Here is a 55,183-nt window from a genome sequence, read left to right as displayed (position 1 = left end):
GGCAAGTGGGTGGCGGTCCACCCGACGGACGCGGGCCGGGCGGCCGCTGCGGACCTGCTGGACGTGCGGGGTGAGCGGCTCATCACCCTTGTCGGCACGCTCTCGCCTGCCGACCAGGAGGCTCTGACCGGCGTGCTGGAGCGGCTGCTGCGCGCGCTCTATGCCGAGGTCGGCAGCTCGGAGCGGCTCTGCCGGCTGTGCGACCGGCCCTGTTGCACCGAGTCGGGCGCGATCTGCCCGGTGGGGCAGGCCGAGCGGGATGCCGCCGATGGGTGAGGCGCTCGCCCTCGGCGCGGCGCTGTGTTTCGGGATCACGGACTTCGTCAGCGCCCTGCTCGCCCGCCGCGTGCACAGCGCCGCCGTGGCGCTCGTCGCACAGCTCGGCGGCACGGCGCTGATCCTGATCGCGGCCCTGCTGGTGCCGGCCACGTCGGTGACGGCCGGGGCGCTCGGTTGGGGCGCGCTGTCCGGGATCGGCACGGGCATCGGCGTCGCGTTCCTGTTCCGCGGGATGGGCGTCGGGCAGCTCTCGGTCGTCGTCCCGTTGAGCGACGTCGCGGGCGTCGTCGTGCCGGTGCTGGTCGGTGTGCTCCTGCTGGGTGAGCGGCCATCGGCGCTGTGCTGGCTGGGGATCGCCGCCGCCGCACCCGCGCTCTGGCTCATCACTGGTGCGGGGCGCGAGCGCGCGTCGGCGGCCGGCAGCGCCGACGGCCTGTTCTCCGGGCTCGGGTTCGCTCTGCAGTTCGTGGCGCTCGTGCCGGTGGACCCGGCTGCCGGGCTCTGGCCACTCGTTGCTAGCCGGATCGCGTCGGTCGCCGTCACGGTGCCGGTGGTGCTGGCCGCCCGCGCCCCGGTGCGGATGCCGCGGCGGCTCGCCATGGGGTGCGTCTGCAGCGGGGCCGTCGGCACCCTCGCGATCGCCTGCTACACGTTCGCCACCCGCGAGCAGCTGCTCTCGGTCGCCGTCGTGCTCTCGGCGCTGTATCCGGTGGTGCCGGTGCTGCTCGGGCTCACCGTGCTGCGGGAGCGGCTCACCGGGACGCAGACCGCGGGGCTCGGCCTGGCGGGGGCAGCCGTCGGCATGATCGCGCTCGCCGGATGACCTGCCCGACTCGCGGCGTCGAAAGGCCCGACTCGCCGTGTCGAGATGCCCGACGCCGTGTTGGGATGTCGGACTCGCCGTGTTGGGATGTCGGACTCGCCGTGTTGGGATGTCGGACTCGCCGTGTTGGGATGTCGGACTCGCCGTGTTGGGATGTCGGACTCGCCGTGCCGAGATGCCCGACTCGCCGTGCCGAGATGCTGGACTCGCCGCGCCGAGATGCTGGACTCGCTGGGTTGACGTGGCGCAGTCGACGGCGAGTCCGACGTTTCGGCACGGTGAGTCCGACGTTTCGGCACGCAGTGTGTGGCGGGCGGACACGCGTCGCGTGCGATCATCGCGACGTGCCCCGCTTCACCCGCGCCGAGCTGGAGGCGGCACGTGCCCGCACCATCGAGGACGTGCTGCCCGGCCCGGGCGACCCGCCGCTCCGGGTGCTCTTCTGCGGCATCAACCCCGGGCTCGTGTCGGCCGCGACCGGGCACCACTTCGCGCGGCCGGGCAACCGGTTCTGGCCGGCCCTTCACGGTGCAGGCTTCACGCCCCGGCCACTGCTCCCCGCCGAGCAGGGGGAGCTGCGCGCGCTGGGGCTGGGCATCACCAACATGGCCCCGCGGGCCACGGCCCGGGCCGACGAGCTCACCCCTGCCGAGCTGGTGGCAGGCGGTGCACGGCTGCGGGCGCTCGTGGCCGAGTGGCGGCCCCGGTGGCTCGCGGTGGTGGGGGTGACGGCCTATCGCGTGGCGTTCGGCAAGCCCCGCGCGTCCGTCGGGCCGCAGGAGGAGCAGCTCGGCGACACCGGCGTGTGGGTGCTGCCGAACCCGAGCGGGCTGAACGCCCACTGGCAGCTCCCGGCGATGATCGCGGAGTACACGCGGCTGCGGGAGGCCTCGCCCCGTCCGCGAGTCGCGCCGTGAGTGCGCGCGAGTCGAGTCACGCGTCGAGGTCCTGTGCGTCCTCGTCGTCGGGCGGGGCCTCGCCCTCGCGGGCGTCGCGGTCGGCCCACTCGAGGAGCTCGTCGATGAGGAAGACGGCGTCGTCGATGCCGGCGTGCAGGTCGCCGAGCTCCGCGAAGCGACGCGGGACGGTGGCGATGGTGAAGTCGCGCGGGTCGGCGTCGTCGACCTCGCCCCAGCGGATCGGGGTGGAGACCACCGCCTCGGGCACCCCGCGCACGGAGTAGGCGCAGCGGATGGTGTGGTCGCGGGTGTTCTGGTTGTAGTCGACGAAGATCGACTTGGGGTCGCGGTCCTTGCGCCACCACGTCAGGTCGACGAGGTCGCAGCGGCGGGCGACCTCACGGGCGAACGCGTGCGCGGCACGCCGGACGTCGGCGAACCCGTGGTCGGGCGGGATCCGCACGTACACGTGCATGCCCTTGCCGCCCGACGTCTTCGGCCACCCGGTGGCGCCCAGCTCGTCGAGCACCTCGTGTGCGACGTGCGCGACCCGGCGGACGTCGGCGTAGCTCGCCTCCGGCATCGGGTCGAGGTCGATGCGCCACTCGTCGGGCTTCTCGGTGTCGAACCGGCGGGAGTTCCACGGGTGGAACTCGACGGTGGACATCTGCACCGCCCACACCACGTCGGCGGGGTGCTGCACGCACAGCTCGTCGGCGGTGCGGTTCCAGCGCGGGAAGTGGATCCGCACGGTCTGCACCCAGTCGGGCGCGCCCTTGGGCAGCCGCTTCTGGTGCACCTTCTCGCCGGTGACGCCGGTGGGGAAGCGGTGCAGCATGCACGGCCGGTCGCGCAGCGCGCGCACGATGCCGTCGGAGACGGAGAGGTAGTAGTTCGCCAGGTCGAGCTTGGTCTCCCCGCGGGCCGGGAAGTACACCCGGTCGGGGTTGGAGATCCGGACGACGCGGTCGCCGACCTCCAGCTCGATGGCGGACCCCACCATAAGAGCCTCAGCGCCGCCAGGACGTGCGCTTGCGCACCGAGTGCATCACGAGCCCGATCGCCATGACGACCGCGAGGCCGATGAGCCAGACGTTCGCGGTGTTGTTGGTGAGGTTGTTGTTGCTGAAGTTCATGACGATCAGGATGAAGACGCTGACCCAGCCGCCGACCACCATCCCGCGCGGGAAACCGCCGTGCCAGCCCCACTCGGCCGAGGGCTCCTCCGCGGGGTCGACCGCGGGTCGCTGCGCCAGCTCACGGGTGTTCCGCGCCACCGAATCCTCCTGATCGGACGTTGTGGGCCTCATCGTCGCACAACACGGCGACGGGGATGATGGACGGTGATGTCCACTCGCTCCGTCCTCGTGCTGGGTTCCACCGGTTCCGTCGGCACGCAGGCACTCGACGTCGTCGCCGCACACCCCGACCGGTTCACGGTCGCGGGTCTCGCGGCAGGCGGCCGTGACACCGACCTCCTGGTGCGGCAGGTTCGGGAGCACCGCGTGCCCCGGCTCGCCGTGTCGGACCCCGGCAAGGCCGCGGAGCTGCGAGAGCGGCTGCCGGGGGTCGAGGTGATGACCGGGCCAGAGGCAGCCACCGAGCTCACCGCAACCGCGGGCGCCGACACCGTGCTCAACGGCATCACCGGCTCGGTCGGGCTCGGGCCGACGCTCGCCGCCCTCGCGTCCGGCGCCACGCTCGCTCTCGCGAACAAGGAGTCGCTGGTGGCGGGGGGACCGCTGGTCACGGGCGCGGCCGCGCCGGGGCAGATCGTGCCGGTCGACTCCGAGCACTCCGCGCTGGCGCAGTGCCTTCGCGGGGGACGGGCGGACGAGGTGGAGCGGCTGGTGCTCACGGCGTCCGGCGGCCCGTTCCGCGGGCGCCGCCGGGCCGAGCTCGCGGACGTCACGGTGGCGGAGGCGCTCGCGCACCCGACGTGGGACATGGGCCCCGTCATCACGATCAACTCGGCCAATCTGATCAACAAGGGGCTCGAGCTCATCGAGGCACACCTGCTGTTCGGGGTGCCGTACGAGCGGATCGACGTGGTTGTCCACCCGCAGTCGATCGTGCACTCGATGGTGACCTTCATCGACGGCTCGACGCTCGCACAGGCCAGCCCGCCCGACATGAAGCTCCCCATCGCGCTGGCACTGGGGTGGCCCGACCGGCTCGCCGGAGCGGCCCGGCCCTGCCGCTGGGACACCGCGCAGAGCTGGACGTTCGAGCCGCTCGACGACGACGCGCTCCCGGGCGTCCGGCTGGCCCGCGCCGCCGGCACAGCAGGTGGATGCGTCCCCGCGGTGCTCAACGCGGCGAACGAGACGGCCGTGGCCGCGTTCGTGGCCGGCGCGCTGCCGTTCCTGGGGATCTGCGACCTGCTGGAGCGCGTGCTCGACGCGGCCGACGGCTGGACCGCGGATCCCGCTACCGTGGCGGACGTGCTGGCGGCGGAGGACTGGGCGCGGGCGCGCGCGGGTGAGCTCGCCGCGTCGGGGAAGAAGGCATCGCTCTCATGATGTTCGTGCTCGGGATCCTGCTTCTCTTCGTCGGGATCATGATCTCGGTGGCCTGGCACGAGCTCGGCCACTACCTCGCCGCGCGGAAGTTCGGCATCAAGGTGCCCGAGTTCTTCGTCGGGTTCGGCAAGACGATCTGGTCGCGCAAGGTCGGCGAGACGGAGTTCGGCGTCAAGCTGATCCCGCTCGGCGGGTACGTCCGGATGATCGGCATGCTGCCACCCGCGAAGGGGCAGACGCTGGGCCGCAGCCGCCGCACCGGCCCGTTCCAGGGCCTCATCGACGACGCCCGGCAGCAGTCGGCCATGGACGTCAAGCCCGAGGACGCGCACCGGCAGTTCTACACCCGCGCGCCCTGGAAGCGGATCATCGTGATGGCGGCGGGGCCGTTCCAGAACCTGATCCTCGCCGTCGTCCTGTTCGCGATCGCGATCATGGGGATCGGCGTCCCGACGAGCAGCACCACCATCTCGACGGTCAGTCAGTGCGTCCTGCCCGCCACGGCACCGCAGACCGACCAGTGCCCGGCGGACGCGCCGCCGAGCCCGGCCGCTGCAGCCGGCCTCCGACCGGGCGACGAGATCGTCGCCTTCAACGGCGCGCCGGTGGCCGAGAACGACTGGCGCTCCTTGCAGGACGCCATTCGGGCCGCGTCCGGCACCGTGACCATCACGGTGGAGCGCGGTGGTGAGCGACTGGACCTCACCCCCACTCTGATCCGCACCGAAGCCCAGGATCTGGACGATCCCGAGCGTGTGGTGGAAGTGAGCTTCCTCGGCGTCACACCGGTGCCGACCATTGCGCGGCAGGGGCCGGCGGCGGTGGTCGTGGCGGTCGGTGACGTCATCGCCCGGACCGCGCAGGCGATCATCAACCTGCCCGAGCGGCTGCCCAACCTGTTCGGCTCGGCGTTCCTCGGCGCCGAACGCGACCAGGACGGGCCGGTCGGCATCGTGGGTGTATCCCGGATCGGCGGTGAGTTCCTGGCCTCCGAGGCGTTCACCGCGACCCAGCAGGTGCTGTTCCTGCTCAACCTGCTGGCACTGGTGAACATCTCGCTGTTCCTGTTCAACATGCTGCCGCTGCCTCCGCTCGACGGCGGGCAGATCTTCCCGGCGGTGTGGGAGGCCGTGAAGAAGCGCATCGCACGGCTGCGTGGCAAGCCCGACCCGGGGCCGGTGGACGCGGCCAAGCTCCTGCCGATCGCCTACGTGGTGGCGCTGCTGTTCATCGGGTGGAGCGCGATCCTGCTGGTTGCCGACGTGGTCAACCCGATCCAGTTGCCGTTCTGACCGACGCTCGCTAACGCTCCGAACCCGCTCGCATGGAGCGTCCCCACTCCTCGGCATGTGCGCGTTGCGCGGCCACCGTCGCGAGCGTGCTCGGGTCGGCCTCGGCGAACGTGTCGACGACGTCCTGCAGCCGGGCCGGCTCACCCATGCGCATGACGTAGACGCTCAGGCCGCCTCCCATGTCGCGCTGCATGCCGCTCGGGAAGGTGTCCAGCCGCGAGCCCTGGACCGCGACGAACCAGCCCTGCGGCTCGAGTTGCTCGCGGATCCGGACGAGGACCTCGAACATGTCGTTGGCGCTGACCTCGATGGCCGGTCCCGACCACTCCATCTCCGCCCGGTACACGTCTTCCGGGCCGCGTGCCGTCCACCACCAGCGGATCACCGCCCGCTGCCGTTCGTCGCCCCGCACCAGGAGCACCGGCACGGTGTCGGAGCGCTCGTCGCTGTCGCGGGGGCGCGGCACCGGCCCGGTGTGGCTTCTCGCGTAGGTCTCGGATGCGAGGATCCGCTCGAGCTCGCGGCGGACGGTCGGCAGGTCGACGAACTTCGCGATCGCCGCCGTGGCCGCCGACTCGTCCCCGTCGAGGATGCCGAGCAGCAGGTGCTCGGCGCCGAGGTGGTGGTGTCCGCGGCGTCTGGCCTCCACCTCCGCGTGCCGGAGCACGTCGCGGTAGCGCGGCGTCGGGAGCAGCGGTGCGGCGTCGTCGGTCGGCACGGCCCCATCGTGGTCCGAATCGCGATTTCGTGCAGGCCTGTCGGGGTGATACTGGAGATCGTGAGAGTCGTCGCCCCCACCGCGGTCCGCCGTTGACCGCGCTCCCCGCCACCTCGCCCGAACCGAGGCCGCTGGCCGTATTCGACATCGACGGTGTGCTCGCCGACGTGCGGCACCGGCTGCACCACCTCGAGGCCCGCCCACAGCGGTGGGAGCGCTTCTTCCAGGCCGCCGGGCGCGACCCGCTGCTGGAGGAGGGCGCGCGGCGGCTGCGGGACGCGCTCGCCGACCACGACGTGCTGTACCTGACCGGGCGACCCGAGCGCACCCGCCACCTCACCGAGCGCTGGCTCGCCCGGCACGATCTGCCCACCGGGCCGTTGCTCATGCGGTCGGACGACGACGTCCGGCCGGCGCGCTACCTCAAGCGTTCCGTGCTCCGCCGCCTGTCGCGCACCCGAGAGGTCGTGTCCGTGCTCGACGACGATCCCGCGGTCGTGGCCGTGCTCGCAGCCGACGGCTGGCCGGTCGAGCTCGCCACCTGGCTGCCGCACTCGTCCACGCTGCGCAGCGCGCAGGAGGACAAGGGCCGCACCTGACGCGATACCGTCCCGCTGTGGATCTCGATAGCCGGAACGACCCGGACTTCAGCCGCCTCGCCGAGGCGGGCACACCTCGGCTCAAGCGGATCCTGGCCGACAGCGCGCAGCAGGCGGCGTCGCGGGACCACGAGTTCGTCGGAGTCGAGCACGTGTTCCTCGCCATGCTCGCCGACGCCGACTCGGTTCCGGTCCAGCTGCTCGGGCGCCATGTCGACCTCGACGCGTTCCGCGCCGAGCTGTCGTCCTTCCTCGACGGGTACAACCGCTAGGACGGCCCGCGTGTCAGGCGGCCAGCAGTCGTCCCGCGCCCGGCACCCGCGGCTCCAGGCCCAGTTCCGTGAGAATCCGGTGCGTCGTGGCCGTGGCCGCCGACAGCACGGGGATGCCCGCCTCGGCCTCGACCGCCGCGATCGACTCCAGCGAGGGCATCTGCACGCAGGCGGACAGGACGAGGGCGTCCGCGCCCGTCAGGTCGAGCTTGCGCCAGTGTTCGCGCAGGTCGGCGGGGTCGAGGCGGGCGACGGCGAGGTTGTCGGGCACCTCGAGCGACAGGGCGTCGACCACCTCGACGCCTGCGTCCTCGAGGTAGGCCACCACCAGCTCGGTGAGTGGCTTCAGGTACGGCGTGATGATCGCGACCTTCCGCGCCCCGAGTGCCCCGATCCCCGACAGCAGCGCGCCCGCGCTCGACACGACCGGCGCCTCCGAGCCCTCGGCGCGGAGTGCGGCGGTGATCGTCTCCTCGGCCGTGCAGTGGTAGCCGGGGCCCTGCGCCATGATCGCGACGAGGCACGCGGTGGCGACCACGTCGGGACGGGCGTCCGCCAGCTCGGTGGCCGCCCGCTCCGCCTGGGCGTTCATGGCCCGCAGCTGCTCCGGCGTGACGTGCTGCATCCGGGCCCGCGCCGAGTGGAAGACGAACCGGTCCTCGGGCCGCTCCCGCTCCCGGGCGGCCAGCATCCGGGGGAGCTCGGTCTCCATGGTGAGGTTCGAGCTCGGGACGATCATCCCGATGTGGTGCGTCCCCATGCTCAGCGCCTACCCGCCGGCCGCATCTCCGGAACCGTCAGCTCGCCTGCGTCGACGACGAGCTCGTCGTCGAGGTGGAGCGAGCAGCCGCGCATGGGGATGTCGAAGTGGCAGGGGGTGTCGTTGGGTCCGCCGAGCTCGTTGTTCGGGCCGATCGAGAACATGACGTTGCCGTAGAAGCTGCGCAGCTCCATGCCCATGCCGCCGCCGAACTGGGTGAGGCCGTGCCAGTGGGCGCGCTCGTCGAGGCCCCAGCCGACGTGGCTCATGCCGTAGCCGCGGGGGTCGTCGAAGCTCTTGATGTAGGAGGAGAGCAGGTCGGCGTCCAGGCCGCCGCGGATGTCGCGGATGAACCCCTGCTCGATCGTGAACTCCACCGGGGTCTGCACGTAGGTGTTGAACGGCAGCAGCACGTCGCCGGGCGCGAGGACGATCTTGCCGTCGACTCCGTCGTCGGCGCCGCCGGTGAACACGAACGCGGCGGGCCAGTGGTCCCAGCGGCCGGGCTGGTCGGTGTAGCCGTACTCGCTCATCGTCGGGTAGACGCCGAGCCGGTAGGTGACGTCGGTGCCGTGCGGGCTGGTGATGCGCATCGTCTGGGCCTTGGCGAGCAGCTCGGCGCCCACCTCGACGCGCTCCCGGAGCTCCTTCGTGGGCATCAGCCGGGCCAGCAGGGGGGCGGGCTCGACGGCGGTGAGGATGCGCGTGCCCGCGCCCTGGATCTCGAACTGCTCCTTGCTGAACAGCAGGAACGTGCAGTCGACGAGCATGTCGGCCCGCTTGAGCGCCTCGACCGCGAGGGGGTTCGACGCCAGGCCGGAGTCGCCGACGGCCCATGCGCCCGACGCCGACGCGGGTGAGGGGAGCCGCAGGTGGAACGTCGCCGCGCCGAGCTTCTGCGCCGCCCACATGAACGCGTTCGCGTACTCGCCGCGCTCGTCGCCCCGGGTCAGGACGGCGACGGTCTCGCCGTCGTGCACCCCGGACAGCGTCAGCTGCTGCAGGCAGATCTCGTTGAACAGGTTCTGGTCCACAGGTCCCTCCGGAGATAGTCCGAACGCTGACGATCCCGCGGAGTGCTCGTCCGGTCAAGGCCTGGCGTGTTGCGAGCACGTGACCGACGGCGTGCTTAGCTGGATGAGTGGGAACCGGGGGAGTGGCGGGACGTGCGGGAATCGACCCCTCGAAGGGGTTGCCGCCGCCGGAGGAGCTGCTCGCGGCGCCGGGCTACGTGGCGCGGCGGATGCACCAGGCCTACACCGCGGCGTGGGTCCGGCTCGTCGACCCAGTGCTGACGGGGCCGCAGTTCGCCGTGCTCACCGCCGTCAACGCCTACCCCGGTGTCGAGCAGGGGTCGCTCGGGTCGTCCGTGGCGCTCGACCGGTCGACGATGGCGAGCATCGTGCGCCGGCTGGAGGACCGGGGCCTGATCGTGCGCGAGCGGCCGGCCGAGGACGGTCGCAAGCGCCTGTTGTACCTCACGCCGGATGGGGAGACCACGCTTCGCGAGACCGACCGCCGGGCCCGTGACCTCGACAAACTTCTCATGCAGGGCTACGACCGCGCGGAGCAGGTGGCCCTGCTGCGCCGCCTCACGGCGCTCACCGAGCACTGGGAGAGCCTGGTCGACGACTGAGCTGCTTACGGGTTTCTGACGCGTTACAGCTCGCCGAACCCCTTGCGCTCGAGGGATCGTCAGTGTTCGGATTATCTCGGTCGCGTGGCCCGGAGCACACCGGACGCGCCCGAGGTGATCTGTCCACTGTGGATCTAGGAGGAGACGAGTGCCGGCCAGCCAGTCCTTCGCCGTCACCATCGCCGGTGGCGGGCTCGGCGGTCTCACCACCGCGCTCGCGCTGCGCAGGCGCGGCCTGCGGGCCACCGTGCTGGAGCAGGCGCCCCAGCTGGGCGAGGTGGGGGCCGGCATCCAGACCGCCCCGAACGCGAGCCGGATCCTGCTCGGGCTGGGGCTGCGCCGTCAGCTCGAGGCGATCCACACCGAACCCCAGGACCAGGTGCGCCGCCGCTGGAAGGACGGCAGCATCATCGCCACGCTGCCGCTCGGCGACCGGGTCAAGCGCGAGTGGGGCGCCCCGTACTGGCACTACCACCGCGCCGACCTGCACAAGGTCCTGCTCGACGCCTGCCTCGACCCTGACGGGGCCGGGCCGGCCGTCGAGGTGCACACCGGCGCCCAGGTCGTCGACATCGACCTCGCCGACCCGACCCGGCCCGTCGCCCTCACCACCGACGGCCGCCGCTTCCCCGGCGACGTGCTCGTCGGCGCCGACGGCATCCGCTCGGCCGTCCGCGACGCAATGGGTCTGCCCGACACGCTCGCGTTCTCCGGGGAGATGGCCTACCGCGCCCTCATCCCCGGCGACAAGATCGCGGCCGACCCCGCGACCCGCTTCCTGCTCGACCGGTTCCACTCCACGATCTGGTACGGCCCGGACCTGCACCTCGTGCACTACTTCATCCGCGGCGGCGAGTACCTCAACGTCGTCGCGATCGTCCCGAACACCCTCGACGTCGAGAAGACGTGGACGGGACCGGCCACGGCCGACGAGATGGTCGACGCGTTCGCCGGCTGGGACGACCGGGTGGCGGCCATGCTGTCCAAGGCGGAGGGAGACGCCTCCAAGTGGGCGATGTTCCGCCGCCACCGCGACCCGGTGTGGGTGGACGGCCACGTCGCGCTCCTCGGCGACGCGTGCCACGCGATGCTGCCCTACCAGGCGCAGGGCGCGTCGCAGGCGATGGAGGATGCGGCCGTGCTGGCCGAGGAGCTGGGCGCGGTCACCCGCGACGGGATCGCCGAGGCGCTCGTCCGGTACGTGTCCCGCCGGGCCACGCACGCCGGCATGGTCCAGGATGCTTCCCTTTCGAACATGCGCTTCTACCACCTGCCCGACGGCCCCGAGCAGGAGGAGCGCGATCGCACGTTGCGCGACTTCCAGGGCGAGTCCGACGTCTCCTACGACTGGCTCTGGCGCGGCACGCCCCTCAACAACCCGGACCTCGAGTCCTTCTCCTACCCGTTCGTGCGCTGAACCTCCCCGAGAACGGAGCCCACCACATGCGTACCGGCGACCAGGTCGTGCAGGACCTCCCCTGGAAGTGGGGGGTGCAAGGCAAGATCTTCATCATCGGCGGGCTGGGCTACATGTTCGACGCCTGGGACGTCGCCCTCAACGGCTTCCTCACCCCGTTGCTCGGCACCGAGTTCGGCCTGTCCACCGGGCAGCGCGGGCTCGTCGCCACGGCCAACCTCGTCGGCATGGCCGTCGGCGCCGTCGCGTGGGGCACGGTCGCCGACCGGGTGGGCCGCAAGCGGGCCTTCAGCATCACGCTGCTGATCTTCGCGCTGTTCTCCGTGCTCGGTGCGCTCTCGCCGAGCTGGGAGGTCTTCCTGATCCTGCGGTTCCTCGCCGGCATCGGCCTCGGCGGCTGCATCCCCGTCGACTACGCGCTGGTCAGCGAGTTCTCCCCGAAGAAGCAGCGCGGCCGCGTGCTCGCGGCGATGGACGGCTGGTGGCCGGTCGGCACCACGCTCGCCGGGCTGTCGGCGACGTTCCTCGTGCCGGTGCAGGGCAACTGGCGCTGGATGCTCGCGCTGATGGTGTTGCCGGCGCTGCTGCTGTTCTGGGTGCGCCGCGGCATCCCCGAGTCGCCGCTCTACCTCGCCCGCACCGGCCGTGAGGCCGAGGCGCGCGCCGTGATCGACGACCTCGTCATGCGGACGGGCGCCCCCCACGAGCCGTACGAGATCCCCGCGGTCGCGGCGGCCGTGCAGCGGCGTCGCGGGGTCGCCGCTGCGCTCGAGCAGCTGCGCCTGGTCTGGGCGTTCAACCCGCGGATCACCTCCGTCGCGTGGGCGCTGTTCATCTCCGTGATGCTCGTCTACTACGCGGCGCTGTCCTGGATGCCGTCGATCCTGCGTGCACAGGGCATGGACCAGGTGGCCGCCTTCGCCGGCACCACGATCATGAACGCGGTCGGCATCCTCGGCGTGATCACGTCGGTGCTGCTCGTCGAGGTCGTCGGCCGCAAGTGGGTCATCGCGGTGTCCGGCCCTGCCGCCGCCGCAGCGCTGGTGGTGTTCGCGCTGGTCCTCGACGTTCCTGCGGCGGCCATCACGATGATCGCCGTGTTCGGGTTCCTGTCGCTCACGGTGATCCCGGTGATGTACGCGTACGTGTCCGAGCTCTACCCGACGCCGCTGCGCGCGAGCGGGTTCGGCTGGGCGTCGTCGTCGAGCCGGGCGGTCACGGGGTTCGCGCCGCTGCTGTTCGGCAGCGTGCTGTGGCCGGTGCTCGGACTGCCGCTGACGTTCACGGTGCTCGGTGTGCTGGTGGTCGCCGCCGTGCTGTGGATGGCCGTGGCCGCCCCCGAGACGCGGGGCCGGGAACTCGACCACATCACCGGCGACGAGGAGCCGCTCCTGGAGAAACTGGGCTCGTGAAGCCGGCTCCGTTCACCTACCACCGCGCCCGGACCGTCCCGGGCGCGGTGGGCCTGCTCGCCGAGCTCGGGGACGACGCGAAGGTCATCGCGGGCGGGCAGAGCCTCGTCGCGATGATGAACTTCCGCCTGGCCCGGCCCGAGCACCTGATCGACATCGCCCGCATCCCGGGGCTCGACACGATCTCCCTGGACGGGGACGCGCTCCGCGTCGGCGCGCTGGTCACCCACCACGCCGTCGAGACCGCCGACCTCGGCCCCGGGTTCCGGGTGCTGTCCGACGCGATGCGGTGGGTCGGGCACCTGCCGATCCGCACGCGCGGCACGGTCGGCGGCAGCCTGGCGCACGCCGACGCCACCGCCGAGTGGTGCCTGCTCGCCGTGCTGCTCGACGCGGGGATCATCGTGGAGGGCCCGGCCGGGCGGCGGGAGATCCCGGCCGCGGAGTTCTTCCAAGGGGTGTTCACCACGGCGCTGGAGCCGGACGAGCTGATCGTCGAGGTGGTGTTCCCGCGCGCCGCGCCCCGCGCTGCGCTCACGGAGTTCGCCGAGCGACAGGGTGACTTCGCGATCGTGGCCGCGGCCGTGGACCTGGACGGTCCGCGCATCGTGCTCGGCGGCGTCGCACCCGTCCCGCTGCGGGTGCCCGACGCGGAGGCGGCGCTGGCCGGGGGAGCAGAGCCGGCCGAGGTCGGCGAGGCCGCGGCCGCGGCGATCGATGTCCGCGACGAGCCCGGCGTGAGTGCGCACTACCGGCGCGGGCTCACCCGGACGCTCGTCGCACGAGCCTGCGAGGAGGCCGCTGCCCGGTGAACGAGCCACATTTCCGCAGGGACGGCGCCTGGGTGGGCGCCTCGGTGCCGCGCCGGGAGGATCCGCGGCTGCTCGCGGGCCGCGGCCGCTTCGTCGACGACATCGCACTGCCCGGCATGTTGCACGCCCAGTTCGTGCGCAGCACCGTGGCGCACGGCCGGATCGTCGCCGTCGATCTCGACGATGTCCGCGCGGTGCCCGGTGTCGTGGCGGCGTTCTCGGCGGCCGACCTCGGCCTCGGCGACGTCACCGCCCTGCTCGACCGCCCGCCGCACGAGTTCGTGCCCACGTCGATGCCGGTGCTGGCCCGCGACAAGGTCCGCTTCGTCGGTGAACCCGTCGCCATCGTGATCGCCCGCGACCCGTACGCCGCCGAGGACGGGGTCGAGGCCGCCGTCGTCGAGTACGAGGACCTGGAGCCGGTCGTCAGCGACACCGCAGCCCTCGCCGACGACGCCCCGCTCGTGCACGCCGAGGCCCCGCGCAACACGCTCGTCGACGTCTCGCTCTTCGCCACCGAGGGCATCGACGACGTGTTCGCCGAGGCGCCCTGCGTCGTGCGGGTGCGGACGAGGACCGGCAGGCAGAACGCGCTCCCGCTGGAGACCCGCGGGGTCGTCGCGTCCTGGGACGACCGCGACGAGCAGCTCCACGTGCAGACCGCCACGCAGATCCCGCACCAGGTGCGCACCGTGCTCGCGGGCTGTGCCGGCCTGGACGAGAAGCAGGTGCGCGTCACCGTCCCGGACATGGGCGGCGGGTTCGGGCAGAAGTGCGTGGTGGGCCGTGAGGAGATCGCCGCCGCGGCCGCCGCGCTGCGGCTGCGCCGGCCCGTGAAGTGGATCGAGGACCGCCGCGACGCCCTCACCGCCGCGTTCCTCGCCCGCGAGCAACGCTACGACGTGCGCGCCGCGTTCGACGCCGACGGCCACATCCTCGGCCTGGACGCCGACGTCGTCTGCGACATGGGCGCCTACTCCTGCTACCCGTTCACGGCCGGGATCGAGCCGCTGATGGCGTCGGCGGAGATGCCGTCGGTCTACAAGGTGCCCGCGTACCGGGTGCGCGGCCGGGCGATCACCACCAACAAGGCGCCCACCGGCCCGTACCGCGGGGTGAGCCGGCCGCAGTACGTGATGGTCGTGGAGCGGCTGATGGAGCGGGCCGCCCGGGAGCTGGGGATCGACCCGGTCGAGATCCGCCGCCGCAACGTGATCACCGTGTTCCCCTACACCGGCGTCAACCGCATCACCTACGACCCGGGCTCCTACCGGGAGTCCCTCGACCTGTGCGAGCAGGTGCTGCGCGACGAGGGCTGGTACGACGTACGGGACTCGGGTCGCGTGATCGGCATCGGCTACGCCTGCTTCTCCGAGCGCACCGGCTACGGCTCCGGCGCCTTCGCGCAGCGCAAGATGCAGGTGGTGCCCGGCTTCGACATCTCGGAGATCCGGATGGACGTCTCCGGCACCGTCTCCGTCACCACCGGCACGATGAGCCACGGCCAGAGCCACGAGACGACGATGGCCCAGATCGTGGCCGACCGGCTCGGGCTGGACATCGCCCAGGTCAAGATCGTGCAGGGCGACACCGACCGCATCACCTACGGCTTCGGCTCGTTCGCCAGCCGCTCGATCACGATCGGCGGGAGCGCGGTCGCGGCCGCGTCGGAGAAGCTCGGCGACCAGCTGCGGGAGATCGCGGCGCACCTCATGGAGGTCGACGTCGACTCCACCGAGCTGGACGGGGCCGGCGGGGTGCGGCTGCGGGACGACCCGGCGCGGCGCCTCTCGTTCGCGGAGCTGGCCGACGTCGCCTACCTGCGCGCACACCTGCTGCCCAAGGGTGTCGGGCCGGGGCTGACCGCCACCGCGAGCTTCGACGTGGCGGGCGACGGGACGTTCTCCAACGCCACCCACGGTGTGGTCGTCGAGCTCGATCCGGGCACCGGCGGCGTCGAGATCCTGCGGTACGTGTGCGTGGAGGACTGCGGGGTCGCGATCCACCCGCAGATCGTCGAGGGCCAGTGCCGTGGCGGGATCGCGCAGGGCATCGCGGGGGCGCTGTTCGAGCAGGTCACCTACGACGCCGCCGGGCAGCCCCTCGCGCCGAGCCTGATGGAGTACAAGGTGCCGACCGCGGCGGAGATCCCCGACATCGCGATCCACCACCTCGAGACGCCGTGCGCGTTCACCGCGAACGGCGCCAAGGGCGCGGGGGAGGGCGGCACGATCGGCGCGCCCGCCGCCGTGCTCAACGCCGTGAACGACGCGCTGCGCGGCACCGGCGTGGAGCTGGACGACACCCCGATCGCCCGCGAGGCGGTCTACCGGGCACTGAATTCGGCGCTGGAGGGAACCCATGTCTGAGATCCGGCTGGTCGAGCTCACCGTCAACGGCGAGCGGCACGACCTCGCCATCGAGCCGCGCCGCACGCTCGTCGACGTGCTGCGCCACGACCTCGGCCTCACCGGCACCCACGTGGGCTGCGAGCACGGGATCTGCGGCGCCTGCACTGTGCTCGTCGACGGGGCGCCGGTGCGGGCGTGTCTCGTGTTCGCCGCGCAGGTCGAGGACGCCGACATCCGCACGGTCGAGTCCCTGGCGGCGCCCGACGGGGCGCTGTCGGACCTGCAGCGGGAGTTCTCCGCGCACCACGGGCTGCAGTGCGGGTTCTGCACGCCCGGGTTCCTGATGCTCGCGCAAGGTTTCCTCGCCGAGCGACCCGATGCGACGAAGGAGGAGATCCGCGAGGTGGTGGCGTCCAACCTGTGCCGGTGCACGGGTTACCAGACGATCGTCGAAGCGGTGGACGCCTGCGCGGTCCGCCGTCGCGAGGGGAGCTGCGCATGACCGACGCGATCTACGCACGCGCGGGCTTCGGGGCGTCGGTGCGGCGAGGGGAGCGGCCTGGGATCGTCGTGGTCGACCTGACGAACGGGTTCACGGACCCGTCCGAGCCGACCGGTGCCGATCTCACCGAGGTCGTGGGCGCCACCGCGGAGCTGATCGAGGCCGGGCGGCCGGGCGGCGTGCCCGTGGTGTTCACGACGATCGCCTACACGCCCGCCGAGGCCGACGGGGACGCCGTCACGTGGCTCACCAAGGCACCCGGCATGCGGGCCCTGCGCGAGGGCACCCGCGCGGTGGCGATCGACGACCGGCTGCCGGTCGACCCGCGCGACCACCTGATCACGAAGAAGGGCGCGTCCGCGTTCTTCGGGACGGGTCTCGCCGCGCTGCTCACGGGCCTGCGCGTGGACACCGTGCTGGTCTGCGGCGCGACCACCAGCGGCTGCGTGCGCGCCACCGCCGTGGACGCCGTGCAGAGCGGGTTCTCGGTGCTCGTGCCGCGCCAGTGCGTCGGCGACCGCGCGCCGGGGCCGCACGAGGCGAACCTGTTCGACATCCAGGCCAAGTACGGCGACGTGATCGAGCTGGCCGACGCCCTGTCGTACGTGCGCGTTCCGGCAGGGGTGGCGCGATGAGGGCCGTGCTGCAGTCCGCGCTGGCCGATCTCGCCGACGTACCGGCGCGGTCCCGCTGGGTCCGCTCCGGGGACCTGCGGCTGCACGTCCTCGACTACGGCGGCGACGGCGTCCCGCTCGTCGTGCTGCCCGGGATCACCAGCCCGGCGATCACCATGGACTTCGTGGCGCGGGAGCTCACCGACCTCGTCCGGCCGATCGTGGAGGACGTCCGGGGCCGGGGGCTCTCCGACTCCGGCAAGTCCTACACCCTGGAGGACTACGCCGACGACACGGTCGCCGTGCTCGACGGGCTCGACCGGCCGCTGCTGCTCGGGCACTCGATGGGCGCGCGGATCGCGGCCGTCGTCGCTGCGCGTGGCGTGCCGCTGCGGGGCACGGTGCTTGTCGACCCGCCGATGAGCGGGCCGGGCCGCGGGCCGTACCCGACCAGCCTCGACGCCTTCCTCGACCAGTTGGAGGAGGCGCAGCGGGGAACCGATGCCGACGAGGTGGCGCGGTCGTGGCCGCGCTGGCCCCGGCGGGAGCAGGAACTGCGGGCACGGTGGCTGTCCAGCTGCGACACCGACGCGATCGTCGCCACGCACGGCGGGTTCGAGAGCGACGACTTCTTCACGACCTGGCCGAACGTGCCCGCCCCGACCGTGCTCCTGTACGGCGGGTCGAGCCCGGTCGTCACGGCCGCCGGTGCGGCGGAGGCGGCTGCCACGAACCCGGCGGCTCGGCTGGTGGAGGTGCCCGGGGCCGGGCACATGGTGTTCTGGGACGAGCCGGAGACGGCGCGCCGGCTGCTGCGCCACAGCCTGGGTGAGCTCCGGAGCTGACCGATCGCGTCGACCTCGCCGCGGTGTGTCCCCGCTGCGATGCTGGCGCCGTCCGCGTGGGTGATCGGCTATGACGTGCCGTGGACGCTGCAGCTCTGGCGGCTCAACCGCGTGCGGGAGTCGACGCGCTGACCTCCGGTCGGAGCCCGGTGGTCATCAGGTCGCGCCAGTAGCTGTCGGCGCTCGACATGTGCGCGTCGAGCAGCCGGACGGCGCGGTCGGAGTCCCGCGCGACGAGGGCGTCGAGGATCTCCCGGTGCTCGCGCAGTGACTGCTCCTGCCGGGCTCGGCTGCCGAAGTAGACCGCCCGCCGCTGCTCCGTCATCAGGTAGAAGAGGTTGACCAGGCGCAGGAGCACCGTGTTCTGCGTGGCGCGCACGATCCCGCAGTGGAAGACGCGGTCCAGCTCGGCGATGCGGGTGGCGTCGTCGAGTGCGCCCTCCCAGTCGTCGAGGCAGCGGAGGAGGGCGTCGACGTCGTCGTCGCGGTGGCGGCGGCAGGCGAGCCGGATCGCCTCCAGCTCCTGGATGCGGCGCACCTCGGCGGCCTGGCCGCCCTCGTCGCCGGGCAGTGGGACGCCGATCTCGGTGAACAGGCGCAGCGCCTCGATGCTGGCCGACTCGACGGTCATGTAGACGCCCGACTTCGGCCTACGCTCGATCAGGCGCAGGGTCTCCAGCACCGACAGGGCCTCGCGCACCTGGGTGCGGCTGGCCCCGAACAGCTCGGCCAGCTCGCGTTCGGACGGCGCGCGCTCGTTCGGCGCGTAGCCGCGGGACAGCAGGAACGGGACGAGCTCCGCCACGAGATTCATGGTCGTCCAATCTGGTCTGGCCAGATGGTAGCGGCCGGAACGGTTCGGGGAAGACCGGGGCATACACGCAGGTCATGAGCGACGGTGCACACGCCGGACGGGGAATGTGCACGGTCAGTGGTGCGGGGTTCAGATCTCGACTCGTCCGCGGGAACGGCGGCACCCGCAGCTCCCGCAGGGTGCATGCGAGTCGACGATCCAGCCTCTGTTCCGCCATGGGTTAGGACGTCTGCCGCAGTGGATGCCGACCATGGCAGGTATGGAAGGCCTGCATGAGCGGGGAGAATCCGTTCATGCCCGACGTGCCGGACGAGCTGACCGATCCCGATGCGCCGCCTGGCTCAGCGCCCATGCTGCGGTACCGCAGTGCGCCTGTGTGGTGCGTCCACGGCGTGCGCTGGCAGCGCAGCGACATCGGTTATGTCGCGGACGACGCGATGGCCGGGCCACACATCGGACACCGGGACCCCGCCCTGGACGTCGGCGCGATCCCCTGCCAGCCGACCTACGCCTCGTACCAGGGGTGGCGGGTCACCGCTCTCGCCCGCGCGGCGGACCTGGAGGGCAGGGAGCCTCTCTAGCATCGCAACCGCTACGTGGGATCTTGCCGGCCATGATCCGCGGTTGCGGTTGCTCATGGTTGTGGCGACAGCCATGGACAACCGACCGTTCGGATCATGTCGCGAGCTACCACCGGAGTACCAGGTGTAGCGACAGGATGTGACCGTGGTCCCGCCACCGTCGGCGGCGCGGCGGTCGGGCGGGCGGGGATACTGAGGCTGTGAGCGTCTCACTGGGCATGCCCGCACCGCCGGCCCCGACCCTGGCCCCCCGTCGCAAGACCCGGCAGTTGATGGTCGGGTCGGTCGGCGTCGGATCGGAGTTCCCGATCTCGGTGCAGTCGATGACCACCACGGTGACCGCCGACATCAACGCCACCCTGCAGCAGATCGCCGAGCTCACCGCGGCCGGTTGCGACATCGTGCGCGTCGCCTGCCCCAGCCAGGACGACGCCGAGGCGCTGCCGGCGATCGCGAGGAAGTCGCAGATCCCGGTGATCGCGGACATCCACTTCCAGCCCAAGTACGTGTTCGCCGCGATCGAGGCCGGCTGCGCCGCGGTGCGGGTGAACCCCGGCAACATCAAGAAGTTCGACGACAAGGTCAAGGAGATCGCGCAGGCGGCCCGCGACCACGGCACCCCGATCCGGATCGGCGTCAACGCGGGCTCGCTCGACAAGCGCCTGATGGAGAAGTACGGCAAGGCCACGCCGGAGGCGCTGGTCGAGTCGGCGCTGTGGGAGGCGAGCCTGTTCGCCGAGCACGACTTCCACGACATCAAGATCTCGGTCAAGCACAACGACCCCGTCGTCATGGTCCGGGCCTACGAGCTGCTCGCCGAGTCCTGCGACTACCCGCTGCACCTCGGCGTCACCGAGGCGGGGCCCGCGTTCCAGGGCACGATCAAGTCCGCCGTCGCGTTCGGGGCGCTGCTGCGCCAGGGCATCGGCGACACGATCCGGGTCTCGCTCTCCGCACCGCCGGTGGAGGAGATCAAGGTCGGCGCGCAGATCCTGCAGTCGCTCAACCTGCGGCCGCGCAAGCTGGAGATCGTCTCCTGCCCGTCGTGCGGACGGGCGCAGGTGGACGTCTACAAGCTGGCCGACGAGGTCACGGCCGGTCTCACCGGCATGGAGGTGCCGCTGCGCGTCGCCGTCATGGGCTGCGTGGTGAACGGCCCGGGGGAGGCCCGCGAGGCCGACCTGGGCGTGGCCTCCGGCAACGGCAAGGGCCAGATCTTCGTCAAGGGCGAGGTGATCAAGACCGTGCCCGAGCACGCCATCGTCGAGACTCTGATCGAGGAGGCGATGAAGATCGCCGAGTCGGTCGAGGGCGAGGGCACCCCCCAGGTCACCGTCGGCTGAAACGGCAGATCCCGTCGTGGGCACGAGCACGAGTGTCTGGCATCGTTGGGGGGTGCTTCGTCTCGCCGGAGCGCGGCTCCTCGACGACCGGGACCGCGCAGGTGTGCGCGCCGTCCTGGACGACGATCCGGTGGCCGCCTGCATGGTCGCCGCCCGCGTCGAGCTGGCGGGGCTGGACCCGTGGCGGCTCGGTGGTGAGCTGTGGGCCGTCGGGCCCCGGTTCGACGGACTCTGCTTCTCCGGTGCCAACCTCGTGCCGCTCCGCGGTGATCGCGCCGCGCTCCGCAGCTTCGCCGACCGCGCACGCCGCCACGGCCGCACCTGCTCGTCCCTCGTCGGCCGCGCCGAGCTGGTGCTTCCGCTGTGGGACGATCTGGCGTCGCACTGGACGCCTGCCCGGGAGGTGCGGCCGGATCAGCCGCTGATGGTGCTCGCCGGCACGCCCGCCATCGTGCCCGACCCGTACGTGCGCCCGGTGCACCCCTCCGAGCTCGACCAGTACCTGCCGGCGGCCGTCGCGATGTTCACCGAGGAGGTCGGCATCGACCCGCGGCTCGGCGACGGCGGGGTGGGCTACCGGGCGCGCGTGGCGGAACTGGTGTCGGCCGGGCGGGCGTTCGCCCGGTTCGAGAACGGCGAGGTCGTGTTCAAGGCCGAGATCGGGGCGCTGTCCCGCCGGGTCGGGCAGATCCAGGGTGTATGGGTGCACCCCGATCGCCGCGGACACGGGCTGGGCACCGCGGGCACGGCCGCGGTCGCCGAACGCCTCGCGGGGATGGGGCGGATCTCGAGCCTCTACGTCAACGGGTTCAACCACGTGGCACGGGCCGCGTACTCCCGCATCGGGTTCACGCAGATCGGCAGCTTCGCCACGGTCCTGTTCTGACGGCCGGCCCTGATCGGGCGGCGATCTCCCGGCTAGGGTACGCACGTGAACCGGGACCAGTCCGCCATCGGCGCCGACCCGGTCGCCCACTCTCCCCGCGTGTGGGACTACTGGCTCGGCGGCAAGAACAACTACGCCGTCGACCGCCGGGTGGGCGACCTGCTCCGGTCCACCTACCCGCCGGTCGTCGATCTCGTGCGCGCCTCGCGCGCGTTCCTGGCCCGCGCGCTGCGGCACCTCGCGGCGGAGGCCGGAGTGCGCCAGTTCCTGGACGTCGGCCCCGGGCTGCCCAGCGCCGAGAACACCCACGAGGTTGTGCAGCGCGTCGCGCCCGACGCCCGCGTCGTCTACGCCGACAACGACGCCGTGGTGCTCGCGCACGCGCGGGTGCTGCTGCGGGGCCAGGGCACCGCGTACGTCGAGGCCGACCTGCTCGACCCCGCCGGCCTCCTCGACGCTGTCGCCCGCACCCTGGACCTGGACCGCCCGGTCGGCCTGGTGCTGACGAACGTTCTCGGCCACATCCCGGACCTCGACCGCGCGCGCCGCTCCGTCCGCGAGTTGGTGGCCGCGCTGGCGCCGGGCAGCCACCTCGTCGTCGCGGACGGCCGGACCGACGGCGGCGGGCCCTTCGACACCGCGGTGGCGATGTGGAACCAGGCGGGCTCGCAGCCGTACGAGCTGCGCACCACCGAGCAGATCGCCGGGTTCCTCGACGGGCTGGAGCTCCTCGAGCCAGGTGTCGTGCAGACGCCGCTGTGGCGCCCCGACGGCGCGCCGGGCCGGCTCGTCGAGCACGTGTGCGCGGTGGGCCGCAAGCCCGGCGCGTGACGAGCCGGCGCCGCCGCCCGTCAGCAGCCCGGATCGAACCGCGCCAGCCGACCGGACACCGGCGCGGCACCGAGGTCGTCACGGTCGGCGTGGCGAAGTGCCCAATCGTCGAGGTCCTGCGCCGCTTCCCGCGGTTCGCGGACCAGGTGTGCGCGCCACCAGCGCATCTCACCGGGGGCGCCGGCGGCGCTGTCCTCCTCTGCGGAGCGCAGCCGTTCCCGGAAGCGGGCCTCGGCCCCCGCGAACCGCTCCTGCGCCTCCGCCGCGGGGACGCCCATGACCTCGCCGACGAGGGGCCAGCCGGCACCGGCTGCTCGCTCGAACACGACTGCCGCCTCGAGGATCCGGTGCGCGGCCGCGAGCACCCCCACGGCGTCGGCGAGCGCAGCACCCGGCGAACCGGTCGCCCCGTCCGTACGCAGCTCGTCCTCGCCGATCGCGACCACCGCACGCGCGAGGTCCGACAGCTCGCACGCCTCGAAGGCCAGCGCCAGCCTGGCGCGGGACGCGGGCGTCCAGTCCCCGGTCACGGCTGTCCGCGCAGGACGTAGAGGACGGTCATGGCCACGGCCGTGAGCAGCACGACGCCGCGCAGCAGCCGGGCGGGGAGGCGCCGGGCGAGGTGCGCGCCCGCAACGCCCCCGGCCACCGCGCCGACCAGCATGCCGGCCAGGACGAGCGGGCTGCGCAGCACGTCGGACGCGACGAGGAACAGCACCGTGGCGGTGAGGTAGACGGCCGCGAGCTGGGTGACGCGCATCGGGTTTCCGGCCGCGGCGTCGAGGCCGACTCCGACGCTCCACAACGCCAGCATCAGGATGCCGACGGCGCCGCCGAAGTACCCGCCATAGGTCGCCAGCACGAACTGCCCGACCAGGACGGCTCGGGGGCTCATGCCGACGGGGCGGCCGAGCGCGGCACCCAAGGCGCGGATGCCGCCGCGCCCGAACGCCAGCACGAGCGTGGCGAACGCGAGCAGCCACGGCACCGCGGCGTCGAACGACGCGGCCGGCAGCACGAGCAGCAGGACGGCTCCGACCGCGCCGCCGGACGCGCTCGCGAGCGTCAGCGCCCGCGTGGAGGTCGCCCCGACGGGCCGCACCTCCCTGCGGTAGACCCACGCGCTCGCCGCGGCCCCCGGCACGAGGGCAACCGTCGCCGCGGCGTTCGCCGTCACGGCCGGCAGACCCACGGCGACGAGGGCCGGCAACGCCACGAACGTCCCGCCCCCGCCGACCGCGTTCGAGGCGCCGGCGGCGATCCCCGCCAGCAGCACGAGCACCACGTCGGACACGGGCCGAGGATCGTCCGGCGGACGCGCCCCCACAATGCGCAATCGACGGAGCCAGCCTCAGGCCCAGCCTTAGGCTGACGGGGTGCGCTACGACCTGGACGACCTGCGCCTCTTCCTGCACGTCGTGGCAGAGGGCTCGATCACGGCAGGCGCACGCCGGATGCACCTCAGCCTGCCTTCGGCCAGCGCGAGGGTGCGGGCCCTCGAGCACCACACCGGAGTGGCGCTGCTGGTCCGCGGACGGCGGGGGGTGCGGCCCACGCCGGCGGGGACCACCCTGGCCCGCCACGCCCGCGACGTCCTCACCCACGCCGCGCGGCTCGAAAGCGCGGTCGGGAGCTACAGCGGGCCACCGACAGCGCCGCTGACGCTGCTGGCGGGCGGATCCGCGATGCACCGGCTCGTGCCGCAGGCGCTGATCACGTTCCTCCGCGCGCACCCCGACATCGACGTCGACGTCGTCGAGAGCCGCACCCCGCGCACCGTGCGGGAGCTCGCCGACGGCGCGGCCGACCTCGGAGTCGTCATCGACAACGAGGCGGGCGACGGCGACGTCCGCACGGAACCCCTGGGCGACGACTCCCTCGTGGTGGTCGGGCAGGCAGGCGGGATCCTCGCGGGGCGGACCGCGGTGACCTATCGCGAGGTCGCCGAGCACCCGCTGGTCGGGCTGGACGCGGACTCCTCGCTGCGCCGCTGGATCGAGAAGAACCTCGGTCCGCACGCGCCCGCCGCGCGCCACCGCACCAGCGTCGGCGACATCGGCGTTCTCGTCGCCCTCGCGGCCGCGGGCGTGGGACTGGCCATCGCGCCGCGCCGCGCGGTCGACGGCGACCCCCGACTGGACGTGTGCGAGCTGAAGGACCCGTGGGCGCGCCGCCGCCACCTGCTCGCCTGGGGCGCGAAGGCCGGGCCGTCGCCCGCGGTCGCGGCGCTCGCCGAGCACTTGCGGGCCGCCGCGTCCGCCGAGGAGACTCGACACGATCCGCGGTCGCGGCCCGCGAACCAGTGACTGCGGCTAGGGTCCGCTGCGTGAGCAGCGGGGGACGTTCCGCGATCGAGCGAGGTCGGGACGGTCGTCCCCGTGGACGAGTTCGGCGCCGTCGGGCGGAAGGCGTAGGGCGGGTACCGGCGCGCGCCACCCACCGCAGTCGCCTTTCCGGCCCCGTCGGGGCCGAGGAGCCCGCAGCCGGTGTCCTCCGGAACGGCCAGGTCGAAGCCCTGCACCGCCTGCTCGGTGTCGAATCGCTCGCCAGGGCTTCCGCGAACACTGCGTGATGCCCGAGCATTACGAGGAATCACCTATTGTGTACACTGTACTTCTCAATTCGTACTACGTACTCAATTTTAGGATTTCCGGCAATGTCACGAGACGAGACGGCTGATCGGTCTGACGGCGGCGCGGCCGTCCGGCGCAGCCTGCAGTTGATGTGGGGCGGCGCGCCCGAGCCGACCCGCGGGCCGAAGCCCGGCCTCTCGGTCGCCGCGATCGTGCAGGCGGCGATCGAACTGGCCGATGCCGAGGGACTGGTCGCGCTGTCCATGCGGCGCATCGCGGGCGCGCTCGGCGTCGGCGCCATGTCGCTCTACCGGTACGTGCCGGGCAAGTCCGAGCTCGTGGACCTCATGGTCGACGAGGTCTACAGCGAGGACCTCGGGGCCCCGGAGACCGTCGAGGGCGGCTGGCGCGAGCGGCTGGAGGCATGCGGGCGCCAGGAATGGGCGCTCTACCTGCGTCATCCCTGGATGCTGCAGATCGCCCAGGGGCGCCCGATGCTCGGGCCCAACTCGATGCGCTCCACCGACATCGCCCTGCGTGCCGTCGACGGCATCGGCCTCACCGAGGAGGAGATGCTCGGTGCCGTCGTCGCGCTCAGCTCGTTCGTCGCCGGGCTGGCGAAGACCACCATCGAGGCGATGCAGGCGGCCGACCGCACGGGCATCAGCGACGAGGAGTGGTGGGAGATCCAGTCCGAGTACGTGGGGCCCGCCGTGGTGGCCGGTGAGCTGCCGATGCTCACGAAGGTCGGCGAGGCGGGCGCCTTCAACTCGATGTTCGACCACTTCGAGTTCGGGCTCCAGCGCGTGCTGGACGGGCTGGGGGTCCTGATCGAACGCAGGCGGGTCGCTGGCAGCTAGGCATCACACCGCGTCATCACAAAGGCTCGCCTAAGATGAACGCGCAACTGTTCAACGCTCACCTACATCGAGGAGACGTTGCCGTGATCCGTTCGCTGCCCCCCACCGTCCGGGACGGCGCACTACTGGTGGCCCGACTGCTGCTCGGTGTCGTGCTCATCGCGCACGGCTGGCAGAAGGTGGTGACCAACGGTCTCGGTGCCACCGCAGAGGGCTTCGGCCGGATGGGTGTCCCGCTGGCGCCGGTCTCCGCGGCGTACGCGGGCATCGTCGAGCTGGTCGGCGGCGCGCTGATCCTGGTCGGCGCGGCGACCGCCCTCGTGGGCGTCCTCGTCGTGCTGGACATGCTGGGCGCCGCACTGCTCGTCCACATCGGGAACGGCGTCATGGCGAGCGACGGCGGGTGGGAGCTCGTCGGCGTGATCGGCGCGCTGGCGCTGGTGCTCGCCGCGGTGGGCGCAGGCCGCTACAGCGTGGACAACGCCCTGGCAGGTCGCCGTACGACGGCATCGGTCTGACGGGCGCCCCCGAACGTCAGCAGAGTGGCTTTACTGCTGTGACACGGCAGTAAAGCCACTTTGCTGACATCGGTCAGAACTGCTCAGGCGAAGAGCTTCTCCTGCTCCTCGCGCAGCTGGTCCACCAGCCGGCCGGGGGGAACGGTGACGTCGGCGTAGGTCAGGGCCTCGTCCTTCGCGACGTCGCGCTTGAGCACGCAGCCCTCGGCCACGCCCATCGGCAGCAGGTTCTCGGCCCGGGTGACCGGGGTGGCCTCGGCAACGCCGTATGTGTCGTAGCCGCCGAGCCCGTCGAGGGTGTGACCGGCCTTGAGGTCCTGCTTGGCGGTGGCCACCACGTCGACGCGCGGGCCCGCGGGCGGCGCGAGGGCCGCGTCAGCGAAGTCGACGGCGCGCACCACCGAGTTGGGCACCTCGAAGTGGCAGAGGTGGTAGGGCGTGTAGAAGCTGTACAGCGGGCCCTTGCCCAGCTTGTAGAGCTCCAGGTAGTGGCGCTGCTTCGGGTCGTCGTGCGTGCCGAGCACGAACACGCCGGGGCTCGGCTTGGACTTCACCACGTAGTCGACGACGCCGCCCAGCTCGCGCAGCCGGTCGACGTCGTAGCGGTCGGTGAGCTCGTCGACGTGGCCCTCGTGGTCCCAGCCGTTCATGCCACGCTTCGGGACGGTGAGACCGAACGCGTTGGCCACGATCGCCTGTTCGAAGGAGATCTTCGTGCCGTCGGCGAAGCTCGTGACCATGTACGGGTCCTGGCCCCAGCGCTCGGCGAACGCCTTCTGCGTCGTCGGTGTCCGGTACTCGTCCTGCAGGCCCTTGATGTTGCCCGCCACCAGCGGGGTGACGCCCAGGCCCTTGACGAACCGCATCAGGTTGGCCTGCACGCCCGGCTGGTCGCCGTCGCAGCCGGTGAGGACCACGCCGGCCGCGCGGGCGCGGTGGGCGAGCAGCGGGCCGACGGTGCCGTCCAGTTCGGCGTTCATCGTGACGACCGGCAGGCCGCGCTCGATGGCCGCGACGGTGACCTTCGCGCCGAACTCGACCGCGCCGGTGACGTCGACGACGCAGTCCAGGTGCACGGCCTTGAGCAGCTCGAACGCGTCCTCGCACACGGCGGGGGAGCCGTTCTCGATGGCCGCGTCGAGCTGGTCGGCGTTTTCCACGCGCACCGGCTCGACACCGGCCTCGGCGTAGGCGCGTTCGGCGTTGGCCAGGGTGCGGTTGGCGATCGCGACCAGTCGCATGCCCGGCACCGAGTTGACGATCTGGTTGGCCAGGCCGCGGCCCATGAACCCGGCACCGATCATGCCGACGCGGATCGGGCGGTCCTCGGCCTCGCGGCGGGCGAGTGCGGTGTCCAGGATCAGCATCAGCGGGCCTCCACCGAGACCTCGGACAGCAGCGGCCAGGCGGCGTCCTTCTCCGAGATGACCGCGGGCGGGATCGGCCACTCGACGCCGATCGCCGGGTCGTCCCACCGGAGGCCGCGCTCGGCACCCGGGGTGTACGCGGTGCTCACCTGGTACATGACCTCGGCCTTGTCGGTGAGCGTGATGTAGGCGTGCGCGAAGTTGCGCGGCACGTACATCGCCGTGCGGTTGTCCTCGGTGAGCTCGGCGCCGAACCACTCGAGGTAGGTGGGCGACTCGGGGCGCAGGTCGACGATCACGTCCCAGATCGCGCCCCGGTAGCAGCGGATGAACTTGGTCTCCGCGTTCGGCTCCAGCTGGTAGTGGAACCCGCGCAGCGTGCCCGCCTTGTGGTTGAACGAGATGTTGGCCTGCTCCACCAGGGGCTCGAGGCCCGCGTCGATGAACTCCTGCCGGCAGAAGGCCCGGGCGAAGAAGCCGCGGTCGTCCTCCAGGAGCTTCAGGTCGACCAGTGCCGAGCCGGGGAGCGGGGTGGTGTGGATCTGCATGTCGGGAGGCTCGTCCTCTTCACGTGGTCCTTCAGGTCCGCCCAGAGACTAGACCGGGCGGGTGATGCCCTTTCATCCGTCACCGTCGGCGGGCGCGTTACCGAATCGATGGAGGTCGGGGCCGGGCGGTGGCAGCGGGGAGCCGGCCGCCAGTGCGTCGAGGGCGGCGCGCAGGTAGGCGCAGTCGCGTACCGGCTCCGGAGCGGGGCAGTCGCGCCCGGCGAGCAGGATCTCCTTCGCCCGCTCGGCCCGCGCGATCTGCTCGTCCAGCAGGGCGATCTGGGAGTCGACGGCCGCGGCCCAGCCGCCGGGCCCGGGGTGCAGCGCGTCCCGGATGCCGGCGACGCCGAGCCCGAGGTCGCGACCGACCGCGATGAAAGCCAGCACCCGAAGTTCCGCCGGCCCGTACCGGCGCCGGCCGTCCGGGCCACGGGGCGGGTCGAGCAGGCCCTCGGCCTCGTAGAAACGGATGGCCGACGGCGCGAGGCCCAACCGGCGCGCCGCCTCCCCGATGCCGACGGGGGTTGACTTCGAGGGCGGTTGAGCATCCACCGTGGACGACATGGCTGCATCGATACCACCGGCATGGACCACCGGCACGGCGCCGAACTCCTTCGCCGCGCTGCCGGCGGGGCGCCTCGGCACGCTCGGCGGGCAGCTCATGCGACTGCTCAACCGGGCCCAGCAGCGCGAGATCGCACAGCTGCTGGGGCCGCTCGACGAGCTGGACGTCCTCGAGATCGGCCACGGGCCCGGCGTCTTGCTGGGCATGCTCGCCCGCACCGCCCGGCACGTCGTCGGCGTGGACCCCTCGCGCGAGATGCGTGCGCTCGCGATCCGCGCGCACGCGAACGCCATCGCGGCCGGGCGGCTCGACGTGCGGCCGGGTGATGCGGGCGCGACCGGATTGCCCGACAGCGCCGTCGACGTCGTCGTGGGCGTGAACAACGTGGCGATCTGGCCCGACCTGGACGCCGGGGTGGGCGAGCTGCACCGTGTCCTGCGCCCCGGCGGACGGCTCGTGCTGAGCTGGCACGGCGGGGAGCGGTCGTCCCGCCTGACCCGGGGGCTCGTGCTGCCCGAGGACCGGCTGCAGCGCATCGAGGACGCCCTGCGAGCCCGCTTCCCCGAGGTCCGCCGCACCCAGACCCGCCGGTGCACGGTCTTCGAGGCCCGCACCTCCCCGGCCGGGCCCCCCGTCCCGCCTGGGTAGCCCGGCGCCCTGCGCGCCTCGCCCCGCCGGACCCGGTGAGCCCGCGACTCGCGTACACGCAGACCGCGACTCGCGTCCGCGGTCCCGCCGTGTCCCTCCGGGCCGCGCCGGGGCTGCTCGGCATACTCGGCCCGTGCCGCCCGCCCGCGCGTCCCGCGCGATCACTGCCCGCGCGATCACCGCCCTCGCCGCCGCGCTCGGCGTCCTGATCGTCACGGCGGGTTGCGGGCTCTTCCGCGACACCGGGCCGGAGGACACGGCCGCGGCGTTCCTCGCCGCGTGGTCGGCGGGTGACGACGCGCGCGCCGCCTCCCTCACCGACGACCCGGCGCGCGCGGGAGAGCTGCTCGCCGGCGCGCGCAAAGCCCTCGCCCCGGAGAGCCTCACGGCCACCCTCGGCCAGGTGCGGACGTCCGCCGACGAGGCCACGGCGGCCGTGGACGTCACCTGGCAGCTCGGCAGGCAGCGCAGCTGGAAATACCTCGGCGAGCTGGAGCTGCGCCCCGCGCCCGACACCGAGGAGAGCTGGCGCGTGCACTGGGCGCCCACCGTGGTCCATCCCGACCTGGCGGCCGGGCAGCGGCTCGCGCTGCGCACCGAGGCACCGTCGCCCGCCCCGGTGGTCGACCGGAGCGGCGCACCGCTGCTCGCGGCCACCTCGGTCGTCGCCGTTCTGCTGGACCGGCGGGCCACCGGCGACCTGCCGGCCGTCACGGGCGCCCTCGCCGCCGCCCTCTCCCCGTTCGACCCCCGGATCACGCAGGCCTCCATCACCGACGGGGCCGCGCGCACGCCCGACGGGCAGGCCTACACGGTCGCCGTGCTGCGCGAGACCGACTACGCCCAGGTCAAGAACGCCATCCACCACCTGCCCGGCGTGCGGTTCACCACCTCGGAACGCCTGCTCGCGCCGAACTCCGACTTCGGGCGGCAGGTGCTCACCGGCGTCCGCGACGAGGCCATCGAGCAGCTGGAGGGGGTGCCCGGCTGGTCGGTCCTGATCGTCGACGGCAGCGGCAGCACCGTCCGCACGCTGGCCGAGCAGCCACCGCAGTCGGGCACCACGGTGGCGGTGGGGATGGACCGCGCGATGCAGTCCGCAGCCGAGGACGCCGTCGAGCCGGTCGTGCAGCAGGCGATGCTCGTGGCGGTCTCGGTGTCCACCGGCGACGTGCTGGCCGTGGCGCAGAACCCCGCGGCCGACGTCGAGGGCCCGCTCGCCCTCACCGGCCGGTACCCGCCGGGATCCACCTTCAAGGTGGCCACGGCCACGGCCGCGATGGCGGAGGACGGCGTCACCGTCGACACGCCGGTGCCGTGCCCGGGCACCACGGTGATCGGCGGGCGGGTCGTGCCCAACGCGGGCCGGTTCGAACTCGGCACGGTGCCGCTGCGCACGGCCTTCGCCCGCTCGTGCAACACCACGTTCGCGCAGCTCGCGACGCAGCTCGACCCCGCCGCCCTGCCGGCGGCCGCACTGCGGCTCGGGCTCGGTGCGGACTACGCCGTCCCCGGCATCGTCACCATCACCGGCTCCGTGCCCGCGTCCACGGAGGAGGTCCTGCGCGCCGAGAACGGGTTCGGGCAGGGGCAGGTGCTCGCGAGCCCGTTCGGCGTCGCGCTCGCCGCTGCCGTGGTGGCCCGCGGCGGGCCCGTGGTGCCCCAGCTCATCCGGGACCGCCCCACCCAGGTGCTGGTGCCCGCCACCACGCCCGCCCCGGCCGAGTTGGACCAGCTGCGCACGATGATGCGGGCGGTCGTCACGGAAGGCACCGCCACCGCCCTCGCCGGTCTGGGGGAGGTCTACGGCAAGACCGGCACAGCGGAGTTCACCGCCGACGGCCGGGCACACGGCTGGTTCATGGGCTACCGGGGCGATGTGGCCTTCGCCGTTCTGGTCGTCGACGGCGCATCGTCGGTGCCCGCGGTGCAGGTCGCCGAGCGGTTCCTGTCCGCGATCGGCTGATTCACTAACGGCGGTCTTGCCTGGGCGCTTACGCTGGATGCCATGTCGTCCTGGCGGGTATCCGCGCTCGCGATCGTGGCCGATCTCGTCGCCGTCGTGGTGTTCGCCGCCATCGGCCGGATGAGCCACGGGGAGCCCGACGACCTGCTCGGTCTGCTCGGCACGGCGGCGCCCTTCCTCCTCGGCGTCGTGGTGATGTGGTCCATGCCGGTGGTGCGCGCCAATCCCGTCGGCGTGCGCGCCGCGCTCGCCGTCTGGGCGGGCACGGCCGTCATCGGGTTGCTCGTGCGTGCGGGCTTCACCTGGAGCCTCCCGCCGAGCTTCGCCGTGGTCACCGCCGTCTCACTCGCCGTCCTGATGCTGGGGTGGCGGGCGCTCTCGTCCGCGGTGTCGATGCGGGCCCGCCAGCGCGCGCTGCACTGAGCGCGGGGAGCGCCGTCCGGCGCCTGCATAGACTGGCGGCATGCCCGCCCGCACCCTGCTCACCCCCGGCACCGTGTCGCCGACCCGGCCGGTGCCCGCGCACATCGCCCGCCCGGAGTACGTCGGCAAGAAGCGTCCCGAGCGCAGCTCGGACCCGTGGGTGCAGACGCCCGACGTGGTCGAGCGCATGCGGGTGGCCGCGAAGATCGCCGCGCAGGCGCTCGAGGTCGGCGGGAGGGCGGTGGCGCCGGGCGTCACCACCGACGAGGTCGACCGCGTGGTGCACGAGTTCCTCGTCGCCCACGACGCCTACCCGTCCACGCTGGGCTACAAGGGCTTCCCCAAGTCGTGCTGCACCAGCCTCAACGAGGTGATCTGCCACGGCATCCCGGACTCCACCGTCATCCAGGACGGCGACATCGTCAACATCGACGTCACCGCCTACATCGGCGGCGTCCACGGCGACACGAACGCCACGTTCCTCGCCGGGAACGTGAGCGAGGAGGACCGCCTCCTCGTCGAGCGCACCCGCGAGGCCACGATGCGGGCGATCAAGGCGGTGCGCCCCGGCCGCGAGCTGAACGTGATCGGGCGGGTGATCGAGTCCTACGCCAAGCGGTTCGGCTACGGCGTGGTCCGCGACTTCACCGGCCACGGCATCGGCCGTTCGTTCCACAGCGGCCTCGTCGTGCTGCACTACGACGAGCCGAGCGTCGACACCGTGCTGGAGCCGGGCATGACGTTCACGATCGAGCCGATGATCACCCTCGGCACGATCGACTACGACATCTGGGACGACGGCTGGACCGTCGTCACGAAGGACCGTGCCCGTACCGCTCAGTTCGAGCACACGGTGCTGGTCACGACCGACGGGGTGGAGATCCTCACGCTGCCGTGACCGGTGAGGGTCAGCGGATCCAGCCGATGCGGTCGAACGGCCACACCACGAACATGGCCTTGCCGATGACCTGCGAGAGCGGGACCGGGCCGTTGCCGACGGCTCGCGAGTCGACCGAGTCGTTGCGGCTGTCGCCCATCACCCACAGCTCGCCGTCGGGGACGCGGGCGGGCCCGAACGCGGCCTGCCGCAGAGGTCCTGCCTCAGGCAGGAAGTAGAGGTAGGGCTCGTCCACGGTGACGCCGTCGACGATGATCCGGTTGCGCTGGTCGCAGCAGGCCACGGTCTGCCCGCCGACCGCGATCACGCGCTTGACGTACACGGTCTCGTCCGCAGTGTGGGAGGTCAGCCCCGCGAGGGCGCCGATCCGGCGCACGGCGTCCAGGACCGGGTTGCCGCTGCCGGACGGGACCTGCAGCTCACTGCTGGTCCAGCTGTCCGGGAGGGTGAACACCACGACGTCGCCCGGCTCCGGGGCGGAGAACCGGTAGGTCACCTTGTCGACCAGGACGCGGTCGTTGTCGCAGCCGGGACAGCCGTGCAGCGTCCGCTCCATCGAACCGGACGGGATGACGTAGATCCGCGCGACGAGCACCGGGAGGAGCGCCAGCACCAGCAGCGCGACGAGGACCAGCACCGGGCCGCGCCGCAACCGCCGCCCCGTCCGCTCACGCGGCGGCGCGGCCTGGTCATCGGAACGAGGTTCGCCGACCTCGGCCACGTCGCTGCTTCCCGCCTGGCGGCTCGACCAGCCGAACACGGTTGCTCCCCTCGTGGACCCGGGCCCCGGGCGCGGCGCACCGCACCCGGGGCCTGATCGGGCAGATCAGTAATCGACGGCCGAACCACCGGCGCCGCCCTGGCCGCCGGATGACGTGCACTGGATGAAGTCGTCCTGCGGCGGCGGCAGATAGCGGCAGGTGGCGGTTCCCGTACCCGGGCGGCCGGGCGCGCCGTCGCGGAACTCCGGGTCGCCGGCCTGGGCCGCACCGCCGAACACCGTGACGGACACGGCCACGGCAGCGGCCGCGGCGGCGATGCCGGACATGTGGCGCTTCACGAGCGCACCTCCTCCTGGGTCCGGAAGGCGATCTTCGTTCCCGCCCTCACCGCGTCGTCCCCGCCGCGCCGTCGTCGCCGTCCTCGCCCACCACGTTGCAGAAGGGCACGTTCATGGGCGGCGGGTAGTGGGACGTGCAGGTGACGTCCTGGCCGTCCCCGCCGGGCGCGCCGACCCGGTCGGGTTCGTCCCCGGCGTGGGCCAGCCCGACCGAGGCCGCGAGACCGGCCCCGACGAGGACCGTCGCGGCGAATCCGACTGCCGCTCGGCGAAAGGGACGCGCGCTGTTCTCGGACACGCTCGACACCGTCACTCAGTATTCCGCACCGGCGCCGCCGGTGCCGCCCACGCCCCCGTTGGCATTGCACTGGGAAACGTCGCCACCCTCGCCGAGAATGCCCAGTGAGATGCCGATCGGGATCAGGCACTGCGAATTTGCTTCGCCGCCGGGACCGCTCGGTCCACCGGTGTACTCCGTGCTGTCGTGCCCGTAGCCGCCGGCGAGTGCGGCGCCGCCGAACAGCGTCGAGCCGACCATCGCGAATGCGGCCAGCGCGATCGCGCTCCTTCGAGCAGAAACGTTCATTTCGGTGCCTGATTCCTTTCAATGCGGTAATGGTGGGGGAGACTGTCGATGAGTGGTGCGAAGGGGCCCGGCCGCGCGGACCCGTCGCACCGGTCGTGCGCGGGTCCGAGCGCCGGGAGCCGGCATGTTCCGGAGCCGGAACATGCCGCGACGGCGTCGCGACGGATCTGGTCGGTCGACGCCGGGAGGAGGAGTTACCCTGGACGGTGGTGCAGGCCCCCGACGAGCCCGGGGGCCTGCACTGCCATTACGCAGGTGAGATGGGGATCAGTAGTCGGCGCCCGCACCGCCGGCGCCACCGGCGCCGCCGCCCGCGTTGCACTGCGAGACGTCGCCGCCGTTGCCGACCAGTGCGCCGAGCGACACCCCGATCGGGATCAGGCACTGCGAGCTTGCGTCGCCGCCGGCACCGCCGGCGCCACCGACGTAGTCGTCGTGGCCGTGGCCGCCACCGGCCATTGCAGCCCCACCGAACAGTGCCGCCCCCGTCAGAGCAAAAGCAGCTGCAGCGGACACGACACGGGTCTTACGAAGCATCTTGCTCTCCTTGTTGATTGGCGGAACGCGGTTCGTTCCGCACGGACCAAAGGAGTAGTCCGCCCATCCACGCCTGTCCAGTGGTGCGGCACGCTATGCCCCTCATCCCACCCGGATGAGTTGCCCCGTCTGATTTCGAACACGTCGAGTGATGATCGAGTGGTTCCACCGAGGCACTGACAAATCGTTCGTCTCACATTCGTGTGATTCACCGGGTGGCGCCGTCGGCGGTGCTCACCGGGTGAATTCGAACGCGGAGTGTGTTCGTCCGCGGCCATAGCGCCTCGGCCGGGTGAACCTATGGGGAATGACGTAACAGCGCTCGTGGGGCTTCGTTGCACCACCGTCCAGAGGCGGCGCGGGTACGGGTTTCCCCGCGCCGTCCGGCGGTGTGTCCGTGCGCCTGAGGAAGGTGATCCGCGACCCGATGATCAAGCTCGAGGGTGTCGGCAAGAGCTACCGTGCCGGGGAGGCCGAGGTACGCGCGCTCCACGGCATCGAGCTCACCGTCGACGAGGGCGACTTCGTGGCGATCATGGGTCCGTCCGGGTCCGGCAAGAGCACGATGATGAACATCCTCGGCTGCCTCGACGTCCCGACCGAGGGTCGCTACCTGCTCGACGGGATCGACGTCTCGGGGATGAGCGACGACGAGCTCGCCGCGATCCGCAACCGCAAGATCGGGCTCGTCTTCCAGTCGTACAACCTCCTGCCGCGAACCACGGCGCTGGACAACGTCGAGCTGCCGCTGGTGTACGGCAACCACCGGGCGCGCAGGAGCCGGGCCCTGCGGGCGCTGGAGGAGGTCGGGCTCGCCGACCGCGCCACCCACCTGCCCAACCAGCTCTCCGGCGGGCAGCAGCAGCGGGTGGCCATCGCCCGCGCGCTGGTCACGCGCCCGACCATGCTCCTGGCCGACGAACCGACCGGGAACCTCGACACCGGGGCCAGCCACGAGATCGCCGAGATGCTGGGGCGGCTGTCAGATGCCGGCCGGACCGTCGTGCTCATCACGCACGAGGAGGAGATCGCCGCGTACGCCCGCCGCGTGGTGCGGCTGCGCGACGGGCGGATCGTCAGCGACGACCGCACCGACTTCGCCGACGTCTCGCGGGATGTCACCCGCGAGATCCCGGCGTTCGAGGAGCCGGCGGAGGCCGGCGCATGACGCTCCGCCTGGCGATCGTCATGGCGTGGCGCGGCCTGCGCGCCAACGGCCTGCGGTCGCTGCTGACCATGCTCGGGATCATGATCGGCGTCGCCGCGGTCATCCTGCTCGTCGCGCTCGGCAACGGCACGTCCGCGCGGCTGAACTCCCAGCTGGAGGCGCTGGGCACGAACCTGATCGGCGTCTTCCAGGCCAGGGGCAGCGTGTCGGAGGGCGGTCAGAGCCAACCGCTCACGGACCGGGACGTCGAGGCGTTGCGCGAGTCCAACGAGACCCCGCGGTTCGTCACGGTGACGCCGGTGAAGCAGGCGAGCGCCGTTCTGAAAGGGCAGTACGGCACCTGGCGCACCAGCATCGTCGGCTCGTCGCAGGACTACCCCGCCGCGCTCAACCGGACGATCGAAGCCGGGAAGTTCTTCACCGAGTCCCAGGTCCGCACCCGCGCGCGCGTGGTGGTGCTCGGACCCCACCCGGTCCGGGAGCTCTTCGCAGGCATCCCCGCGACGGCGCTCGGCCAGCAGGTGCGCATCGGGTCGCAGACGTTCGAGGTCGTGGGCGTGCTGGAGCCCAACGGGCAGCAGGACGACGTCGCGGTCATGCCGATCACGGCGGCGCGCACCTACCTGGTCGACGGCGGGGCGGACGACCGCGTGGACCAGGTCGTGGTGCAGGCCACCGGCCAGGACGCCGTGCCCGCGGCGATGACCAAGATCACCCGGGTCCTCATGAAGTCCCACCGGATCGACGACCCCACCCAGAAGGACTTCGAGGTCCGCTCGAACCTCGACCTCCTCGAGCAGTACGGCGAGGTCACCGCGGTCTTCACGATCTTCCTCGCATCCATCGCCGCGATCGCGCTGCTCGTCGGCGGGATCGGCGTCATGAACATCATGCTGGTGACGGTCACCGAGCGGACCCGGGAGATCGGTCTCCGCAAGGCGCTCGGTGCCCGGCGCCGGACCGTGCTCGAACAGTTCCTCGTCGAGTCGACCGTGCTGTCGGGTATCGGCGGATCGGTCGGTGTCGTCCTCGGGGTGGGGCTGTGCCTGCTCGGCGAGTGGTTCGGCGCCGCGTTCGGCGACTTCGCCCCGCCCCAGCTGTCGATCCCGTCGGTGTTCCTCGCGTTCAGCGTCAGCCTCTGCATCGGCCTGTTCTTCGGGGCGTATCCCGCGAAGCGGGCCGCCCGACTCCGCCCCATCGAAGCGTTGAGGTACGAATGACCACCCGAACCGCCGTCCGTCGCCTCGCCGCCGCGGCACTCGTGCTGCTGCTGGCCGGGTGTACCAGTGCGGAGTCCGAACCGCTCACGGTGAAGGTGACCCGGACGAGCGTGACGTCGACCGTCACCGCCACCGGTTCCCTGCAGGCCATCACGGAGCAGAACGTCGGATTCCCCGAAGGCGGCAAGCTCGTGGAGGTCAACGTCGCCGTCGGGCAGCAGGTCGAGCCGGGGCAGATCCTGGCCCGGCTCGACGACTTCTCGGCGCGCCAGGACCTCGCGGCGGCCGAGGCGCAGCTGGCGCAGGAGCAGGCGGTGCTGGCCCGGATCCGGGGCGGGAACCAGGTGAACGCCGCGGAGGACGACGTCGAACGGGCGGGCGCGGTCCTGAAGGCCACGAAGGAACGGGCCGAGGCGGTCGACGACGCCAACGCGTCGGCCGTCGAGGAGGCGGAGCGGCAGCTGGAGCTCGACAAGGAGGTCCTGCACGACACCAAGGCCCGGACCCGGGGGCACCGGCGCTCGTGCACCGCCGCTGACCGCAGGGCCGCCGAGCGGGACGACGGACGGGACGAGCCGCTCATCCCGCTCTCCGGGCGGGGCAGGCAGGCCGAGGACTGCGATGTCGCCGCGGAGAAGGAAGCCGAGGTCGAGCAGGCCGAGCGCCAGGTGCGCGCCAGCGAGGCGGCCCTCGAGAGGGCCGAGAACCAGCGGCGGGTCGACCGGGCCGAGCAGGACCTGGCGATCGAGAACGCCCGCCGCGAGCTGGAGGCCGCGAAGAACGAGGCAGAAGGCGCCCGCGGCGACCGCCCGCACGACATCGACGAGCAGGCCGCGGTGGTCGCGCAGCTGCAGGCCGAGGTCGACCTGGCACGGCGCACGGTGGAGGACACGATCCTGCGCTCGCCCGTCGCAGGCAAGGTCGCGAGCATCAACGGTGTGGTCGGCGAGTTCCTCGGCGGCGGCTCGGGAACCACCCCGCTCGCGCCGGGCGGCACCGTCCCGCTGCCGGAGCGCGGCTCCGCGGTGTCGTCGAGCGAACAGGCCGGCAACGAGAACGAGCGGCCCGGCGGCTCGGCGTTCATCGTGCTCGGCGACGTCCAGAGCTTCCGGATCGTCGCGCCGTTCGCCGAGACCGACGCGGCGCTCGTCCAGCCGAACCAGGCGGTCGAGGCGACCTTCGACGCCATCCCCGACCTGACCCGATCCGGCAGGGTCGCGAGCATCGCGCCGACCGCCACGGACATCCGGGGCGTCACGAGCTACTACGCCGTGATCGTGCTCAACGAGCTCGACCCCCGGCTGAGGGACGGCCTGACGGCGTCCGCCAACGTCGTGGTGGACCACCGTGACGACACCCTCGCCATACCGAACGGCGCGCTCATGCAGAGCGGGGGCAGCGGCATCGTCACGGTGCTGGAGCCCGACGGCGCGCAGCGGCAGGTCCAGGTCGAGCTCGGCCTCGCGGGCGACAGCGTCACGCAGGTCGTCGGCGGGCTGCGCGAGGGCCAACAGGTCCTGGTCGCGCCCGGCGGGTGAAGGTGACACGGCCTTCGGTCTGCCCTCCCGGCGGGCGGCCCGGTAGTCGCTCGGGCTGCACCCGTGCACCGTGAGGAATTGCCGGGCGAAGGGTGGAGCGGACCGTGCTGCGCAGTTGAAGCACCCGGTGCTGGTCACGGCAGAGGGCCGGAGATCCCTACGCTGCCGTAGCGGGCGACTGCTCTACCGTCGCGCCGGAACGATATCGAGCGCTGCGGCGTGCTTCGGCCTGAGATTGTCGAAGTCGCGCCGGTTCAGAGTGGCGACAGTGGTCGCCCCGACGCGCTCGGCGATGGCGACGACCGATGCGTCCGTGCCGCCGAGCCGCCGGTCCGCGTACTGACGGACCAGTTCAGCCATCCGGCGAAGATCCGAGTTCACGAGCTCCACGAGCCTGTAGGGATAGTCGGGGCTCGTGCCGACATCGTCGAGGAACGCTGCTTCCGTCTCCGGCCCGAGCTCTCTGTCGATCAAGTAGCAAGCCTCGGCCAGTACCGTGGACGGTACGAGCAGTGGAGATTCCGTTGTTCCGAGCCAGCTTCGGCATAGCGCGTGGTGCTGGTCGTCCCGATCGGTGAGCGCCACGAGAACATTCGTGTCGACGATGATCACGTCGTCGGCTACCGGCCGAAGCCGTCCGCGAGGATTTCATCGACCTTCTCGGAGAGTTCGCGGCGCCCACTCGCGCCATGGCCCAGTGAGCGTGGCTGGGGCCGGGCGGACCGCTGGACGGGAACGGCATCGAGCGCGGCGAGCGCACTCAGGGCGCGCTCGGCCTGCTCGTCATCGAGCGATTCGACGATCTCGCGCAGCCGTTCCTTGGCGGTCACCAGCTCAGTATCCCAGTACGTCCGGAGCTCGAGACCCGGGGCGGCCGGTCATCAGCCTCCTCCCTGACGGTGTTCGCTCCGGTACTCGCTCGGGCTGCACCCGTGCACGGTGCGGAACTGTCTCGAGAAGTAGAAGGCGTCGGTGTAGCCGACGGCCTCGGCGATGTCCCCGATGTCCCGGGACGAGGTGATCAGCAGCTCCCGGGCCCGGGCCATCCGCAGCCGCTTGGTGTACTCGACCACGCCGCCGCCCGTGGCCGCGCGGAAGAGCGCCGAGAAGTGCGATGGGGACAGGCCCGCCGTGCGCGCGAGCTCGGCCACGCTGAGCGGCTTGGCGAAGTTGCGGCGCAGGTAGTCCTGCGCCTGGCGGACCGGCTCCGTGCGCTGCGGGCCGCCCGCCGCCACGTCGGCGGCCAGCTGGGCGAGCAGCGCCCACCCGGCCCCGGCCGCCGAGATCAGGCTGGGGAGCGTCTCGTCGCGCTCGAAGCAGGCGATGGCGTCGTCGATGGTCGCGACGGCGCGGTACGCGTCGTGCAGCTCGACGAGGGTCTCCCGCCCGTCCGGTGCGATGACCGACAGCAGCTCCGGCACCTGCGTGCCGGCCGCGTGCAGCCACCAGATCGTCCATGGGCGTTCCGGGTCGGCGATGTAGACGTGCGGCCTGCCCGGCGGCAGCACGAGCGCGTGCCCCGGCCCCAACGTCGTCGTGCGGCCACCCGCCTCGCAGCGGCCGTAGCCGTCGACGCAGACGATCACGATCGCCTCCGGCGCGCCTTCCGCCCGACGTCGGCCGTGGTTCGCCGCGCGCGGGAAGTAGCCGGCGTCGGTGACGAGCAGCCCCGACGTCGGCGGCCTGCGCAGGGCCGAGGCGACCAGCGGCCGGGGGAGCACGCGCAGCCGCTGGCCGGGGAAGCCGTCGGGCAGGAACACGGGTTCAGCCTAGGCGGCGTCGTCGGATCGTCGTCGAATCGTCCAGGTATCTCGGTCGAATCGCCCATACCCCTCGTGTAGGCGGCGCTCGTAGCGTCGCGGCGTGCTCGAAGGAGAGTCCCGGCTGCAGCTCCCGGACCGGCCCGCCGCACTGGCGGACGCGGGAGTTGCCGCGTGGCGGGAGCGCGTGACGATCGACAGCTACCTGCCCGAGCCGCCCGATCGTTACCCCGCCTACCTGGACCGCCGCGTCTACCAGGGTTCGTCGGGCCGGGTGTACCCGCTGCCGTTCCACGACCGGATCAGCGCGACCGGCGCGCCGCACGAGTGGGACGCGGTCCACCTGGAGAATCGCTGGCTGCGGATCATGGTGCTGCCCGAGCTCGGCGGGCGCATCCACGTCGGGTACGACCGCAGCGCGGGCTACGACTTCTTCTACCGCAACCGCGTGATCAAGCCCGCCCTCGTGGGGCTGGCCGGCCCGTGGATCGCGGGCGGGGTGGAGTTCAACTGGCCGCAGCACCACCGCCCGGCCACGTTCCTGCCCACCGACGTCGAGATCGAGCAGGAGCCGGACGGGTCGGTCACCGTCTGGTGCTCCGACCACGACCCGTTCGCGCGCATGAAGGGGATGCACGGTGTCCGGCTGCGGCCGGACCGGGCGACCGTCGAGCTGCGGGTGCGGCTCTACAACCGCAGCGAGCTCACGCAGACCTTCCTGTGGTGGGCGAACGTCGCCGCCCGCGTCCACGACGAGTACCAATCGTTCTTCCCCCGGGACGTCCGCGTGGTCGCCGACCACGCCAAGCGCGCCGTCACCGCGTTCCCGGCCGCCGACCGCCCGTACTACGGGATCGACTACCCGGCCCGGCGCGCGACCGGCGGCGACCGCCTCGACTGGTACCGCAACATCCCCGTCCCCACGTCGTACATGTGCGGCAGCCGCGAGGGCTTCTTCGGCGGGTACGACCACGCCGCACGGGCCGGGTTCGTGCACGTCGCCGACCCGTACACCGCCGTCGGCAAGAAGCAGTGGACGTGGGGCAACGCCGCGTTCGGGCACGCGTGGGACCGCAACCTCAGCGACGACGGCGCCGCCTACGTCGAGCTGATGGCCGGGGTGTTCACCGACAACCAGCCCGACTTCTCGTTCATCGCACCGGGCGAGACGAAGGTGTTCTCGCAGGTCTGGTACCCGATCCAGGAGATCGGCCCGGTGCACGCCGCCACCGTCGACGCCGCGGTGCGGGTGGACGTCGAGCCGGACGGCGTGCGGGTCGGGCTCGCGGTGACGGCGGAGCGGCCGGGTTGCCGGATCCGCCTGGAGGACGCGTCGGGCGCCGTGCTGGCCGAGGTCGGCGCGGACGTCGCTCCCGGGGCGCCGCACCGCTCGCGGATCGCCCTGGACGTGCCCGAGCGGCTCCTGCTGCGGGTGCTGCACGGTGACGCGGAGCTCGTCACCTGGGACTCGCGGGTGCCGGACGCCCCGGACGTCGTCCCGGCCACCGAGCCCCCTGCGCCGCAGGACGTGGCGTCGGTCGAGGAGCTCGCGCTGATCGGCGCCCACCTGGAGCAGTACCGGCACGCCACCCGCTCGCCCGAGCCGTACTGGCGCGAGGCCATCCGGCGCGACCCCGGGCACCTGGCGAGCTGCGTCGGGCTGGCCGGCCGGGCGTACCGGCGTGCGGAGTTCGCCGAGGCCGAGGCGCTGCTGACCGCGGCCGTCGACCGGCTCACGGCGCTCAACGCGAACCCCGCCGACACCACGGCGCTCTACCTGCTCGGGCTGGTGCTCGAGCGGCAGGGCCGCGCCGGCGAGGCGTACGCCCGGTACGCGGCGGCGTCGTGGGCGCGGGCCTGGCGCGCGCCCGCCGGCTACCGGATGGCCCGGCTCGACGCCGCCGAAGGCCGCGACGCCGCCGCGCTCGACCGCCTGGCGGACGTCCGGCGCGCCGAGCCGGAGCACCTGCAGGCCCGCGCGCTCACGGCGCTGCTGCTGCGCCGCACCGGCCGCCACGAGGAGGCGGACGCGCTCGTCCGCGACACGCTCGCGCTCGACCCCCTCGACTGGTGGAGCCGCGACCTCGCCGGCCACCCGCTCACCACCGACGCCCAGACCTGCCTGGACGTCGCGCTCGAGTACGCGGGCGTCGGTGAGACCGAGGCCGCGCTGCGCGTGCTCGGCGTCGCCGCGGAACGCGAGGCCCATCGCCCGCTCGGGCAGACCGCGGCCGGCCCGCTGATCGAGTACCACCGCGGCGACCTGGGGGAGGATGTCACCGGTACCGCGGACGCGACCTGGTGTTTCCCGTCCCGCCTCGACGACGTCGCCGTGCTGGAGCGCGCGGATCCCGCCGACGCGCGCGCCCTCGCCCTGCTCGGCCACTGGCGCTACGCGGTGGGCCGCCCCGCCGACGCGATCGCGGCCTGGCGGGCGAGCGCATCGCTGGACCCGTCCGACCCCGTGGTGTGGCGCAACCTCGGCCTCGCGGCCTGGAACCACCTCGGCGACGCCGACGAGGCGCGCGCCGCGTACGACCGCGCGCTCGCGGTCGCCGGACCCGATGCCCGGCTCGTCTTCGAGAGCGACCAGCTCGACGCCCGGCGCGGCGTGCCGCCGGAGCGGCGGCTGGACCGGCTGCAGGACGTGCGCGGGCTCGTCGAGACCCGCGACGACGCCACCGTCGCGCTGGCGCACCTGCTGCTCACGGCCGGCCGGCTGGAAGAGGCGCGTGCGCTGCTGCTCGGCCGCACGTTCCAGCCGTGGGAGGGCGGCGAGGGCGAGGTGCTGCGGGCGTGGGACCGGCTGTGCCGGCTGGCGGCTGCCCGCCCCGGCGCGAGCGCGGTGGCGGCGATCGACGCCGCGCTCGACCCGCCCGCCTCCCTCGGCGAGGCCCGCCACCCCCTGGCCAGCACCGCCGCCCTGCAGTTGCTGCGCGGAGACGCCCTCGCCGCTGCGGGGGACGCCGACGCCGCGCGCGCCGCGTGGGAGCTCGCCGCCCGCGACGGTGACTTCCTCGCCATGTCCGCCGACCCGCACTCCGAGGCCACCTACTCCTCTGTGCTCGCCCTGCGCCGGCTCGGTCGCGACGCCGAGGCCGTGCGCCGCACGGACTCGTTGCGCCTGTGGGTCGACGCCCTCGACGCCGCGCCGGCGACCGTCGACTACTTCGCGACGTCGCTGCCGTCGATGCTGCTGTTCGCCGAGGATCCGACGCAGGCGCGCCGGCGTCGCGTGGAGTTCCTCCGCGCGCAGCTCGACGTCCTCGACGGCGCCCCCGACCGGGCCCGCGCGCGCCTCGACGTGCTGCTCCACGACGACCCGCACCACCTGGAGGCGCTGGAGCTCGCCGGCGCCCTGCACCCCCTCCTGGAGGAGGCCAGATGACACTCCCCGCCCACCTGCCCGAACGCCTGACGATCACCCTGTGGGACTTCTCCTGGTACGTGCGGACCGGGCCGGGCGAGCCGTTCGAGGACCTCGACGCGGCCTTCGCCCAGGCCGTCGAGCGCGGCTACAACACCGTGCGGATCTGCGCGATGCCGTTCCTGCTGTTCGGCTCGGGCCTCGACACCTCGGCGCTGCGGCTGGAGCGGCTCGGCGGGGACTACGGACAGGGCCTGCGCTGGTACGACGTGAAGGCCCCGACCACGATCGACGCCCGCGCACACCTGCTGGAGCTGTTCCGGGCCGCGCGCCGGCACGACTGCTACGTGATCATCTCGTCCTGGGAGTACCAGCAGAGTTCCGCGTTCGCCGCCGAGCCCGCCTGGTGGGACGCGCTGCGCGCGGTGCCGCCCGGCGAGCGGCCCGAGCGCCTCGCGGCCGCGCACGCCGACCTGATCGACCTGCTCGTCGCCGAGGGCCTCGACGACCGCGTCGCGTTCACCGAGATCCACAACGAGGTGCAGATCGGGCACCTCACCGAGGGGATGGAACGCGCGCACGCGGTCGTCGAGCTGCGGCCGTCGCTGGAGAAGGCCGTCGACGCGTTCAAGGCGCGCCACCCGGACCGGCCGTGCACCGTCAACTACGGCGGGGTGCCGCACGCGAGCATGCGCGGGATCCCGGAGAACATCGACGTGCTCGTCGTGCACCCCTACATCTACGGCGTCCTGGGCGCGCTGATCGACGAGTTCGGCCTGCGCGGCCCGGTCGAGGAGTTCGCGCAGGAGGCCGCGAACGCGCAGCTGCTGCGCCCCGGCGCCCCGCCGGTGGCGGAGTGGACGGTGCCCGCCGAGTACCGCTGGCGGCTCGACGCGATGATCATCAAGGCGTGTGAGGTCTACGTCCACGACTGGACCGACCCGGCGGCGTTCGACCGGTGGCTCTACGACCACTACGGCGAGCACCGCGTCGCGATGGACGAGAAGCTGCGGCTGTGGCTCGACGTCGCCGCGGACTGGGCGGCCGCGCACGGCGTGCCGCTCGTCCTCGGCGAGGGCTGGGTCGGCTACACGCCGCTGCACGGCACGTTCGAGGAGGGCCCGGTCGGGGCCCAGATCTGCCGCGACGCCGTGCGCTACGCCCGCGAGCGCGGGGCATGGGGCACGGTCGTGTGCTCCAACGCCGCACCCCAGCACCCGATGTGGGCGGACGTCGCCCTGCAGCAGGAGTGCAACTCCCTCTTCACCACAGGATCACGGAGGTAGTCATGACAGCAATGGAGCTGTCCCGTCGTCGTTTCCTGCTCGGGGCCGCGAGCCTGGGCAGCGTGCCCCTGCTCGCATCGTGCGTGGGCTCGGGCGGCGGCGAGGCGGGCGGCGGGCAGGCGTCGGCCACGATCACCCTGCAGTCCTCGATCCAGGACACCGCCCCTAAAGCCGCGCTCGAGGAGATCGTGGCCGCGTACCAGGGCGCCGGTGCGCCGGTCACGCTCAACGCGGTGGCCACCGAGCAGTTCCGGGCGCAGCTGTCGACCTACCTGTCGTCGGCGACCCCGCCGGACGTGCTCACCTGGTACGCCGGGTCGGTCGCGAACTCCTACGCGGCCGAGGGCCTGCTGATGGACCTGTCCGACCTGTGGACCGGTGACGGCGCATGTGCCCGTTTCTCGGACGCCCTGAGGTCGCTCTCGACGTCGGCGGGCGGCCAGGCGATCTTCGTGCCGACCAGCTACTACTGGTGGTCGGTCTTCTACAAGAAGTCGGCGTTCGCCTCGTGGGGCGTCGAACCGCCGACCACGTGGGACGGGTTCATCGCGCTCTGCGACCAGCTGAAGGCTCGCGGCATCCACCCGCTCACCAACGGGATCGGCAGCACCGCGTGGATGGCGTCGGGCTGGTTCGACTACCTGAACCTGCGGATCAACGGCGCCGACTACCACCGCGCGCTGCTGGCCGGGCAGCGCTCGTTCACCGACCCCGAGGTGGTCGCCGTGCTGGAGGAGTACCGGCGGCTCATCCCGTACTTCCACCCGAACCAGACCTCGTGGGACTCCCAGCAGGCCGTCACACCGATGGTGAACAACGAGGCCGCGATGTACCTCGTCGGCGCGTTCGTCACCCAGTACTTCCCGGAGGACCAGCGCGACGACCTGGACTTCTTCTCCGTGCCGCCGATCAACCCGTCGGTGCCGAGCGCCGAGGAGGCACCCACCGACGGGTACTTCGCGGCGGCCCGCAGCGACAACCCCGAAGGGGCGAAGGCGCTGCTGTCCTACCTCGCCTCGCCCGAGAAGCAGCAGGAGTACATCACCAAGTCCGGCTCGTCCAACCTGCCGACCTCGCCGGACGTCGACACCTCCGGCTTCAGCCCCCTCGTGCAGAAGGGCATTCAGCTCCTCAACAACACCGAGGAGATCACGCAGTTCTTCAACCGCGACTCTAGCGACGCCCTCCAGACCACCGCCGACGCCGCGCTCACCCGGTTCATCGCCGACCCCACCGACATCCCGGCGCACCTGCGCGACTGGCAGGCGGCCGCCCAGCAGGTCTTCTCGTCATGACCGCCGTGCAGGACGCCCCCGTGCAGAAGGCGGGTGCCCCACCGCGGCAGGGCAGGCGGCGGCGCGTGCCGCCGCTGGTGTGGGCGTTCCTGCTGCTGCCGCTCGCCGTCGAGCTGTTCTGGGTGTTCTGGCCCGCCATGAACAGCTTCTCGCTGTCGTTCACCTCGTGGAACGGCGTCGGGGCCGCGCGGCCGGTCGGGTTCGAGAACTACGAGCGCCTGTTCGCCGACCCGGTCTTCATCACGGCCCTGCACAACAACGTGATCTGGGCGATCGGGTTCGGCGGGCTGTCGGTGATCGGTGGGCTCGCGCTCGCCGTCGCGCTCAACCGGCCCGGCCGCGGCGTCGGGATCTACCGCAGCGCGATCTACCTGCCGATGGTCATCTCCCTGGCCGTGACCGGCCTGTTCTGGCGGGTCATGTACCAGCCCGGCGGGCCGATCGACGTCGGGCTGGGCGCGGTCGGGCTGGGCAGTCTGCAGCAGCAGTGGCTCGCCAACCCCGACACCGCGCTCTACGCCGTGCTCATCGCGGCCGTGTGGCGGCAGGTCGGCTACATCATGGTGCTCTACCTCGCCGGGCTGAAGGGCTGCGACCCGAGCCTGGAGGAGGCCGCCGCCGTCGACGGAGCCAACGCGTGGCAGCGGTTCTGGAAGGTCGTCATGCCGCAGCTGCGCGGCGTCAACACGGTGGTCTTCGCGGTCACGGTGATCGACTCGCTGCGCACGTTCGACATCGTGTGGGCGATGACCCGCGGCGGGCCGTACAACACCACGCAGCTGCTGTCGACCTACATGTACCAGCAGGGGTTCACGCTGGTGAACCTCGGCTACGGCTCCGCGATCGCCGTGGTGATCTTCGTGCTGGCGATCGCGTTCATCATCACCTACCTGGTGCGCCAGGCCCGGACGGAGGAGGTCTGACATGCGGACCGCCCGTTCGCCCTGGTTCCACGCCGTGATGATCCCCTTCACCCTGCTGTGGCTGGCGCCGATCGTGTTCGTCGTGCTCGTGGCGCTGCGCGAGTTCGACGACATCGCCGCCCGCGGCCTCGGCGCGTTCCCGGCGACCCTGACGCTCGACGGGTTCGCCACGGCCCTCGCAGGCGGCCAGGTGGCCACCGCGCTGGCCAACAGTGCGGTGGTGACCGTCTGCACGGTGGTGGCGTCGCTCGCGCTGGCCGCGATCGCCGCGTACGCGCTCTCCCGCCACCGCATCCCCGGGCGGCGCACGATCCTGCTCGTGATGCTGGCCGGCAATCTGCTGCCGCCGCAGATCCTGCTCATCCCGGTCTCCCGGATCGCCCAGGGCCTGGGGATCTACGACACCCTGTTCGCGCTGGTCGTCGTGCAGGTCGGGTTCGGGCTCGGGTTCTACACGTTCGTGCTGCACGGGTTCATGCGCTCGCTGCCGGCCGAGGTGTTCGAGGCCGCGCTGCTCGACGGGTCCGGCCCCGGGCGCACGTTCTGGAGCATCGTGCTGCCACTCTGCCGGCCCGCGCTCGCCGCACTCGCCGCACTGGCCACGACCTGGATCTACAACGACCTGATCTGGGCGATGACCGTCCTGCAGACCGACACCAAGTTCCCGATCACCGCGGCCCTGCTCAACCTGCAGGGCGGCTACTCGAGCTCGTGGAACGTCATCGCGGCGGGTTCGCTCGTGGCGGCCGTGCCGACGGCGATCGTGTTCTTCGTGTTCCAGCGCCACTTCGTGTCCGGTCTCCTGGTGGGGACCGGGAAGTGACCGAGTGGGAGCTGCGGACCGCCCGGTCGGCCTACGTCGTGCGCGCTTCCGAGTTCGGATTGGAACTGGCCCATTGGGGGCGGCCCGTTCGGGTCGTCCCGCCGCGCGGCACGTTCGAGACGCCCGCCGACATCGCACCGCTGGAGTTCGCCGCGGCCGGTGTCCGGCACGCGCAGGCCGCCGAGCTGCTCGTGGAGGGTGGCGCCTCGCCCCGGCTCGTACCCGGGTCCGTCGCGCACACCGACGGACGGCTGCAGGCGATGCTCCGGGACGACGAGACCGGGCTGGAGGTGGATCTGCACGTCCGCACCTCCCGGCGGCACGACGTCGTCGAGCGGTGGGCGGTGCTGCGTGCGACCCGCCCGTTGGTCCTGCACCGCGCGTTCGGGGCGGGCTGGAACGTCCCGGTCGGGCCCGGAGCACGCGTGGGCACGCTGGTCGGCGCGTGGTCGCGGGAGTGCACACCGGCAGAGGTGGACCTGCCGGCGGGCCGGTTGTCGTTGGGGAGCCGCCAGGGGATCACGTCGCACACGTACGCCCCGGTCGTGACGCTGCGCTCCCGGGACGCGGACGACGCCTACGGGATCGCGCTCGCGTGGAGCGGGTCGTGGCGGCTCGCGGTCGACGCGGTGCCGTTCCGCGAGGTCGTGCGGGTGAGCGGCGGGATCGACGACGAGACGGTGATCAGGCTCGGGCCGGGGGAGGAGTTCGAAACCCCGCACCTGCTGGGCGTGTGGAGCCCGGACGGACCCGCAGGCGTCGCGCGGGCCTGGCACACCTACCAGCGCGGGCTCGCCCGCGGGCCCGAGCACCGGCCGGTCGTCTACAACTCCTGGTACGCCACCACCTTCGACGTGCGGGTCGAGCACCAGCTCGCGCTCGCCGACGTGGCGGCGGAGCTGGGCGTCGAGGTGTTCGTCGTGGACGACGGCTGGTTCCGCGGGCGCACGAGCGACCGGGCCGGGCTGGGGGACTGGTTCGTCGACGAGGAGAAGTTCCCCGACGGCCTCGAGGCGTTGACGAAGGGCGTGCTCGACCGGGGGATGCGGTTCGGGCTGTGGGTCGAGCCGGAGGCGGTGAACCCCGACAGCGACCTCTACCGCGCCCACCCCGACTGGGTGCACCAGCCGCTCCTGACGCTGCGCAACCAGTACGTGCTCGACCTCGGCAGACCAGAGGTGGAGGCGTGGGCCGCCGCGATGCTGCGCCGGCTGCTCACCGAGCACCCGGTCAGCTACCTGAAGTGGGACATGAACCGGGCGATCACGCTCGGCGGCTCGCTCCGGCACACGCAGGCCTACTACCGGCTGATGCGGATGCTGCGGGCGGAGTTCCCGCACGTCACGGTCGAGGCGTGCGCCGGTGGCGGCGGGCGCGTCGACAACGCCGTGCTCGCGCTGTCCGACGTCGTGTGGCCGAGCGACGAGACCGGCCCGCGCGACCGGCTCGCGATCCAGCACGGCTTCCTGTCCGCCTACCCGCCGCACGTGATGAGCTCGTGGGTGACCGACGAGCCCGATCGGCTGGACACCGCGCCGTCGAGCCTGGAGTTCCGGTTCGTCGTCGCGATGGCCGGGGTGCTCGGGATCGGGGCCGACCTGCTCGCCTGGTCCCCGGACGTGCGGGGCCGCGCGCGTGGGCTGGTGGCGCTGTACCGGGAGATCCGGCCGGTGGTGCACGCGGGCGAGGTGACCTGGCACGGCGCCCCGGGCGATCCGGCCTGCGCGGTGCAGTACACGACGGCGGACCGGATCGTGCTGCTGGCCTGGGCCCGCCCCGGAGCGGGCTCGCTCCGCGTGCCACTGGCACCTACCGGGCGAGTCGCGCGTTCCGGCACGGCGAGTCCGGCGTTCCGGCATGGTGAGTCGGGCGTTGCAGGCTCGCGCTACCGGGTGCGGGGGAGCGGCGAGTTCGTCGATGCCGAGGTGGAGATTCCGTTCCGGCTGGCCCCGGACTGCGACGTGGTGGTCCTCGACCGGGTCGGCGAATGACCGAGTGGGCGCCGCGGCCGCTCACCGTCGAGGTCGACCTCGCCCACGGCGGGCGATGGACCTCGCTGCGCACCCCGGAGCGGGAGTGGCTGTGGCGCAACCCCGACCCCGCCGTCGTGCGCGCGCGGGGCGCGGTGACGCCCGGGGCGGCGTTCGTCGACGCGGGCGGCGTGGAGGAGTGCCTCCCCACCGTGCGCGGCGAGCCGGACCACGGCGCGGTCTGGTCGCGCCCCTGGTCGGACGCAGGCGTCACCGCTGACGGGTTCCGGCTCCAGCGGCGCATCCGCAGCGACGGGACGCTCACGGCCGACTACACGATCACCGGTCGACCGCACGCCCCGTTCGTCCACGCGGTGCACGCGTTGCTCGACGTCTCACCCGCGGCCCGGCTGGAGGCCCCGGGCGTGTACACGGCATACCTCGTCGACCAGAACTCGATGGTGGCGTGGCCCGCTGGGCTCGACCGCCTCGGCCCGGACGACGGCACCGCCGTCGCCGCCGTGTTGCCCGGCTGCGCCGCCGTGACCGTGGTGGACGGGGCCGACGCGCTCGCCTTCACCTGGCACGCCGAGCCCGCGTCCCTGCTGCTGTGGCGCAACCTGCGCGGCTGGCCCGAGGGCTCGCCGTACCGGTCGATCGGGATCGAGCCGATGGCCGGCGCGACCGCGGATCTGGCCGATCCGGCTGCCGGTGGTGCGGCGCAGCTCGGACCGGACGGGTCGTTCCGGTGGCGCCTTGAGGTCAGGGCATGGCGCACCGAGAGTTCAGGAAAGCCCCATTCCCGTCCTCCAGGTTCATGAATGTGGCTTTCCTGACTCCGGCGGCCTCAGCTCTGGGGCGCCCCGAAGATTTCCCGGAGCCTGCGCAGGGTGTCCCGGATCGACTTGGCGTTGCCCTTCGGGAAGCCGAGCAGCTCCATGCCCTTCGCCATCGGAGAGCCGCCGTAGTCGAACGTCTCGGTGATGCGGGTGCCGCCGGGGACGGGCTCGAGCTCGTAGCGCCAGACCGCCCGGGCGGGGTGGCACCAGCCGATGCGGCGGTCCGGCTCGAACTCCACCACCCGGTTCGTGACCCGGTACGGCAGCTTGATCTTCATGCTCATGCCGAACCGGTCGCCGAGCGCGAGCCGCTCCGGCCCGGACACGGCCCCGCGGACCGTGCCGGAGCCGTCGAACTCGTGGTGCCGGTGGGGGTTCGCGAGCAGCGCGAACACCTCCTCGGGCGGCGCGGCCACCGTGGTGCTGGCCGAGACGGTGCGTCCGACGATGGTCGCGTGGCCGTCGCCGGTCATGCCGCCGCCCGCCCGTCGATCAGGGATGTCATGTGGGCGAGTGTCGCGCATCAGCGCCGGGCGAGGGCGAACACGCCCCAACCCACGTACTCGCGCTGGTAGCGCACGTGACGCAGAGGCGCCGTGTCGAGCTCGGCGCGCATCTCGCCGACCAGCTCGTCATCGGGGTTGGCGTCGATCCAGCGCCGGATGTTGAGCCACTGGGCGGCCACGTAGCGGTCCCAGCTGTCCTGATCGGCCAACACCATCTCGACGAGGTCCCACCCGAGGTCGCGGAAGTTCTCGACGAGTCCCGGGAGCGACATGAGCTCGTCCTTGTGGCGTGCGTAGCTGCCTTCGACGGTGTCCTGGTCCGGCGGGTCGAGCCGCCAGTACCGCTCACCGATCAGGACCGTGCCACCGGGCCGCAGGCTGCGTTCGAGGAGCGCGATGGTGCCCGCCGTGCCCCGTCCGATCCAGGTGGCTCCCAGGCATGCGGCGACGTCGACCGGCTCGTCCGCGACGTAGCCCGCTGCGTCCGCGTGCACGAACTCGATCCGGTCGGACACCCCCAGCTCGGCTGCCCGCGCCTGCGCGGCCGCCAGGAACGTCGCGCTGATGTCGACGCCGACTCCGGCGACACCGTGGTCCCGCACCCAGGTGCAGAGCAGCTCGCCCTTGCCGCACGCGAGATCGAGCACGCGCGCCCCGGTGGGCATGCGCAACGCCGCACCGAGCGTCGCCAATTTCTCGGAGGTGAACGGATCGAGGATCCGGTGGCTGCTCTCGCGGATGAGGAAGCTGCGGGGGAGCTCCAGGATCGCCTCCGTACCGATCGGGACACGAGCGGCGGTGACGGTAGCCGACACCGTTGCGGACGGCGACGCCTTTTCGAACGTGCGTGGGACGGGGGTCACACGGGGGTGGATGGGATGATCGGGGTACCCGAGTCCGACCTGGAGGAGACGCCGTGACGCAGTACCGACCGTTGTCGGAGTGGCAGAAGCTGCGGCTGACGTTCACCCGGCGGTGGCGGGACTCCGGCTTCTGGTACGGCCTGGCGATCGCGCTGATCTGGCCGTTCGCGATGTTCGGCACCAAGGTGGGCTGGCGCGGCGGTGAGCACGTCCCGCGCTCGGGCGGTGCGCTGCTCGCGATCAACCACGTGTCGTTCGCCGATCCGATCTTCGACGTGGCGTTCACGATCTCCCACGGTCGGATGCCACGTTTCCTGGCGAAGTCCGAGCTGTGGGACACCCCCGTGGTCCGCTCGGTGTTGGGCGGCGGGCGCCACATCCCGGTCTACCGCGCCTCGGTCCGCGCCAAGGACGCCTACCGCGACGCGATCGCGGCGATCGAGCGCGGCGAGATCGTGGCGTTCTACCCGGAGGGCACCTACACCGCCGACCCCGACGGCTGGCCGATGAAGGCCAAGAACGGGATCGGCCGCATCGCCCTGCTCACCGGCGCCCCGGTGATCCCGGTCGCGAACTGGGGCACCCAGGACGTCCTGCCGCCCCACCGCGGCCGGCCGCGCTTCCTCCCGCGACGGCGGGTCACGGTGGTCGCGGGCCCGCCGGTCGACCTGTCGGCATGGCTGGGCGGCCCGCGCACCCGGACGGCCCTGGACGGCGCCACCGCCGCGATCATGGCCGACGTCACGCGGCTGGTGGCCGATATCCGGGGCGAGACCCCGCCCGCGGCCCCGGTGGACCCGGCGGCCAAGCCGGAGGAAGCGCTGAAGGACGAGCGCCCTGCGGGCTGACCGCCCTTGATCACCACCTGCGGTTGCAGAACCGCAGGTGTGCGACTCTGCGACCGCAGGTGGTGATCACCGCGGCGAGTTCTGCGAAACGGGCCCACTGCGCGGCGGTGCGCGGAATTCTGCCTCCGTGGTCCTGGAGCGCGTCCTCGTCCGGCAGGCCGGCGTCGTCACCCTCGCGCAGGCGCGGGCCTGCGGCATCTCGGCAGACACCGTGCGGCGCCGCGTACGGGCCGGGGCATGGCGCGAACTGCACCCGTGCGTCTACCTGGTCGGCGGCCACCGGTTGACGGACGAGGCGAGGGTTCGAGCGGCGTGGATGTGGGCCCGGGCGGCGAGGGCCGTGGTCACTGGTCCGGCTGCGGCCTACTGGCACGGCATGATGGACCGTGCGCCCGCCGCGGTCGAGCTGACGTTGCCCCGCGCCGTACACCGGAAGAGCAGGCCGGGCATCGGTCTGCGCCGGCGGGACCTGCGTCCGGACGATGTGGTCGAACGCCGCGAGGTCACGGTGGCGGACGCGCCGCTCGCTGCGCTGGAGACGGCCTTGGTCGTTCCGCGCGGCTCGGTCTTCCTCGACCGAGCTCTGCAGCGCCATGTCCGATTCCCGGCCGTCTACCGCTGCTATTGCCGCAACATCGGCCGGCACGGCTCGGCCGGCATGCACCGACTGCTGGTGGCCGCCGCCGACCGCGCGGACCCGGCAGCGGAGAGGCTCCTGGTCACGCTGCTCCGTCGGGCCGGGATCGGCGGCTGGGTGCTCGGGTATCCGTTCGGGCCCTACCGCATCGACCTCGCGTTCCCGGTCGAGCGGGTCGCGATCGAGGTGGATGGCTGGGCCTGGCACATCGACGCGGAGCGCTTCCGAACGGATCGCCGGAAGGGCAACTCCCTCACCCGGGGCGGTTGGGACCTGCTGCGGTTCCCCTGGCACACGCTCGACGGAGAGCCGGCCGCCTGCATCGCGGAGGTCGAGGCCACCCTGGCGCTGGCCCGCCGCCGTCCCGCGTGATCAGCGAGTGCGGTTTCAGGGCCGCAGTCTTGCGCCCCTGAAACCGCATTCGTCGATCATGGCCGCCGTCCCACCGCCATCAGGTGCGGTGAGACCCCCACCAGCGTCGGCTCGGACTCCAGCCGCCGGACGGTGGCCAGCAGGACCTCACGCGTGCCCGGGTCGTCCAGCAGCGGCCCGCTGTCTCCGGCCGCGCCGATGCCCTCGACGGCGAGCACCTCGACCTGCGTGAGTCCGGCGGCCACCACCTCCTCCCGCAGTTCGTCCGGGTGGTGGAACCAGGCGAGGGTGAACCACTCCGGCCGGCCCACGGGGTCCGGGTTGCGGTGCACGCCGCCCGTCAGGTCCCCGTCGACGATCGCGGCGAACCGCGGGTCGGCGAGCAGGCCGAACCGGACGCCGTCCAACGCCGAGGCGAAGCGGGAGATCGCGGCTGCCAGCAGCACGCCGCCCGGACGCAGGACCCGGCGCGCCTCGGCCAGCGCCGTGGCCCGGTCGGCGGCCTCCACCAGGTGGTAGAGCGGGCCGAGCAGGAGTACGGCGTCGGCGCTGCCGTCGGGGTGGGGGAGTGCGCGAGCGTCACCCACCGCGGCGGACGCGAGCGGTGCGGGCGCAGAGGCCGACGCGGCCCGCGCCGCCTCCACGTGCCGCTCCACCGGGTCGATCAGGTGCACCTCGTAGCCGGCGGCGGCCAGCGGCAAGGCGTACGCGCCCTCGGCGCCGCCGACGTCGAGCACGACGGCGGGCGGCGTCGGCAGGAACCGGTCCAGCAGTTCGCGGGTGCGCTCGGCCTCCAGGCGGCCCCAGGTCGTCAACCGGTCCCGCTCGACGCCGACGCCATAATGCGCCTGGATCGCCGAGTCGATCTTGTAGCCCATGCGGCGAACGTTAGCCCGCGCACCCCAGCGCCGGCACGGGAGATTCAGGCGGTGCGGGCCAGCTTCGCCAGGCGCCGCTGGGTGGGCCAGCGCACGGAGTGGGCCCAGCCCAGCTTCTCGAACGCCCAGATCA

The 55,183-nt window shown here is 72.5% G+C and carries 61 protein-coding genes (2 of these 61 cut by a window edge); 38 read left to right on the top strand and 23 right to left on the bottom strand.

Features of this window, described 5'->3' with window-relative positions; genetic code table 11:
- From FHX44_RS02185 to mug, 3 genes are all read left to right on the top strand, one after another.
- Window positions 1-276, top strand: the 3' portion of a protein-coding gene (locus tag FHX44_RS02185; protein WP_147253913.1) for a MarR family winged helix-turn-helix transcriptional regulator. Its footprint begins 252 nt before the window's first position; only the last 276 of its 528 coding nucleotides appear in the window; its start codon lies beyond the left edge, outside the window; it ends in the stop codon at window positions 274-276.
- The gene (locus FHX44_RS02180; RefSeq protein ID WP_147253912.1) at window positions 269-1,102 is read left to right on the top strand and encodes a DMT family transporter; all 834 of its coding nucleotides are present in this window, start codon (window positions 269-271) and stop codon (window positions 1,100-1,102) included. Before FHX44_RS02185 ends, FHX44_RS02180 begins: the two co-directional genes overlap by 8 nt.
- Before the next feature lie 344 nt (window positions 1,103-1,446).
- On the top strand, window positions 1,447-2,019 hold the full coding sequence (gene mug, locus FHX44_RS02175; RefSeq protein ID WP_246170162.1) for a G/U mismatch-specific DNA glycosylase: 573 nt from the start codon (window positions 1,447-1,449) through the stop codon (window positions 2,017-2,019).
- Window positions 2,020-2,035: 16 nt separating this feature from the next.
- Here mug and ligD read toward each other — a convergent pair whose 3' ends face one another.
- A complete protein-coding gene (gene ligD / locus FHX44_RS02170; protein ID WP_147253910.1) occupies window positions 2,036-3,004 on the bottom strand; it encodes a non-homologous end-joining DNA ligase in 969 nt (322 codons plus the stop codon).
- A 7-nt stretch (window positions 3,005-3,011) separates the two neighbouring features.
- Complete coding sequence (locus tag FHX44_RS02165) at window positions 3,012-3,278, bottom strand: DUF2631 domain-containing protein (protein WP_246170161.1); 267 nt, start codon at window positions 3,276-3,278, stop codon at window positions 3,012-3,014.
- A 69-nt stretch (window positions 3,279-3,347) separates the two neighbouring features.
- Here FHX44_RS02165 and dxr point away from each other — a divergent pair, with 69 nt between their 5' ends.
- Together dxr and FHX44_RS02155 are read left to right on the top strand one after the other, a co-directional pair.
- Window positions 3,348-4,523, top strand: coding sequence for a 1-deoxy-D-xylulose-5-phosphate reductoisomerase (gene dxr / locus FHX44_RS02160; protein WP_147253908.1), 1,176 nt, complete (start codon window positions 3,348-3,350; stop codon window positions 4,521-4,523).
- Window positions 4,520-5,815, top strand: coding sequence for a M50 family metallopeptidase (locus tag FHX44_RS02155; RefSeq protein WP_147253907.1), 1,296 nt, complete (start codon window positions 4,520-4,522; stop codon window positions 5,813-5,815). The genes dxr and FHX44_RS02155 overlap by 4 nt, the downstream gene beginning before the upstream one ends.
- A gap of 10 nt (window positions 5,816-5,825) precedes the next feature.
- Here FHX44_RS02155 and FHX44_RS02150 read toward each other — a convergent pair whose 3' ends face one another.
- Window positions 5,826-6,533: a Clp protease N-terminal domain-containing protein gene (locus tag FHX44_RS02150; protein ID WP_170308739.1), complete on the bottom strand. Its 708-nt coding sequence runs from the start codon at window positions 6,531-6,533 to the stop codon at window positions 5,826-5,828.
- A gap of 92 nt (window positions 6,534-6,625) precedes the next feature.
- On the opposite strand from FHX44_RS02150, the gene FHX44_RS02145 reads away from it, so the two are divergent.
- The gene (locus FHX44_RS02145; RefSeq protein ID WP_147253905.1) at window positions 6,626-7,132 is read left to right on the top strand and encodes a phosphatase domain-containing protein; all 507 of its coding nucleotides are present in this window, start codon (window positions 6,626-6,628) and stop codon (window positions 7,130-7,132) included.
- A gap of 17 nt (window positions 7,133-7,149) precedes the next feature.
- Window positions 7,150-7,404, top strand: coding sequence for a Clp protease N-terminal domain-containing protein (locus tag FHX44_RS02140; protein ID WP_170308738.1), 255 nt, complete (start codon window positions 7,150-7,152; stop codon window positions 7,402-7,404).
- A gap of 13 nt (window positions 7,405-7,417) precedes the next feature.
- Here FHX44_RS02140 and FHX44_RS02135 read toward each other — a convergent pair whose 3' ends face one another.
- Both FHX44_RS02135 and FHX44_RS02130 read right to left on the bottom strand, forming a co-directional pair.
- On the bottom strand, window positions 7,418-8,164 hold the full coding sequence (locus tag FHX44_RS02135; RefSeq protein WP_147253904.1) for a maleate cis-trans isomerase family protein: 747 nt from the start codon (window positions 8,162-8,164) through the stop codon (window positions 7,418-7,420).
- A 2-nt stretch (window positions 8,165-8,166) separates the two neighbouring features.
- Window positions 8,167-9,198 carry a 2,5-dihydroxypyridine 5,6-dioxygenase NicX family protein gene (locus FHX44_RS02130; protein ID WP_147253903.1) on the bottom strand — a complete coding sequence of 344 codons (1,032 nt, stop codon included), beginning with the start codon at window positions 9,196-9,198 and terminating at the stop codon, window positions 8,167-8,169.
- 107 nt (window positions 9,199-9,305) lie between these two features.
- On the opposite strand from FHX44_RS02130, the gene FHX44_RS02125 reads away from it, so the two are divergent.
- The 8 genes from FHX44_RS02125 (at window position 9,306) to FHX44_RS02090 (ending at window position 17,753) form a co-directional block, all read left to right on the top strand.
- On the top strand, window positions 9,306-9,800 hold the full coding sequence (locus FHX44_RS02125) for a MarR family winged helix-turn-helix transcriptional regulator (protein ID WP_246170160.1): 495 nt from the start codon (window positions 9,306-9,308) through the stop codon (window positions 9,798-9,800).
- A 148-nt stretch (window positions 9,801-9,948) separates the two neighbouring features.
- Window positions 9,949-11,217: an FAD-dependent monooxygenase gene (locus FHX44_RS02120; protein ID WP_147253902.1), complete on the top strand. Its 1,269-nt coding sequence runs from the start codon at window positions 9,949-9,951 to the stop codon at window positions 11,215-11,217.
- 26 nt (window positions 11,218-11,243) lie between these two features.
- On the top strand, window positions 11,244-12,629 hold the full coding sequence (locus FHX44_RS02115) for an MFS transporter (RefSeq protein WP_147253901.1): 1,386 nt from the start codon (window positions 11,244-11,246) through the stop codon (window positions 12,627-12,629).
- Window positions 12,626-13,441 (top strand): FAD binding domain-containing protein, encoded by an 816-nt coding sequence (locus tag FHX44_RS02110; RefSeq protein WP_147253900.1) that lies wholly within the window; start codon window positions 12,626-12,628, stop codon window positions 13,439-13,441. Before FHX44_RS02115 ends, FHX44_RS02110 begins: the two co-directional genes overlap by 4 nt.
- The gene (locus FHX44_RS02105; protein ID WP_147253899.1) at window positions 13,438-15,810 is read left to right on the top strand and encodes a xanthine dehydrogenase family protein molybdopterin-binding subunit; all 2,373 of its coding nucleotides are present in this window, start codon (window positions 13,438-13,440) and stop codon (window positions 15,808-15,810) included. Before FHX44_RS02110 ends, FHX44_RS02105 begins: the two co-directional genes overlap by 4 nt.
- Window positions 15,803-16,294 carry a (2Fe-2S)-binding protein gene (locus FHX44_RS02100; RefSeq protein WP_147253898.1) on the top strand — a complete coding sequence of 164 codons (492 nt, stop codon included), beginning with the start codon at window positions 15,803-15,805 and terminating at the stop codon, window positions 16,292-16,294. Before FHX44_RS02105 ends, FHX44_RS02100 begins: the two co-directional genes overlap by 8 nt.
- Window positions 16,291-16,929, top strand: a complete 639-nt coding sequence (locus tag FHX44_RS02095; protein ID WP_147253897.1) for an isochorismatase family protein — start codon at window positions 16,291-16,293, stop codon at window positions 16,927-16,929. Before FHX44_RS02100 ends, FHX44_RS02095 begins: the two co-directional genes overlap by 4 nt.
- Window positions 16,926-17,753, top strand: a complete 828-nt coding sequence (locus FHX44_RS02090) for an alpha/beta fold hydrolase (RefSeq protein ID WP_147253896.1) — start codon at window positions 16,926-16,928, stop codon at window positions 17,751-17,753. Before FHX44_RS02095 ends, FHX44_RS02090 begins: the two co-directional genes overlap by 4 nt.
- Before the next feature lie 103 nt (window positions 17,754-17,856).
- Here the strand turns inward: FHX44_RS02090 and FHX44_RS02085 are convergent, their stop codons facing one another.
- On the bottom strand, window positions 17,857-18,558 hold the full coding sequence (locus FHX44_RS02085) for a FadR/GntR family transcriptional regulator (RefSeq protein ID WP_170308737.1): 702 nt from the start codon (window positions 18,556-18,558) through the stop codon (window positions 17,857-17,859).
- A gap of 281 nt (window positions 18,559-18,839) precedes the next feature.
- Between FHX44_RS02085 and FHX44_RS02080 the strand changes: the two genes are divergently transcribed.
- The 4 genes from FHX44_RS02080 (at window position 18,840) to FHX44_RS02065 (ending at window position 22,208) form a co-directional block, all read left to right on the top strand.
- On the top strand, window positions 18,840-19,148 hold the full coding sequence (locus FHX44_RS02080; RefSeq protein ID WP_147253894.1) for a hypothetical protein: 309 nt from the start codon (window positions 18,840-18,842) through the stop codon (window positions 19,146-19,148).
- A 200-nt stretch (window positions 19,149-19,348) separates the two neighbouring features.
- Window positions 19,349-20,491 carry a flavodoxin-dependent (E)-4-hydroxy-3-methylbut-2-enyl-diphosphate synthase gene (gene ispG / locus FHX44_RS02075; RefSeq protein ID WP_170308736.1) on the top strand — a complete coding sequence of 381 codons (1,143 nt, stop codon included), beginning with the start codon at window positions 19,349-19,351 and terminating at the stop codon, window positions 20,489-20,491.
- 52 nt (window positions 20,492-20,543) lie between these two features.
- On the top strand, window positions 20,544-21,377 hold the full coding sequence (locus tag FHX44_RS02070; protein ID WP_147253893.1) for a GNAT family N-acetyltransferase: 834 nt from the start codon (window positions 20,544-20,546) through the stop codon (window positions 21,375-21,377).
- Window positions 21,378-21,422: 45 nt separating this feature from the next.
- Window positions 21,423-22,208, top strand: coding sequence for an SAM-dependent methyltransferase (locus FHX44_RS02065; protein ID WP_147253892.1), 786 nt, complete (start codon window positions 21,423-21,425; stop codon window positions 22,206-22,208).
- A 20-nt stretch (window positions 22,209-22,228) separates the two neighbouring features.
- Here the strand turns inward: FHX44_RS02065 and FHX44_RS02060 are convergent, their stop codons facing one another.
- Complete coding sequence (locus FHX44_RS02060; protein ID WP_147253891.1) at window positions 22,229-22,738, bottom strand: hypothetical protein; 510 nt, start codon at window positions 22,736-22,738, stop codon at window positions 22,229-22,231.
- Entirely contained in the window at window positions 22,735-23,502 is a 768-nt protein-coding gene (locus tag FHX44_RS02055) for a sulfite exporter TauE/SafE family protein (protein WP_147253890.1), read from the bottom strand. Before FHX44_RS02055 ends, FHX44_RS02060 begins: the two co-directional genes overlap by 4 nt.
- Before the next feature lie 82 nt (window positions 23,503-23,584).
- On the opposite strand from FHX44_RS02055, the gene FHX44_RS02050 reads away from it, so the two are divergent.
- The 3 genes from FHX44_RS02050 to FHX44_RS02035 all read left to right on the top strand — a co-directional run bounded on the left by FHX44_RS02050 (window position 23,585) and on the right by FHX44_RS02035 (window position 26,159).
- A complete protein-coding gene (locus FHX44_RS02050) occupies window positions 23,585-24,514 on the top strand; it encodes a LysR family transcriptional regulator (RefSeq protein WP_147253889.1) in 930 nt (309 codons plus the stop codon).
- A 350-nt stretch (window positions 24,515-24,864) separates the two neighbouring features.
- Complete coding sequence (locus FHX44_RS02040) at window positions 24,865-25,641, top strand: TetR/AcrR family transcriptional regulator (RefSeq protein WP_147253888.1); 777 nt, start codon at window positions 24,865-24,867, stop codon at window positions 25,639-25,641.
- An 83-nt stretch (window positions 25,642-25,724) separates the two neighbouring features.
- Complete coding sequence (locus tag FHX44_RS02035; RefSeq protein WP_246170159.1) at window positions 25,725-26,159, top strand: DoxX family protein; 435 nt, start codon at window positions 25,725-25,727, stop codon at window positions 26,157-26,159.
- Between the two features lie 83 nt (window positions 26,160-26,242).
- Here the strand turns inward: FHX44_RS02035 and FHX44_RS02030 are convergent, their stop codons facing one another.
- The 3 genes from FHX44_RS02030 to FHX44_RS02020 form a co-directional block, all read right to left on the bottom strand.
- Entirely contained in the window at window positions 26,243-27,526 is a 1,284-nt protein-coding gene (locus tag FHX44_RS02030) for an NAD(P)H-dependent oxidoreductase (protein ID WP_147253887.1), read from the bottom strand.
- Window positions 27,526-28,074, bottom strand: a complete 549-nt coding sequence (gene rfbC / locus FHX44_RS02025) for a dTDP-4-dehydrorhamnose 3,5-epimerase (protein ID WP_147253886.1) — start codon at window positions 28,072-28,074, stop codon at window positions 27,526-27,528. Before rfbC ends, FHX44_RS02030 begins: the two co-directional genes overlap by 1 nt.
- 72 nt (window positions 28,075-28,146) lie before the next feature.
- Window positions 28,147-28,638, bottom strand: coding sequence for a helix-turn-helix domain-containing protein (locus FHX44_RS02020; protein ID WP_170308735.1), 492 nt, complete (start codon window positions 28,636-28,638; stop codon window positions 28,147-28,149).
- Between FHX44_RS02020 and FHX44_RS02015 the strand changes: the two genes are divergently transcribed.
- From FHX44_RS02015 to map, 4 genes are all read left to right on the top strand, one after another.
- Entirely contained in the window at window positions 28,637-29,287 is a 651-nt protein-coding gene (locus FHX44_RS02015; protein WP_147253884.1) for a class I SAM-dependent methyltransferase, read from the top strand. The genes FHX44_RS02020 and FHX44_RS02015 overlap by 2 nt on opposite strands.
- 133 nt (window positions 29,288-29,420) lie before the next feature.
- Window positions 29,421-31,253, top strand: a complete 1,833-nt coding sequence (locus FHX44_RS02010; protein WP_246170158.1) for a penicillin-binding transpeptidase domain-containing protein — start codon at window positions 29,421-29,423, stop codon at window positions 31,251-31,253.
- A 42-nt stretch (window positions 31,254-31,295) separates the two neighbouring features.
- Complete coding sequence (locus tag FHX44_RS02005) at window positions 31,296-31,676, top strand: DUF3054 domain-containing protein (RefSeq protein WP_147253883.1); 381 nt, start codon at window positions 31,296-31,298, stop codon at window positions 31,674-31,676.
- Window positions 31,677-31,716: 40 nt separating this feature from the next.
- Entirely contained in the window at window positions 31,717-32,574 is an 858-nt protein-coding gene (map, locus tag FHX44_RS02000; protein WP_147253882.1) for a type I methionyl aminopeptidase, read from the top strand.
- A gap of 10 nt (window positions 32,575-32,584) precedes the next feature.
- Here map and lepB read toward each other — a convergent pair whose 3' ends face one another.
- The 5 genes from lepB to FHX44_RS01975 form a co-directional block, all read right to left on the bottom strand.
- Entirely contained in the window at window positions 32,585-33,334 is a 750-nt protein-coding gene (lepB, locus tag FHX44_RS01995) for a signal peptidase I (RefSeq protein WP_147253881.1), read from the bottom strand.
- A 66-nt stretch (window positions 33,335-33,400) separates the two neighbouring features.
- Window positions 33,401-33,634, bottom strand: a complete 234-nt coding sequence (locus FHX44_RS01990) for a hypothetical protein (RefSeq protein WP_147253880.1) — start codon at window positions 33,632-33,634, stop codon at window positions 33,401-33,403.
- Between the two features lie 46 nt (window positions 33,635-33,680).
- Window positions 33,681-33,932 (bottom strand): hypothetical protein, encoded by a 252-nt coding sequence (locus FHX44_RS01985; protein ID WP_147253879.1) that lies wholly within the window; start codon window positions 33,930-33,932, stop codon window positions 33,681-33,683.
- Between the two features lie 15 nt (window positions 33,933-33,947).
- The gene (locus tag FHX44_RS01980; RefSeq protein ID WP_147253878.1) at window positions 33,948-34,220 is read right to left on the bottom strand and encodes a hypothetical protein; all 273 of its coding nucleotides are present in this window, start codon (window positions 34,218-34,220) and stop codon (window positions 33,948-33,950) included.
- Window positions 34,221-34,487: 267 nt separating this feature from the next.
- A complete protein-coding gene (locus tag FHX44_RS01975; RefSeq protein WP_147253877.1) occupies window positions 34,488-34,757 on the bottom strand; it encodes a hypothetical protein in 270 nt (89 codons plus the stop codon).
- A gap of 427 nt (window positions 34,758-35,184) precedes the next feature.
- Here FHX44_RS01975 and FHX44_RS01970 point away from each other — a divergent pair, with 427 nt between their 5' ends.
- Genes FHX44_RS01970 through FHX44_RS01960 form a run of 3 tightly spaced genes read left to right on the top strand, consistent with a single transcriptional unit; the run spans window position 35,185 to window position 38,683 of the window.
- Entirely contained in the window at window positions 35,185-35,925 is a 741-nt protein-coding gene (locus FHX44_RS01970; protein WP_147260864.1) for an ABC transporter ATP-binding protein, read from the top strand.
- On the top strand, window positions 35,922-37,145 hold the full coding sequence (locus tag FHX44_RS01965; RefSeq protein WP_147253876.1) for an ABC transporter permease: 1,224 nt from the start codon (window positions 35,922-35,924) through the stop codon (window positions 37,143-37,145). Before FHX44_RS01970 ends, FHX44_RS01965 begins: the two co-directional genes overlap by 4 nt.
- A complete protein-coding gene (locus FHX44_RS01960; protein WP_147253875.1) occupies window positions 37,142-38,683 on the top strand; it encodes a biotin/lipoyl-binding protein in 1,542 nt (513 codons plus the stop codon). Before FHX44_RS01965 ends, FHX44_RS01960 begins: the two co-directional genes overlap by 4 nt.
- Window positions 38,684-38,866: 183 nt before the next feature.
- Here the strand turns inward: FHX44_RS01960 and FHX44_RS01955 are convergent, their stop codons facing one another.
- From FHX44_RS01955 to FHX44_RS01945, 3 genes are read right to left on the bottom strand one after another with little or no spacing between them, the layout of a single operon-like run.
- Window positions 38,867-39,295, bottom strand: a complete 429-nt coding sequence (locus FHX44_RS01955) for a type II toxin-antitoxin system VapC family toxin (protein ID WP_147253874.1) — start codon at window positions 39,293-39,295, stop codon at window positions 38,867-38,869.
- A gap of 8 nt (window positions 39,296-39,303) precedes the next feature.
- Complete coding sequence (locus FHX44_RS01950; protein ID WP_147253873.1) at window positions 39,304-39,513, bottom strand: hypothetical protein; 210 nt, start codon at window positions 39,511-39,513, stop codon at window positions 39,304-39,306.
- A 51-nt stretch (window positions 39,514-39,564) separates the two neighbouring features.
- On the bottom strand, window positions 39,565-40,443 hold the full coding sequence (locus FHX44_RS01945; protein WP_170308734.1) for an AraC family transcriptional regulator: 879 nt from the start codon (window positions 40,441-40,443) through the stop codon (window positions 39,565-39,567).
- A gap of 103 nt (window positions 40,444-40,546) precedes the next feature.
- Here FHX44_RS01945 and FHX44_RS01940 point away from each other — a divergent pair, with 103 nt between their 5' ends.
- From FHX44_RS01940 to FHX44_RS01910, 7 genes are read left to right on the top strand one after another with little or no spacing between them, the layout of a single operon-like run.
- The gene (locus FHX44_RS01940; protein WP_147253872.1) at window positions 40,547-43,831 is read left to right on the top strand and encodes a DUF5107 domain-containing protein; all 3,285 of its coding nucleotides are present in this window, start codon (window positions 40,547-40,549) and stop codon (window positions 43,829-43,831) included.
- Window positions 43,828-45,096 carry a cellulase-like family protein gene (locus FHX44_RS01935; RefSeq protein WP_147253871.1) on the top strand — a complete coding sequence of 423 codons (1,269 nt, stop codon included), beginning with the start codon at window positions 43,828-43,830 and terminating at the stop codon, window positions 45,094-45,096. Before FHX44_RS01940 ends, FHX44_RS01935 begins: the two co-directional genes overlap by 4 nt.
- Before the next feature lie 2 nt (window positions 45,097-45,098).
- A complete protein-coding gene (locus FHX44_RS01930; RefSeq protein ID WP_147253870.1) occupies window positions 45,099-46,391 on the top strand; it encodes an ABC transporter substrate-binding protein in 1,293 nt (430 codons plus the stop codon).
- A complete protein-coding gene (locus tag FHX44_RS01925) occupies window positions 46,388-47,314 on the top strand; it encodes a carbohydrate ABC transporter permease (RefSeq protein WP_147253869.1) in 927 nt (308 codons plus the stop codon). The genes FHX44_RS01930 and FHX44_RS01925 overlap by 4 nt, the downstream gene beginning before the upstream one ends.
- A 1-nt stretch (window position 47,315) precedes the next feature.
- A complete protein-coding gene (locus FHX44_RS01920; protein ID WP_147253868.1) occupies window positions 47,316-48,137 on the top strand; it encodes a carbohydrate ABC transporter permease in 822 nt (273 codons plus the stop codon).
- On the top strand, window positions 48,134-50,128 hold the full coding sequence (locus FHX44_RS01915; RefSeq protein WP_147253867.1) for an alpha-galactosidase: 1,995 nt from the start codon (window positions 48,134-48,136) through the stop codon (window positions 50,126-50,128). Before FHX44_RS01920 ends, FHX44_RS01915 begins: the two co-directional genes overlap by 4 nt.
- Window positions 50,125-50,928: an aldose epimerase family protein gene (locus FHX44_RS01910; protein ID WP_147253866.1), complete on the top strand. Its 804-nt coding sequence runs from the start codon at window positions 50,125-50,127 to the stop codon at window positions 50,926-50,928. The genes FHX44_RS01915 and FHX44_RS01910 overlap by 4 nt, the downstream gene beginning before the upstream one ends.
- Before the next feature lie 26 nt (window positions 50,929-50,954).
- On the opposite strand, the gene FHX44_RS01905 is transcribed toward FHX44_RS01910, so the two are convergent.
- The gene (locus tag FHX44_RS01905) at window positions 50,955-51,419 is read right to left on the bottom strand and encodes an SRPBCC family protein (RefSeq protein ID WP_147253865.1); all 465 of its coding nucleotides are present in this window, start codon (window positions 51,417-51,419) and stop codon (window positions 50,955-50,957) included.
- A 50-nt stretch (window positions 51,420-51,469) separates the two neighbouring features.
- On the bottom strand, window positions 51,470-52,315 hold the full coding sequence (locus FHX44_RS01900; RefSeq protein WP_246170157.1) for an SAM-dependent methyltransferase: 846 nt from the start codon (window positions 52,313-52,315) through the stop codon (window positions 51,470-51,472).
- Window positions 52,316-52,368: 53 nt separating this feature from the next.
- Between FHX44_RS01900 and FHX44_RS01895 the strand changes: the two genes are divergently transcribed.
- Together FHX44_RS01895 and FHX44_RS01890 are read left to right on the top strand one after the other, a co-directional pair.
- The gene (locus FHX44_RS01895; protein WP_147253864.1) at window positions 52,369-53,163 is read left to right on the top strand and encodes a lysophospholipid acyltransferase family protein; all 795 of its coding nucleotides are present in this window, start codon (window positions 52,369-52,371) and stop codon (window positions 53,161-53,163) included.
- A 127-nt stretch (window positions 53,164-53,290) separates the two neighbouring features.
- Window positions 53,291-54,172, top strand: a complete 882-nt coding sequence (locus FHX44_RS01890) for a type IV toxin-antitoxin system AbiEi family antitoxin domain-containing protein (RefSeq protein ID WP_170308733.1) — start codon at window positions 53,291-53,293, stop codon at window positions 54,170-54,172.
- Window positions 54,173-54,228: 56 nt separating this feature from the next.
- On the opposite strand, the gene FHX44_RS01885 is transcribed toward FHX44_RS01890, so the two are convergent.
- Together FHX44_RS01885 and FHX44_RS01880 are read right to left on the bottom strand one after the other, a co-directional pair.
- Window positions 54,229-55,050: a class I SAM-dependent methyltransferase gene (locus FHX44_RS01885; protein ID WP_147253862.1), complete on the bottom strand. Its 822-nt coding sequence runs from the start codon at window positions 55,048-55,050 to the stop codon at window positions 54,229-54,231.
- 44 nt (window positions 55,051-55,094) lie between these two features.
- On the bottom strand, window positions 55,095-55,183 hold the end of the coding sequence (locus FHX44_RS01880; RefSeq protein ID WP_147253861.1) for an acyl-CoA desaturase. It continues 856 nt past the right edge of the window; only the last 89 of its 945 coding nucleotides appear in the window; its start codon lies beyond the right edge, outside the window; its stop codon occupies window positions 55,095-55,097.

This window comes from Pseudonocardia hierapolitana (assembly GCF_007994075.1).
Classification (GTDB): domain Bacteria; phylum Actinomycetota; class Actinomycetes; order Mycobacteriales; family Pseudonocardiaceae; genus Pseudonocardia; species Pseudonocardia hierapolitana.
This window is presented reverse-complemented; position numbering and strand designations above follow the sequence as displayed.

What these genes read in the sequence shown, in the direction of transcription:
- FHX44_RS01930 (WP_147253870.1), top strand. Translation starts at nt 45,099, where the DNA reads ATGACAGCAATGGAGCTGTCCCGTCGTCGTTTCCTGCTCGGGGCCGCG.
- FHX44_RS02180 (WP_147253912.1), top strand. Translation starts at nt 269, where the DNA reads ATGGGTGAGGCGCTCGCCCTCGGCGCGGCGCTGTGTTTCGGGATCACG.
- FHX44_RS02135 (WP_147253904.1), bottom strand. Translation starts at nt 8,164, where the DNA reads ATGGGGACGCACCACATCGGGATGATCGTCCCGAGCTCGAACCTCACC.
- FHX44_RS01975 (WP_147253877.1), bottom strand. Translation starts at nt 34,757, where the DNA reads ATGCTTCGTAAGACCCGTGTCGTGTCCGCTGCAGCTGCTTTTGCTCTG.
- ligD (WP_147253910.1), bottom strand. Translation starts at nt 3,004, where the DNA reads ATGGTGGGGTCCGCCATCGAGCTGGAGGTCGGCGACCGCGTCGTCCGG.
- FHX44_RS02005 (WP_147253883.1), top strand. Translation starts at nt 31,296, where the DNA reads ATGTCGTCCTGGCGGGTATCCGCGCTCGCGATCGTGGCCGATCTCGTC.
- map (WP_147253882.1), top strand. Translation starts at nt 31,717, where the DNA reads ATGCCCGCCCGCACCCTGCTCACCCCCGGCACCGTGTCGCCGACCCGG.
- FHX44_RS01970 (WP_147260864.1), top strand. Translation starts at nt 35,185, where the DNA reads ATGATCAAGCTCGAGGGTGTCGGCAAGAGCTACCGTGCCGGGGAGGCC.
- FHX44_RS01980 (WP_147253878.1), bottom strand. Translation starts at nt 34,220, where the DNA reads ATGAACGTTTCTGCTCGAAGGAGCGCGATCGCGCTGGCCGCATTCGCG.
- dxr (WP_147253908.1), top strand. Translation starts at nt 3,348, where the DNA reads ATGTCCACTCGCTCCGTCCTCGTGCTGGGTTCCACCGGTTCCGTCGGC.
- rfbC (WP_147253886.1), bottom strand. Translation starts at nt 28,074, where the DNA reads ATGCAGATCCACACCACCCCGCTCCCCGGCTCGGCACTGGTCGACCTG.
- FHX44_RS01905 (WP_147253865.1), bottom strand. Translation starts at nt 51,419, where the DNA reads ATGACCGGCGACGGCCACGCGACCATCGTCGGACGCACCGTCTCGGCC.
- FHX44_RS02115 (WP_147253901.1), top strand. Translation starts at nt 11,244, where the DNA reads ATGCGTACCGGCGACCAGGTCGTGCAGGACCTCCCCTGGAAGTGGGGG.
- FHX44_RS01935 (WP_147253871.1), top strand. Translation starts at nt 43,828, where the DNA reads ATGACACTCCCCGCCCACCTGCCCGAACGCCTGACGATCACCCTGTGG.
- FHX44_RS02020 (WP_170308735.1), bottom strand. Translation starts at nt 28,638, where the DNA reads ATGTCGTCCACGGTGGATGCTCAACCGCCCTCGAAGTCAACCCCCGTC.
- FHX44_RS01960 (WP_147253875.1), top strand. Translation starts at nt 37,142, where the DNA reads ATGACCACCCGAACCGCCGTCCGTCGCCTCGCCGCCGCGGCACTCGTG.
- FHX44_RS02080 (WP_147253894.1), top strand. Translation starts at nt 18,840, where the DNA reads ATGAGCGGGGAGAATCCGTTCATGCCCGACGTGCCGGACGAGCTGACC.
- FHX44_RS02090 (WP_147253896.1), top strand. Translation starts at nt 16,926, where the DNA reads ATGAGGGCCGTGCTGCAGTCCGCGCTGGCCGATCTCGCCGACGTACCG.
- FHX44_RS01925 (WP_147253869.1), top strand. Translation starts at nt 46,388, where the DNA reads ATGACCGCCGTGCAGGACGCCCCCGTGCAGAAGGCGGGTGCCCCACCG.
- FHX44_RS01885 (WP_147253862.1), bottom strand. Translation starts at nt 55,050, where the DNA reads ATGGGCTACAAGATCGACTCGGCGATCCAGGCGCATTATGGCGTCGGC.
- FHX44_RS02015 (WP_147253884.1), top strand. Translation starts at nt 28,637, where the DNA reads ATGGCTGCATCGATACCACCGGCATGGACCACCGGCACGGCGCCGAAC.
- FHX44_RS01910 (WP_147253866.1), top strand. Translation starts at nt 50,125, where the DNA reads ATGACCGAGTGGGCGCCGCGGCCGCTCACCGTCGAGGTCGACCTCGCC.
- FHX44_RS01920 (WP_147253868.1), top strand. Translation starts at nt 47,316, where the DNA reads ATGCGGACCGCCCGTTCGCCCTGGTTCCACGCCGTGATGATCCCCTTC.
- FHX44_RS02040 (WP_147253888.1), top strand. Translation starts at nt 24,865, where the DNA reads ATGTCACGAGACGAGACGGCTGATCGGTCTGACGGCGGCGCGGCCGTC.
- FHX44_RS01965 (WP_147253876.1), top strand. Translation starts at nt 35,922, where the DNA reads ATGACGCTCCGCCTGGCGATCGTCATGGCGTGGCGCGGCCTGCGCGCC.
- FHX44_RS02155 (WP_147253907.1), top strand. Translation starts at nt 4,520, where the DNA reads ATGATGTTCGTGCTCGGGATCCTGCTTCTCTTCGTCGGGATCATGATC.
- FHX44_RS02100 (WP_147253898.1), top strand. Translation starts at nt 15,803, where the DNA reads ATGTCTGAGATCCGGCTGGTCGAGCTCACCGTCAACGGCGAGCGGCAC.
- FHX44_RS02095 (WP_147253897.1), top strand. Translation starts at nt 16,291, where the DNA reads ATGACCGACGCGATCTACGCACGCGCGGGCTTCGGGGCGTCGGTGCGG.
- FHX44_RS02030 (WP_147253887.1), bottom strand. Translation starts at nt 27,526, where the DNA reads ATGCTGATCCTGGACACCGCACTCGCCCGCCGCGAGGCCGAGGACCGC.